This is a genomic window from Streptomyces tamarix (assembly GCF_032423885.1).
Taxonomy (GTDB): Bacteria; Actinomycetota; Actinomycetes; order Streptomycetales; family Streptomycetaceae; genus Streptomyces; species Streptomyces tamarix.
Window position 1 is genome coordinate 56,723 of sequence record NZ_JAWCTQ010000005.1, and the last position, 57,671, is coordinate 114,393.

Sequence of the window (57,671 nt, forward strand, 5' to 3'; positions counted from 1 at the left end):
TCCGCGCGGTCCCGGAGGATCGGCTCGACGAGGCGGCGGCCCAGCGGGAGGTGGGCGTTGTCCAGCAGGACCACCGGTCGCCCGCGCCGCGTGCCGAGCCGGGTCAGGCCGACGTACGCGCGGCGCAGGTCCTCGACGAGCGCGCCGACGAGGAAGCCCTCCGCGCCGGCGCGGCGGGTGCCGCCCTGCGAGAAGTCCACGGCGAGCTGGCGCAGGCCGAGCTTGCCGTTGCCGCCGCCGCTGCGGTAGGCGCCGTACCAGGTCTCCGAGCGGCGCTGGGACCGGCCGAAGACGTCCTCCAGGAGGGTCTCCACCGTCGCCTCCGCGAGGACCCCGGCCAGCGGCGCGGCGCCGTCCACGACCGTCGCGGCGAGCTTCGCGAGGACCTTTCCGACCCAGGTGGAGGCCGCGCCGCGCGACTCGTCGACCGTCGACAGGACCGGTCCGAGGCGCTGGAGGTCGCGGCGGGCCCGCTCGTCGTCCTCCTGCGACCAGCTGATGCTCGCGACGGCGGCGAGGCCCAGCGCGAGGCGCGGGAACTGCACGGGCTTCGCCGACAGCACGCGCGGCGAGAGCTGCACGGCCAGCTCGGCGAGGGCACCGGTGACCGGGGACCAGCCGGGGCCGTGCTCGGCGGGCTCCTCCACGCGCGCGCAGTCGAGGAGGGCGAGCGGGGTGCCGCGGCGGTAGGCGTTGCGGATCTGCTTGAGCAGCGCGGTCTTGCCCATGCCGCGCCCGCCGGTGAAGACGGTGACGGGCGGGTCGTCGCCGTGCTCGTAGCGGACGCCGGAGAAGCCGTACGGGGCGAGGCCGGTCAGGCGCGCGACGAGACCGGACGGGTCCAGGACCGCCTCACGGCCGTACAGCTCTCTGTCCACCCGCCACCCCCGCGCAGCGTCAGCGTCAGCGTCACGGGAAACGTCCCGTCACGCCTTCAGGGGGGCAGGATAGCCCTGGGCGACCGCGGCGTGGCGGAGTGTTTTCGAACTGATGCCGTACCCGTACGCACCGGTGCGCGGCGGCGGCCGTCAGGGCTGCCGGGGGTCCTCGTCGCCCTTGCCCGTGCCGCCGTCGCCCTGCTCGCGGCGCTTCAGCTCCTCCTCGCGGCGGCGGAGGTCGGCCTCCCAGTCCTCGAGGAGGGACTCGTCCTTCCCCTTCTCCTCGCGCAGGGACCTCAGGAACTCGGGGTTGTCGTCGGGCGCCACCCACCCGGCGCGCTGGCCGCGGCGCCACTCGCCGGGCGCACGGCCGCCGGCCGGGGCGCGCCGCGCCCTGCCCGCGACGAGCCAGACGACGGGGCCGACGATCCAGAAGAGCAGGATGATGAAGACCCACGCCACCTTGGGCAGGTGCTTGGTCTCGTCCTCGGGGGTGTTCAGGCAGTCGATGAACGCGTAGATCGTCAGCGCGATCGGCAGGATGTACATCAGCGCCCTGAGCATGTGGGACAGCCCCCTGATTCCGCTGGCGGGCCGCGCGCGGCGGGCCCCGGTGACGTACCCAGGGTATCGGGTGCCCCCGGCCTCCCCTCCGCGCGCGCTTCCCGCACCCGCCGCCGCCCCGGACCGGGCCCGTCCGTCCCGCCGCCGTCCCGACCGCCGGGGCGAAACGCACGGGCCGGGCGCGGGGCGGAGGACGGGCTCCGGGATACTGGGGACCATGGCTTACGACGATCTCCGCTCGCTGCTCCGAGCGCTGGAGCGAGAAGGCGACCTCAAGCGCATCAAAGCCGAAGTCGACCCACACCTGGAGATCGGGGAGATCGTCGACCGGGTCCAGAAGGCCGGCGGGCCCGCGTTGCTGTTCGAGAACGTCAAGGGCTCCTCGATGCCCCTGGCGATGAACGTCTACGGCACCGACCGCCGCCTCCTCAAGGCCCTCGGCCTCTCCTCGTACGGGGAGATCGGCGACAAGGTCGGCGGGCTGCTCAAGCCGGAGCTGCCGAGCGGGTTCGTCGGCGTCCGCGAGGCGTTCGGGAAGCTCGGCGCGATGACCCACGTACCGCCGCGCAAGGTCAAGGACGCCCCCGTCCACGAGGTCGTCCTGCGGGGCGACGACGTGGACCTCGACCAGTTGCCCGCGCTGTTCACCTGGCCCAAGGACGGCGGCTCGTTCTTCAACCTGGGCCTCACCCACACCAAGCACCCCGAGACCGGCGTCCGCAACCTCGGCCTCTACCGCCTCCAGCGCCACGACCGCCGCACCATCGGCATGCACTGGCAGATCCACAAGGACAGCCGCAACCACTACCAGGTCGCCGCCCGCCGCGGCGAGCGGCTGCCCGTCGCCATCGCGTTCGGCACCCCGCCCGCCGTGACGTACGCGTCGACGGCGCCGCTGCCGGAGGACATCGACGAGTACCTGTTCGCCGGCTTCCTCCAGGGCAAGCGGATCGAGATGGTCGACTGCAAGACGGTCCCGCTCCAGGTCCCCGCGCACGCCGAGGTCGTCCTGGAGGGCTGGCTGGAGCCGGGCAGGACGCTGCCGGAGGGCCCGTTCGGCGACCACACGGGCTTCTACACGCCGCAGGAGGAGTTCCCGGCGCTCACCATCGACTGCGTCACGATGCGCCGGCGCCCTCTGCTCCAGTCGATCGTCGTCGGGCGCCCGCCGACCGAGGACGGGCCGCTGGGCCGCGCGACGGAGCGTTTCTTCCTGCCCCTCCTCAAGATCATCGTTCCGGACATCGTCGACTACCACCTGCCGGAGTCGGGCGGCTTCCACAACTGCGCGATCATCTCGATCGACAAGAAGTACCCGAAGCACGCCCAGAAGGTCATGCACGCCGTCTGGGGCGCGCACATGATGTCGCTGACCAAGCTCGTCGTGATCGTCGACTCCGACTGCGACGTGCACGACCTCCACGAGGTCTCCTGGCGCGCCCTCGGCAACGTCGACTACTCCCGCGACCTCACCGTCGTCGAGGGCCCCGTCGACCACCTCGACCACTCCTCGTACCAGAAGTTCTGGGGCGGCAAGGCCGGCATCGACGCCACCCGCAAGTGGCCCGAGGAGGGGTACGTCCGGGACGGCGGCTGGCCCGAGATGATCGAGTCCGACCCGGCGGTCGCCGCGAAGGTGACGCGGCGCTGGAAGGAGTACGGCCTGTGAGCCCCGTCCCCGTGGGCGGCCCGGCCCTCTTCATCGGCACCGACACGGCCTACGTGGCGCTCGTGCGCCCCGAGCTCGACCCGGCCGACCCGGGCGTCCGGCTGGCCGCCGAGCGGGCCGGGGTGGACCCCGAGGAGTTCGCGGGCGCCGGTGACGTCTGGGCGGTCATGGTCGAGGACGACGGCGAGGGCGACGGGTTCGAGCTGCCCGGCGTGCGGGACGCCGAACCGGCCGGTTTCGCCGAGCGGCTGCGCGCCGAACTCGCCGCCGCGTCCGCGTCCGCGCCCGGCGCCGCGCCCCGGCCGTTCACGGTCGACGGCGGCGCCGTGCTGCGCCTGGAGGCCCGTCCGGCCGGCGGGGCGGCGTACGCCTTCACGGCCCGCGTCACCCCGCCCGACGACGGCACCTCGCAGCCGCGCGCCGTGGAGACGGGCCCGGTGCCCACCGCCGAACTGCTGGCCGACCTCGACGCGTTCCTCGGGAGCCTCGCATCATGACGACCACCGACGGCGTCGCGGGCCCGGTCCCCGCGCGCCGGCCGACCGGCAGGGTGAAGGTCTTCCTGCGCCTGGTGATGATCGAGCACTCGGTCTTCGCGCTGCCCTTCGCGTACATCGCCTCCCTCACGGCGATGTACCTGCACGGCGGGAGCGTCGACTGGTGGACGCTGCTCCTCGTCACCGTCGCCATGGTCGGGCTCCGCACCTTCGCCATGGCGTGCAACCGGATCATCGACCGGGAGATCGACGCCCGCAACCCGCGCACCGCCGGCCGCGAGCTGGTCACCGGCGCGATGTCCGTACGGTCCGCCTGGGCCGGCGCGCTCGTCGCCCTCGCCGTCTTCCTGGGCGCGGCGGCGCTGCTGAACCCGCTGTGCCTGGCGCTCGCGCCGGTCGCGGTCGTCCCGATGGTGGTCTACCCGTACGGCAAGCGGTTCACGAACTTCCCGCACGCGATCCTCGGCCTGGCGCAGGCCATGGGTCCGGTCGGCGCGTGGCTCGCGGTCACCGGGGCGTGGTCGTGGGACGCCGTGGTGCTGGGCCTCGCCGTCGGCGTGTGGATCGGCGGCTTCGACCTGATCTTCGCGTGCCAGGACGTGCACGCCGACCGGGCGCACGGCGTCATGTCCGTGCCGGCCCGCTTCGGCATCCCGGCCGCGCTGTACGGGGCGCGGGGCGCGCACGCCGTCACGATGGGCCTCTTCGTCTGGTACGCGCTGCTGACCGGCGCGGGGCCGTGGTTCTGGGTCGGGCTGGCGATCGTCGCGTGCGCGTTCCTGTACGAGCACGCGATCGTGCGGCCGGGCGACCTGTCCCGCCTGAACAGGGCGTTCTTCACGGTCAACGGCTTCATCGGCATAGCCCTGTTCGGGTGCGCCCTGATCGATCTCGTGGTGCGGGGTCTGACCGTCTGAGTAGCGTCTGGCCTACCATCGGGGGCAGGACAGGGAGGCTGACGTGACCACCTCGCAGACCGAACACCTGCACTCGCAGCTCACCCGCTTCGAGGACATGTTCCCCGGCTATCGGACCGAGATCGTCGAGGGCAACATCATGATGAGTCCCGTTCGGGCCTTCCACGCGAAGACGATTCGCCTCGTGTGGAACCTCCTGGAGCCGCAGCTCGCGCCCCAGTGGCAGTGCGTCAGCGACGTGGCCTTCCCCTTCAGCGCGGACTTCGAGTTCTGCCCGGACCTCGCGGTGATCCCCGCGGAGGAGGAGGCGCGCAACCTCAGCGCCTACTCCCCCGACCTGATCGAGCTGGCCGTCGAGGTCGTCTCGCCGAGCAGCGTGCGCAACGACTACGAGGTCAAGGACCGGCAGTACGCGGCCCGCGACATCGCCCACTACCTGATCCTCGACCCGTGCAAGGGCCACCTCGCCACGCGCTGGAACCCCGGGCCCGAGGGCTACCGGGGCCGGGACGTCGTCCCGTACGGCGGCAAGGTCGTCGTCGACACGGGGATCGGCCGCCTCACGATCGACACCAGCGGCCTGCCCGTCGACCCCGGCGCCTGAGACCCGGCGGTCGAGGCCCGGCGGCTCTGGGACCCGCCGTTTGAGGCCGGGCGTCTGAGACCGGGCGTCTGCTCCGGCGCCCCCCGACCCGTGCCCCCCCTCGTGCCCGTCCCGGGGGTGTCCGCCGCCCGTCCCGGGGTGCCCGTCGGCCGTCCCGGGGGTGCCCGGGGGCCGGAGCGGGCCCGCGCGCGGTGGCCGGGGGAGGCGGGCGGATAGGCTCGTCGCCGTGGAGCCGGTAGATGAGCAGCGTCGTCGTCCGTGGGTCGTCGGAGTGTCCGGTGCGTCCGGGACGCCGTACGCGGCAGCCGTACTGCGCGGACTGCTCGCGGCGGGGGAGAGCGTCGACCTGGTGGTGTCCCGCGCGTCGCGGCTGACGCTGCTGGACGAGACCGGGATCTCCTTCCGGGACGCGCGCTGGCGCGAGGACCTGGAGGAGTGGCTGTCGCGCGGCGCGGACGGCAAGCCGCGGACGTTCGACGTGGACGTGGCGGGGGCGGACATACGCCACTGGGCGGCGGGCGACCTCGCCGCGGGGCCGTCGTCGGGGTCGTACCCGGCGAAGGGGATGCTGATCGTGCCCGCGTCCACGGCCTGTGTGGCCGGGGTGGCGCTGGGCCTGTCGAAGGACCTGCTGCAGAGGTCGGCGAGCGTGGTGCTGAAGGAGCGCCGCCCGCTGGTCGTCGCCGTGCGGGAGACCCCGCTGAACGGGCAGACGCTCAAGCACCTGGTGGCGCTGGACGAGGCGGGCGCCGTGGTGCTGCCCGCCTCTCCGGCGTTCTACGCGGGGGCGACGCACATCCAGGACCTGGTGGACTTCGTCGCCGGACGGGTGCTGGACGCGGCGGGGGTGCCGCACCGGCTGTACCGCCGCTGGAAGGGGGAGCTCGGTGGCTCCCGGAAGGGCTGACGGCCCGGCGTCGCCGGGGTCAGCGCCTCTTCGTACGGATCGTCGTGGCGCGCCCCTCGCCGGCCGCCTCCTGGCGGGTCGTGGCGGCCGCCTTGCGGACACGCGAGCGATGGGCCTGCTCCTGCATGGAACGCATGTGGGCGTAGGCCATCTCGATCGTGTACACGGTGAGTGTCATCTCCTGAAGGATCGTCGTTGATCGTTTGAATGAATCACAGGGAAACAGCCCCTGTGTGCCTTAGATTCTACACCCGTACTGCTGAATTGCTGATTAATGGAAGGCTTCAGGTCTATGGACGCCGTGGATAGGCAGCTCATCCAGGCCCTGCGGGAGAACGGCAGGGCCTCGTACGCCGAACTCGGCCGCCTCGTGGGGCTCTCCGGGCCCTCCGTCACCGACCGCATCAACCGCCTGGAGGCGGCCGGCGTCATCACCGGCTACCGCGCGACCGTCGACGCCGCCTCCCTGGGCCTCGGCGTGACGGCGCTGATCGGCATCTCCCTGTCCGACGCCGCCGACCACGAGGACGTGGCGCGCCGGCTGAAGGACCTGCCGGAGATCGAGGACTGCTGGTTCATCGCGGGCGACGACTCGTACATGCTCAAGATCCGCGCCAGCGACGTGGACGGCCTGGAGAAGATCATCCGCCGGCTGTCCGGCACCAAGGGAGTGTCCCGCACCCGCACCACGATCGTGCTCTCCACCAAGTGGGAGAACCGCGTCGGGGACCTCCCGGAGCAGCCCTGACCCGTTGGCGGTGGTGGGTGACTCCGCCCCGGGGGCGGGGGAGTACGGTGGGTGGGGCCCGTTGGGCCGCAGGTGACGTTGGGTCGACGTAGTGGGAGGCGGAGCCGTATGGACGCGGGGCTCAAGCGCGAGCTGGAGGAGAAGGTCCGGTCCGGGGAGCGGCTGACCCGTGAGGACGGCATCGCCCTGTACGCGTCGGACGACCTCGCCTGGCTCGGCGGCCTGGCGCACGAGGTGCGCACGCGCAAGAACGGCGACGTGGTCCACTTCAACGTCAACCGGCACCTCAACATGACGAACGTGTGCACGGCGTCGTGCGCGTACTGCTCGTTCCAGCGGAAGCCGGGCGAGAAGGACGCGTACACGATGCGCATCGAGGAGGCCGTCCGCCTCGCCAAGGCGATGGAGTCGGACAACCTGACGGAACTCCACATCGTCAACGGGCTCCACCCCAACCTGCCGTGGCGCTACTACCCCCGGTCGCTGAGCGAGCTGAAGAAGGCCCTGCCGAACGTCTCCCTGAAGGCGTTCACGGCGACGGAGATCCACCACTTCGAGAAGATCTCCGGAATGCCCGCCTCCGAGATCCTCGACGAGCTCATCGACGCCGGCCTGGAGTCGCTGACCGGCGGCGGCGCGGAGATCTTCGACTGGGAGGTCCGCCAGCACATCGTCGACCACGACACCCACTGGGAGGACTGGTCGCGCATCCACCGGCTGGCGCACTCCAAGGGCCTGAAGACCCCGTGCACCATGCTGTACGGGCACATCGAGGAGCCCCGCCACCGCGTCGACCACGTGCTGCGCCTGCGCGAGCTGCAGGACGAGACCGGCGGCTTCCAGGTCTTCATCCCGCTGCGGTACCAGCACGACTTCGTCGACATGAAGGACGGCAAGATCCGCAACCGCCTCCAGGCGCGGACGACGATGGCCACCGGGGCGGAGGCGCTGAAGACCTTCGCGGTCTCGCGGCTCCTGTTCGACAACGTCCGGCACGTCAAGGTCTTCTGGGTCATGCACGGCCTCCAGACCGCGCAGCTCGCCCTCCAGCACGGCGCCGACGACATGGACGGCTCGGTCGTCGAGTACAAGATCACCCACGACGCGGACAACTACGGCACGCCGAACAAGCTCACGCGCGACGACCTGCTGGAGCTGATCCGCGACGCCGGGTTCCGCCCCGTGGAGCGGAACACGCGGTACGAGATCATCCGCGAGTACCCCGGCCCGGACGCCGCCCGCCGGGAGTCCCCCCAGCCCATGCGCCTCTGACCCGCCCGGGGCGGGGCCCGCCCCGGGACACCGCCGCCGGCGGCCCCGCGCCCGCGTCCTCCCCGCCGGGGAGCGGCCCGGCGACCAGGAGGACCGCCGGCAAGGCGCTGGTCGGCTCCCGCTCACGGGTGACGGAGCGGCGCGGCGTCCTCCTGCCGTACGAGGAGCGCGGCGAGTGCCCCGTCGCGACGGTCCGCCCCCTCGGCGGTCCTGCGCGCCGACGACCGCGACGAGGCGCACGCCGGGCCGGTCACCGACGTCCGGGTCGCCGCCCGCGTCCTCGGACGAGCCGCTTATCGTCGAGGGCATGGCGCTCAACTTCGTACTCGACCCGCCCGTCGACCGTCACCTCCGCGACGGTGTCCTCACCCTGTGGACGGACGTCACCAACGCCGGCGGCGCCGTCGGCTTCGTACCGCCCGTGACCCGCGAGGACGTCCGTCCGCAGTGGGTCCAGCACCTGGCCGCGATGGACGAGGGCCGCATGCGGCTGCTCGCCGGGTTCGACGAGGAGGACGGCTCCGTCGCCGCCACCGCGTTCCTCACCTCCAACACCCACCGCCTCATGGCCCACTGGGTGTGGCTGTACACCGTCATGGTCCACCCCCGCCACCACGGCAAGGGATACGGCCGCGCCCTGCTCGCCGCCTGCGAGGACGCCGCGCGCGGCATGGACGGCATCGAGGCGATCCGGCTGACCTGCCGGGGCGGCCTGGGCCTGGAGCGGTTCTACGCGTCGTGCGGCTACAAGGAGGTCGGCCGCGTCCCGGACGCCATCCGGGTCTCCGAGGACGACTACCGGGACGACGTCATCATGTTCCTCCCGTTGAACTGATCCATTCCGCCCGTGCTTCACTAGTCGGGCAGAACCGCGGTACGGAGTACGGAGAAGGAAGAAGGCCCATCGTGACCGCCACCACCAGGTCGAGCGCCACCCTCAAGTACACGCTCATGCGCCTCGGCGTCTTCGCCGGCTGCTTCGTCGTCCTCTACGCGCTGGTGTACTTCGGCCTCATCCCGCGCGGTCTCGGCGACTCCAACGCGCTGTGGGTGCTGCTCCTCTCCATCGTCGTGTCGGCGCCGCTCAGCTTCGTCCTGCTGCGCCGGCAGCGCGACGCGATGTCCGAGCAGATCGTCGAGCGGGTCGGCCACGCCAAGGCGCGGCTGGAGGCGAACCGCACGCAGGAGGACGGCGTATAAGGTTCGTCACACGACGCGCCCCCCTCGCCACCGCCCCGGACCGGAACGGACGTTCCCGCCCGGGGCGTTGTCATTCCCAGGCGTCCCACCCCACCCGCCTGTCAAAGAATGGCTTTGGGGTCCTCAAAGCCCAGGTGTTAACGTTCCTGTCATGAAGACCGCAGTGCGCCACCGCCACACGACCGCGAGCGTCCCGCTCGTGGCGCGCCTGCACGTCGATCTGTGCCTCTGCGCGTCCGCGGCCTGTCGCCGCGAGGTCTGAGCCCCCGCTCGCTTTGCGCCCGGCCGTCCCGCCCCCTTGCGCGGGCGCCGCCCTTGCCGTAATCCCTGACATCCGTACCCCCTCACGCCCTCCTGGAGTGTGTCCGTGTCCGCGCCCGCGCCCGCGTCCCCGCGCCGCATACCCAAGGTGCCCTTCTGGGCCCAGATCGTCGCCGGTCTCGTCCTCGGCGTGGTCCTCGGCTGGATCACCCGCAGCTACGACGTCCAGTGGCTGCACACCACCCTCGACAAGGTGGGCCACATCTTCGTCCAGCTGCTGAAGCTGGCCGTCGCCCCGCTGGTCTTCTTCGCGATCCTGGTGTCCATCACCAACCTGCGGAAGGTCAACAACGCCGCCCGGCTGGCCTCCCGCACGCTCCTCTGGTTCATGATCACGTCGCTGATCGCGGTCGTCATCGGCCTCGTCCTCGGCCTGCTCACCGACCCCGGCGCGGGCACCGGCCTGACCCCGAAGGACGGCCAGAAGCCGGAGAACGCCGGGTCCTGGCTGGACTTCCTCACCGGCATCATCCCGACGGACGTGATCACGCCCTTCACCGAGCTGAACGTCCTCCAGATCGTCTTCATGGCCGCCGTCGCCGGCATCGCCGCCCTCCAGCTCGGCGAGAAGGCCCAGCCGATCCTCACGTTCGCCGAGTCGGTGCTGGAGCTGCTCCAGAAGGCCCTGTGGTGGGTCATCCGCCTCGCCCCGATCGGCACGGTCGGCCTCATCGGCTACGCGATCGCCGAGTACGGCTGGCACCTGATCGGCAAGTACGCCACCTTCACCGCCGACGTCTACATCGGCTGCGCGCTGGTGATCTTCGGTGTGTACCCGCTGCTGCTGGCGACGGTCGCCAAGGTCAACCCGCTGCAGTTCTTCAAGGGCGCCTGGCCCGCGATCCAGCTGGCCTTCGTCTCCCGCTCCTCCGTCGGCACCATGCCCGTCACGGTCAAGGTCACCGAGCGGCTCGGCGTGCCGAAGGAGTACACGTCCTTCGCCGTCCCGTTCGGCGCCACCACGAAGATGGACGGCTGCGCCGCGATCTACCCGGCCCTCGCCGCGATCTTCATCGCGCAGATCTTCGACGTGCAGCTGGGCGTCAAGGAGTACCTGCTCATCGCGCTCGTCTCGGTGATCGGCTCGGCCGCCACGGCCGGACTGACCGGTGCGACGGTCATGCTGACGCTGACCCTCTCCACGCTGGGCCTGCCCCTGGAGGGCGTCGGCCTGCTCATGGCGATCGACCCGGTCCTCGACATGATGCGCACGGCCACGAACGTCGCCGGACAGGCGCTCGTCCCGGTGATCGTCGCCGCGCGCGAGAAGATCCTCGACCTCGACGCGTACAACTCGGCGTCGGCCTCCCCGGTCGACGAGCACGAGACGCGGCAGGCGGCGCCGGTCGCGGCCTGACCCCCGTCCCTCCCCACGGTGCCCCGTGCCCCCCGCCGAATCCCGGCGGGGGGCACGGGCGTTCGGTGCGGGCCCGCGGGCCCGTAGGCTTACCGGCTGCCGGGGACGAGGAGGGCGGGGCGCGTTTGAACGACACGGGGAACGCGAGGGCGGCGGGGACGGCGAGGAGCACGGAGGTCGCGGGGACCACGGGGGCTGCGGGGCACGCGGACGGGTCCGCCGGCGCCGGCGCCGCGCCGCGGGGCAGGCGGCTGCCGCGGGCGACGCGGGAGCGGCAGATGCTCGACGCCGCCGTGCGGGTCTTCGGCCGGCGCGGGTACCGGGCGGCGTCCATGGAGGAGATCGCCGAACTGGCGGGCGTGTCCAAGCCGCTGGTGTACCTCTACCTGAATTCCAAGGAGGACCTCTTCGCCGCCTGCGTACGCCGGGAGGCCGTCGCCCTGACGGCCGCCGTCCGGGCCGGGGCGGGCGACCCGGAACCGGACGTCCCCGTCGACCGCAGGCTGTGGGCAGGCCTCACCGCGTTCTTCGCCCACACGGCCGACAACCCGGACGGCTGGGCGGTGCTGCACCGCCAGGCCCGTACGAGCGGCGAGCCGTTCGCGGCGGAGGTCGCGGCGATGCGGGAGGAGATCACCGGCTTCGTCACCTCCCTGATCGTCACCGCGGCCCGCGAGGCCCACCAGGACCCGGCGCTCACGGCCCGCGACGTGGCGGGCCTCGCGCACGCCCTCGTCGGCGCGGCGGAGTCGCTCGCCGACTGGGCGAACACGACCCCGGACGTGACCGCCCGCGAGGCGGCGCGGACGCTGATGCGCTTCGCCTGGTCGGGCCTCGGCACCCTCGTACGCGACGGGGGCCGGGGGCCCCGGGGCTGAACGGCGCGGTACGGAACGGCGACCGGGGCATTGTCGGGGACCGTGGGGCGCCGCTAATTTACCGGCAAGTAAGTTGACTCGACCGTCAGCAACAGCCCCCGCCCACGGCACAACGGCCACCCACGCAAGGAGCCGCACGTGACAGTGGAACCGGTCCCCCCGCAGCGCGTCCGCGTCGACGGCGCGGTCCGCGAGGTCTCCGTACCCGCCCTCGCCCCGCCCGTGACGAGCGGCTCGCTCGGCGACATCCCCTTCGACAACGCCCGCGAGGACCCCACCGCCCCGGTCCTCAGCCGCAAGGACCGCGACGGCGTCTGGCGGGACGTCACGGCTGCCGCCTTCGCCGCCGAGGTCCTGGCCGTCGCCAAGGGCCTGGCGGCCCACGGGCTGCGGCCCGGCGACCGGCTCGCCATCATGGCCCGGACGACGTACGAGTGGACGCTCCTCGACTTCGCCGCCTGGGCCGCCGGGCTGGTCACCGTCCCCCTCTACCCGACGTCCTCCGCCTACCAGGCGCGCTGGATCCTCCACGACTCGGGCGCGGCGGCGTGCGTCGTCGAGGACGCCGACCAGGCCCGCCTCGTCAGCACGGAGCGTCGCGGGCTCCCCGGCCTCGCCCACCTCTGGGCGCTCGACACGGGCGCCCTCGGCACCCTGCGGCAGGCCGGGGCGGACGTCCCCGACGAGGTGGTGGCCGTCCGCCGGGCGGGCCGCTCCCCCGACTCGCTCGCCACCCTCGTCTACACCTCCGGCACCACGGGCCGCCCGAAGGGCTGCGCCCTGACCCACGGCAACTTCTTCGCCGAGGTCGACAACGCGGTGGAGCTCCTGCACCCCGTCTTCAGGTCCGTCAGCAAGGACCCGGCGTCGACGCTCCTCTTCCTGCCCCTCTCCCACGTCCTGGGCAGGATGGTCGCCGTCGGCTGCCTGCGGGCGCGGGTCCGCCTCGCGCACGCCCCGTCGATCGCGGCGGACGACCTGCTGGCCGACCTGGCGGCCTTCCGCCCGACGTTCCTGGTGGCGATCCCGTACGTCCTGGAGAAGGTCTACAACACGGCGCGGGCGACCGCCGAGAGCATGGGCCGCGCCGCCTCCTTCGACCGCGCGGCGGCGGTCGCCCGGCGGTACGGGGAGGCGGTGGAGGCCGCCGAACACGGCACGGGCCCCGGCCCGTCGTACGCCCTGCGCGCCGCCCGCGCCCTCTACGACCCGCTGGTCTACCGCCGCATCCGGGCCTCGCTCGGCGGCCGGGTCCGGTACGCGATCTGCGGCGGATCACCGCTGGGCCGCCGCCTGGCGGCGTTCTACGAGGGCGCGGGCGTCTCGGTGTTCGAGGGGTACGGCCTGACGGAGACGACCGCGGCGTCCACGGTGACGCCCCCGCAGCGCCCCCGCCTCGGCACGGTCGGCTGGCCCCTGCCGGGCACGTCGGTCCGCATCGCGGAGGACGGCGAGGTCCTGCTGCGCGGCGGCCACGTCTTCACCGGCTACTGGAACGCCGGGGCCGCCGCCCCGGCGCCCGTCTCCCCGGACGGCTGGCTCCCCACCGGCGACCTCGGCGCCCTGGACGAGGACGGCTACCTCACCATCACGGGCCGCAAGAAGGACATCCTCATCACGACGGGCGGCAAGAACGTCGCCCCGGCCCCGCTGGAGGACCACCTCCGCGCCCACCCCCTGATCGACCAGTGCGTCGTCCTCGGCGACGGCCGCCCGTACGTCACGGCGCTGGTCACCCTCGACCGGGACGGCCTGGAGCACTGGCGCCGCGTCCACAAGAAGCAGGACACCCCGCTCCCGGCCCTGACCCGGGACGGAGCCCTCCTGGCCGCCCTCCAGCGAGCCGTGGACGACGCCAACCGCCTGGTCTCCCGCCCGGAGTCCATCCGCCGCTTCCGCGTCCTTTCGACCTCCTTCACCGAACGGGCCGGCCACCTGACCCCGTCCCTGAAACTCCGCCGGGAGGCCATCGCCCGCGACTTCGCGACCGAGATCGAGGAGCTGTACGCGAACTGACGCCGGGACGGGACGGAATGAAACGCGGCCGGGACGGGTTGGGGTGATCGACTGGACGGTCTACGCGGTGAGTTGACGGAGGGGAGTCTGTGGTGGGCGGGGGAGAGCGGGAGTTCCTTTTTCTGTTGGGGAGTACGCGGACGGGGGGCAACACCGAGCAGTTGGCGCGGCGGGCCGCCGCGGGGCTGCCCGAGGCGGTGGGGCAGCAGTGGGTGCGGCTGATCGATCTGTCGCTGCCCGGCTTCCGGGACCTGCGGCACTCCGGGGACGGCACCTACCCGTCGCCCGGGGGCGACGCGCGGCGGTTGCTGGACGCCACCCTGCGGGCGACCGACATCGTGATCGCCTCGCCGCTGTACTGGTACAGCCTCTCGGCTCCGGTCAAGAACTACCTGGACCACTGGGCCGGTTGGCTGCGCGTTCCCGGGCTGGAGTTCCGGGCCCGCATGGCCGGCAAGACGCTGTGGGGCGTCACCGCCCTGGCCGACCAGGACCGGTCCGTCGCCGATCCGCTGGTCGGCACCCTGCGCCACACCGCCCGGTACATGGACATGCGCCTCGGCGGCGTCCTCCTCGGCAACGGCAACGCCCCGGGCCAGGTCCTGGCGGACGGCGACGCCCTGGAGGAGACCGACACCTTCCTCTCCGACGCTTCCCTGACGGCCGTGGCGCCGTAGCGCGATCGGGGCCGCCCGGCCGGGGCCTTCTCCGGCCGGGCGGGGTGGAGATCTTCTCCGGAGGCGGTCGATTGGTCGGGCGACAGGCCGGCCCGGTACGCCGTCCGCGGCGGCCACGAGCCGGTCCGGTGCGCCGTCGCCGTCCGCCCCGGGGAGAGCGGTCCTCCGCCCGCCCGGACCGCCCAGCCCGGTGCACGGACGTCGGGCCCCCCGTGCCGCCCGCCGGATGGCGGCGGGTGGACGAGCCGGGGCTGACCGTCTCCTTCGCCGTGCCGGACGGCTGGAAGCGGGTCGTCCGCAACGACGTCCAGAGCACCCGGCGCTCCCCGGACGGCGCCTTCGACCTGAGCGTCGGGCGGGACAGCACGTACGGTTCGACTCCCGAGGCGCGGCGGCCGGGCAGCTCGGCCGGTACCGCCGGACCGGTGAGTCCTCCACGGCGGGCATCACGGCCGGGACGCACTCCACCCGGCAGGGCGGCCGGACGCGCTGTGGCTGGAGATCGACTCCCACGGGGAGGGCCGGAGCGGGCCCCGCAAGCGCGTCGAGCTGTTCGTCGCGGGCCGCGCCGGGCACGTCTACCAACTGCTGGTCGACACCGCCGCCACCTCCGCGAACCTCGCGGAGCGGCGCCGGCTGTTCGGGCTCGCCCGCGACCTGCTGACCGTCGACGCCGCCCCGCCGTCCTAGCCGCCCGAGCCCGGAGGGCACCGGGCGGTCCCGTGGCCCCCGACCGGTGGCCCGGGTCCGCACCCGGCCCGCCCGCAGCGCGTCCCGGTGCCTCCGACCACGGCGCGGGCGGCCGGGCGTGGGCGGCCGGGCGTGGGCGGCCGGGCGGCCGGGGCCTGGTCGAGAGCCCCCGGATCAGGTCACCGGGAGCGCCCGTCCCGGGCGGCCCGCCAGTCGCGCAGGAGCTCCTCCACGTCGAAGGGGGTCAGGTTCAGCGGCGGGCCCGGGGGCGGGCGGCGGATCGCGGCGGCGATCTTCTCGTTGACCTCCGCCACGATGCGGCGCACCTGGGACTCGGAGGCCGCGCGGCCCACCGCCTCCAGGGCGTCCTCGGCCTCCTTGCGGAGGGCCAGGGTCGGGGGGAGGGCGGACAGGCCCTCGCGGTTCATCTTGCCCTTGACCCACCACAGCTCGTCGTAGGGCGCCGTGTCGTCGGGCAGGGGCTTGCCGAGGCCGGAGAGGCGGGCGAAGTCACCGCGCTCGGTCGCCTCGCGGATCTGCCTGTCGACCCATGACTCGAAGGTGATCCCGGGGGGTTTGCGTTCGGTCATGCGCCCAGGGTAGGCCGCGGGGCCCGGGCCGGGCAGTAGGGACCGGGCCAGGCCGCGGGGCCCGGGCCAGAGGCCCGCAGGACCCGGGGCCAAGGCCCGCCGGCCCGGGGATAGGCCGTAGGGCCCGGTTCAGGCCGCCAGGGCCCGGGACAGGGCGCGGGGCCCCGGTACAGGGCCCGGGTCGGGGCGCGGGACCCGGGTCAGGCCGTAGGACCTGGATAGGGCGCGGGGCAGGCCGTAGGACCCGGAATGGGCCGCAGGACCCAGGATGGGCCGCGGGCCCCGGGACTTTCCGGAAAAGCCGGAAAAAGGCAGGGGTCCGCCTTCCGCGCCGAAACGCGGAAGGCGGACCCCTTGGGTACTGCTAAGTCGTGCGCGATCGCCGACCCTGCCCAATCAGGCCGGGGTGACGTTCTCCGCCTGCGGGCCCTTCGGGCCCTGCGTGACGTCGAAGTTCACGACCTGGTTCTCCTCGAGGGAGCGGAAGCCAGACGCGTTGATCGCGGAGTAGTGGACGAAGACATCCGGGCCGCCGCCGTCCTGGGCGATGAAGCCAAAGCCCTTTTCAGCGTTGAACCACTTGACGGTTCCGGTAGCCATAAGCCCTCCTTGGGCCAAAGGGTTGCCCTGCTCCAGAACCTGCAAAGAAGCCTGAAAACTACAAAAGCCTGCGGGTCACATGCTCCGCAGGCTCTGTACTGCAAGGGAAACCAAACTGCAACTTGCGTCGAGCGTAGCACGCGTTCTCCGCGGATGGGTAGAGGTGAAGATCACTCCCTTGTGAGGTCGCCCGGATGTTTGAACGCGGGGATACGGGGTCGGGGCGGTGCGGAGCGTCCACCCCGTGAGACGCCCCTGGCAGGGCGGGGTCTAGCCTCGCGATGTGGACACTTCTCGGCGGACCCGGCCGCGCGTCGGGCACATCCAGTTCCTGAACTGCCTGCCCCTCTACTGGGGGCTCGCACGCACCGGCACGCTGCTCGACCTGGAGCTGACCAAGGACACCCCGGAGCGGCTCAGCGAGCAGCTCGTCGACGGCGCCCTCGACATCGGCCCGATCACCCTGGTGGAGTACCTGCGCCACGCCGACCGGCTGGTCGCCTTCCCCGACCTGGCCGTCGGGTGCGACGGGCCCGTCATGTCCTGCGTGATCGTCTCCCAGCTGCCCCTGGAGCGGCTGGACGGGGCGCGGGTCGCGCTCGGCTCCACCTCCCGCACCTCGGTGCGCCTCGCGCAGCTCCTGCTCGCCGAGCGGTACGGGGTCGCCCCCGACTACTACACCTGCCCGCCCGACCTGGGCCTGATGATGCAGGAGGCGGAGGCGGCCGTCCTGATCGGCGACGCCGCGCTGCGCGCCTCCCTGCACGACGCGCCGCGCCTCGGCCTCCAGGTCCACGACCTGGGGCTGATGTGGAAGGAGTGGACCGGCCTGCCGTTCGTCTTCGCGGTGTGGGCCGTGCGGCGCGACTACCTGGAGCGGGAGCCCGACGGGGTGCGGAAGGTCCACGAGGCGTTCCTCGCGTCGCGCGACCTGTCGCTGGAGGAGGTCGCCAAGGTCGCGGAGCAGGCCGCCCGCTGGGAGGCGTTCGACGCGGAACTGCTGGAACGGTACTTCACCACCCTCGACTTCCGCTTCGGCGCCGAGCAGCTCGCCGGCGTACGGGAGTTCGCCCGCAGGACCGGCCCGACCACCGGGTTCCCCGCCGACGTGCGGGTCGACCTGCTCGGCGGCGCGGGGGGCTGAGTCACGGGGACGGGACGGGGGCGAGCATGTGCTCGCTGATCCACTGGATCGAGCCGTCCCCCATGCCCTTCACGTACGTCCGCGCGTTGTGGCCGCCGTCCTGGATGACCTCCAGGCGGGTCTTCACCGGGCCCTTGCCGTAGTTCCTGATGAAGGACCGCAGGTTCTGCAGGCCGGTTTCCCTCGTCCCGATCTGGAAGGCCAGGTACACGTCCTCGCCGGGCGAGGAGGGCCGGGTCGACAGGGCCTCGGCCAGTTTCTCCGGGTCGTTGGCGGCTTTCTCCGCGTCGTGCCCCGCCCACAGCGGCGAGTCCGGCACGGTGTCCGGACCCGAAGCGATCACCGCCTTGAACTTGTCCGGGTGTTTCAGCACCGACTTCAGGCCGACGAACGCGCCCGACGACGAGCCCATGAACGCCCAGCCGTCGCGCGAGGCGAACGTACGGAAATTCGCCCTGACGAAATCGGGAACGTCCTCCGTCATCCAGGTGCCCATCTTCTCCCGCCCCGGGATGTCGCTGCCGTCGTAGTAGTACGCGTCGTCCGGGTTGAGCACCGGCATCACGACGACGAACGGCAGGCTCTTTCCCTCCCTCGACCACCTGCTGATGCTGCTCTGCAACTTCAGGTCGGTGCCCATCCAGTAATTCCGCGGATAGCCGTTGCCCCCGGGCAGGGCGATCAGGACCGGGAAGCCGCTGTTCGCGTACCGGGGCTCGAAGTACTGCGGGGGCGCCCAGACCCACACCTTGCCCGTGAAGCCGGACTTCCGGCCCTCCAGGGTGGTGACGCCGATCTTCGTCCCGTCGTCGACGGTGTTCTCGGTCGTGAACTCCGCCTTCGGGCCGGTCGGCATGAGCGTCCTCGCGGCGGCCCCGCCGCCCCCGGGGCCCCCGGGGTGCCGTCCCCCGGCCCCGTCCCGGGCCCGGTCCTGGCCGCCCGGCGCGGCGGGGGCGGGGCCGGACGCCTCCGGCGGCGGCGTGTCGAACGAGACCGGTTCGCCCGAGCAGCCCGAGACCAGGGCGAGGGTACCGAGGACGGCGGCGGCCACGAGGGACGTGAGCGGACGTTTCACGGGAAGCACTCCGGTTGCGGTGGGGCGGGTTCGTCGGCGGGCCCGCGGCGGGGGCGGGGCGTTCTGCGGGCCGCGGTCAGGTAGAGGGCGCTGCCGGCGGGCCGGTTGGCCCCGCGGCGCGGGCAATCCCCGTGATCCCGCCCACCGGGGCCTCTACGCTGCTGTCCGGCACGTCGTACGGGCACGGGAGCGGGGGGAGCGGGGCGGATGCATCCGCTGGAGGCGGGCGAACCACGGGCGATCGGCCCGTACCGGCTGCTCGGCAGGCTCGGGTCGGGCGGCATGGGCCGCGTCTACCTGGCCCGCAGCGAGGGCGGGCGCACCGTGGCCGTGAAGGTCGTGCACCCGCACTTCGCGCTGGACGGGGAGTTCCGCGCCCGGTTCCGCCGGGAGGTCGAGTCCGCCCGGCGCGTCGGCGCCCGCTGGACCGCGCCCGTCCTGGACGCCGACCCGGACGCGCCGGTGCCGTGGGTCGCCACCGGGTACGTCGCCGGGCCGTCCCTCAGCCAGGCCGTCACCGCCCACGGGCCGCTGCCCGAGCGGTCCGTACGGGTACTGGGCGCCGGACTGGGCGAGGCCCTCGCCGCCGTCCACGCGCTCGGGCTGGTCCACCGGGACGTGAAGCCGTCGAACGTGCTGCTCGCCCTCGACGGGCCGCGGCTGATCGACTTCGGCATCGCCCGCGCCACCGCCGCCAGCGCGTCGCTCACCTCCACCGGGGTGTCCGTCGGCTCGCCCGGCTACATGTCGCCCGAGCAGATCGTCGGCAAGGCGGGCGGGAGCGGGGTGACCGGGGCGTCGGACGTCTTCTCGCTGGGCGCGGTCCTCGCGTACGCGGCGACCGGCACCGCGCCGTTCTCCGGCGACTCGTCGGCGGCGCTCCTGTACAAGGTCGTCTACGAGGAGCCCGAGCTGGACCCGTCGCTGACCGGTCCGCTGCGGGACCTCGTCACCGCGTGCCTCGCCAAGGACCCGGGCGCCCGGCCCGCCCCCGCCGACCTGGCCGCCGCGCTCGTGCCGGGCGGCGCGGCCGGGGCGGCGGGAGGGGCGACGACCGGGGCGGCGGCGGGCGGGTGGCTGCCGGCCGCGGTGGTCGAGGAGGTCAGCCGGGCGGCGGTACGGCTGCTGGACCTGGAGCCTGCGGGGGCGGACGCCGGGGCCTCGGGACCGGTGCCGTTCAGCAGCCCGGCGGTCGCGCCCGGCCCCGGCCCCCTGCCGCACGAGGCGCCCCGGCCCGCGGTGCCCTCCGGTTCCGGCCCGGGGGGCCGGCCGCCCGCCGCGGGCCCGGGGAGCGCCGGGGATCGCGGAACCGCCGCGAACGCACGGGGGACCGCGGACCCTTGGGGCACCGTGGACCCCCGAGCCACCGCGGGCCCTTGGGTCACAGAGGACCCCCGGGCCACCGCGGACCCCCGGGCCACCGTGGATCCTTGGGCCACCGCGGGCCCCTGGGACGCCGCAGGCCCAGGGGCCGTGGACCCGCGGGGTGTCGCGCACCTGCCCACCGCGGACGCCGTCCCGCCGCCCCGGAGGCCACCCCTCTCGGTCTCCGCGACCGTCGCCTCGGAGCCCGCCGGGCCCCGGGGCGGGCGGAGGCTCAGCTGCACCCTCGCCCTCGCCGTCGCGGGCGCCCTCGCCGGGGTGACCGTCGGCGCGGCCGTCCTGTTCGACCTGTTGCCGGGCGGCGCGAACGACACCGCCCACCGGCCGCCCACCTCCGACAGCGGCACGTCCGCCCCGGCCGCCACCGCCCCGGCGGGCGCCGCCGTGCCGAAGGCGTTCGTCGGCACGTGGAAGGGGCGCGTCACGGCCGACGCCGGAGCCCTCGGGGAGATCCCGGCGGGCACGTTCACCGTGGCCCTCAAGGGCGGCAGGGCCGGGCAGGAGGTCGGCACGGTCACCCAGCACGACATCCTCGGCAACCTCGTCTGCGAGGACACCCTGGTCCTGCGCACCGCCACCGCCGACACCCTCGTCACCGACGGCTCGGCGAGCGACGCGTCCACCGGCGTGTGCACCGGGGGGACCCACACCGTGACCCTGCGCCTGAAGGGCGGGAAGCTCCACTACGCCTCCGACGACGCCCGCGCCGGGCGCCCGCGCGCCACCCTGGACCGCGCGGAATAGCCGTCAGGGCCCTGGCGTACGCTGGTCCGGTCCGTCCGCAAGCTGGCGAAAGGTACGCACCCGGTGACCGAGAAGGCCGACCTCCAGTCCGTTCTCGACCGCGCCGCCGCCGGTGGGCGGATCACCCCGGAAGAGGCGCTCGACCTCTACCGCTCCGCGCCCCTGCACGCGCTCGGCGCCGCCGCCGACGCCGCCCGGCGCCGCCGCTACGCCAGTACGGAGCACATCGCGACGTACATCATCGAGCGCAACATCAACTACACCAACGTCTGCGTCACGGCCTGCAAGTTCTGCGCCTTCTACGCCCCGCCGAAGGACACCGCCAAGGGCTGGACCCGCGACCTCGACGACATCCTGCGCCGCTGCGCCGAGACGGTCGAGCTGGGCGGCACGCAGATCATGTTCCAGGGCGGCCACCACCCCGACTTCGGCGTGGAGTACTACGAGGAGCACTTCGCCGCCATCAAGGAGGCATTCCCGCAGCTCGTCATCCACTCCCTGGGCGCCTCCGAGGTCGAGCACATGGCGCGGATCTCCGGCGTGACCGCGGAGGAGGCCATCCGCCGCATCCACGCCGCCGGCCTCGACTCGTTCGCCGGCGCGGGCGCCGAACTGCTGCCGGAGCGACCGCGCAAGGCGATCGCCCCGCTCAAGGAGTCCGGCGAGCGCTGGCTGGAGATCATGGAGATCGCCCACAACCTGGGCGTCGAGTCGACGTCCACGATGCTGATGGGCACCGGCGAGACGAACGCCGAGCGCATCGAGCACCTGCGGATGATCCGCGACGTCCAGGACCGGACGGGCGGCTTCCGCGCGTTCATCCCGTACACGTACCAGCCGGAGAACAACCACCTGAAGGGCCGGACGCAGGCCACGCTCTTCGAGTACCTGCGCATGATCGCCATCGCGCGGCTGTTCCTCGACAACGTCGCCCACATCCAGGGATCCTGGCTCACCACGGGCAAGGAGGTCGGCCAGCTCTCGCTGCACTACGGCGCCGACGACCTCGGCTCGATCATGCTGGAGGAGAACGTCGTCTCCTCCGCCGGCGCCAAGCACCGCTCCAACCGGCTGGAGATCATCGACCTCATCCGGAAGGCGGACCGCGTCCCGGCGCAGCGCACGACGACGTACGAGCACATCGTCGTCCACGACGACCCGGCGAACGATCCGGTCGACGACCGCGTCGTCTCGCACATCTCGTCCACGGCCATCGAGGGCGGCACGGCGCACCCCGAGCTGAAGCTGCTGAGCGCCAACTGAGCGGACCGGCGTGCTGACCCTTCACGTGGCCGCCGCCACCGGCGGGGCCGTGCTGGTCGAGGGGGCGCGGATCGCCGCCCTCGGGCCGTACGAGGAACTGGCCGCCGCCCACCCGGCCGCCCGGCTGCGGCGCTGGCCCGGCGTCCTCACCCCGGGGCTGCTCAACCCCCACGGCCCCGAACTGCTGGAGCGGACCTACCACCCCGACCCCCGCGAGGCCGGCGAGCTGGGCACCGGGCCGATCAGCGACCCGGCCGTACTGGCCTCCCTCGGCATGACCGAGGCCCGCTGGGGCGCCAGCGCGCGGCGCGGCGCGCAGCGCCTGCTCGCCCACGGCACGGTCGCCGTGGCCGGCGAGCCGCGCGTGCGCGCGGTGGCGGACGCGGTGCGGCGCCTGGGGCTCGACGTGCTCCCCCGCTCGGGGCCGCCGGAGGGCGTGCCGTCCCTGGACCCGTTCGCTCCGGGAAGCGGCCCGCCGACGTGGATGCCCGGCCTGCGGGCGGGCGGGCCCGCCCGGTTCGCCGTCTTCGACGTGCGGGACGCGGCCGAACTGCCCGAGCGGGGCGCCGCCGCGTGCGTGGCGACCGTCCTCGGCGGACGACTCGTCCACCGGGCGGTGTGACCGTGCGCGGTGGGCGGCCCGTCCACGGGATGGTGGGACCGTCCTCCGCGGGCGGCCCGTCCACCAGGGGGTGTGACCGTGCGCGGGCGGGGCGGAAGCCGCCTGCTTGAATGGGCCCGTGACCCGAGCAACGCTGGACAAGCAGCCGCACGAAGTCGCCTCGATGTTCGACCACGTCGCGGCGAACTACGACCTCACCAACGACGTGCTCTCCCTCTTCCAGGACCGGCGATGGCGCAAGGAGGTGGCGCGGGCCGTCGACGCCCGGCCCGGCCAGCGGGTCCTCGACCTCGCGGCGGGCACCGGCACGTCCTCGATGCCGTTCGTGGAGGACGGCGCGTACGTCGTGCCGTGCGACTTCTCCCTCGGCATGCTGCGCGAGGGCAAGAAGCGCAACCCGTGGTTGCCGCTGACCGCCGGCGACGCGATGCGGCTGCCGTTCCGCGACGGCGCCTTCGACGCGGTGACCATCTCCTTCGGGCTGCGCAACGTCCACGACACGGGGACGGCGCTGCGCGAGCTGTACCGGGTGACCAGGCCGGGCGGACGCGTCGTGATCTGCGAGTTCTCGCACGCGACGTGGGCGCCGTTCCGGAAGGTGTACGAGGAGTACCTGATGCGGGCCCTGCCGCCGGTCGCCCGTGCCGTGTCGTCCAACCCGGACGCGTACGTGTACCTCGCCGAGTCCATCCGGAGCTGGCCCGGGCAGCGGGAGTTGGCGGGGCTGCTCCAGGATGCCGGCTGGTCGAAGGTGGCCTGGCGGAACCTGTCCGGCGGGATCGTGGCACTGCACCGGGGCACCAAGCCGCCGGCCGCGTAAGGGATCCGCCGGCGCGCGCCCCACCGGGAGGTCAGGGGCCCGGCCCGGTCCCCGGCACCCGGAGCGGCCCACGGCGTCGCCCTGCGGGCCTCCTCCCCCGAGGGGGCCCGCTTCCGTGTGCACGGTGGCCGGGAGCGGCCGGCGACCGCCACCGCGCCCGCCGGCCGCCGCGCGGGAGCGCGACCGGTCCGGGGCCCGCGGGCCTTCGGTGCCGCGCTCCCCGCACGGGCGCTCAACGAAGCGGAACGGGCGCCCCCTGGAGCTCCAGGCCGAAGCAGTGGCCCAGTTCGCCGTCCCGGCCGGGGATCGGCCGGGTGTCCCGGAGCTCCATGCCCAGGCGGCGGGTGACCGCCACGGACCGCTCGTTGCGCGCGTTCACCACGGCGACGACGCGCTCGACACCCGCCTCCCGCACGCGCGACAGCGTCTCGCGGGCGGCGGCCGTCGCGTACCCCCTGCCCCACGCCGCGCGGGCCAGGCGCCAGCCGATCTCGATCTCGCCCACGGGCCCCCACGGGTGCGGCCACGGCTGGGCGCCGGTGAAGCCGATGACCTCGCCCGCCCCGTCCAGCAGCGTCCACAGGCAGAAGCCGCGCTCGGCGTCGTGGCGCCGCTGCCGGGCGGTGAACTCGTGGTACACGGACAGCTCGGCGGACCGGCCGCCGTGGAACTCCATCACCTCGGGATGGTCGAAGACGCGGTGCCACGCGTACGCGTCCTCCTCCGTCGGCACGCGCAGGCGGAAGGCCGGCCCTCCGGCGGGCCGGGCGGCGGCGTCGAGCAGCTCGGTCATCGAGGGTGCCCTTCGGGTCGGGGAACGGCGGGTCCCCATAGACTGCCCACGTCCCGTGCTTTCGGCACGCCATTTCGAGCCCCGGGAGAACTCGCCGTGACCGAGACCCCCTCCGAACACACCGCAGATGTGATCGTCGTCGGGGCGGGCCCGGCGGGCTCCACCACCGCGTACCACCTCGCGAAGGCCGGCCTCGACGTCCTGCTGCTGGAGAAGACCGCCTTCCCGCGCGAGAAGGTGTGCGGCGACGGGCTCACCCCCCGTGCCACCAAGCAGCTCGTCGCGATGGGGATCGACATCTCCGAGGAGGCCGGCTGGCTGCGCAACAAGGGCCTGCGCATCATCGGCGGAGGCGTCCGCCTCCAGCTCGACTGGCCCGAGCTGGCCTCGTACCCGGACTACGGACTGGTCCGCAAGCGCGACGACTTCGACGAGCAGCTCGCCCGGCAGGCGCAGAAGGCCGGCGCCCGGCTGTACGAGCGGTGCAACGTCGGCGAGCCGGTCACCGACCCCCGTACCGGCCGGATCACGGGCGTCCACGCCAAGCTGGGCGAGGAGAAGGCGCCGGTCACGTTCCGCGCCCCGCTCGTGGTCGCCGCCGACGGCAACTCCAGCCGCCTGTCCCTCGCGATGGGGCTGCACCGGCGCGAGGACCGGCCGATGGGCGTCGCCGTCCGCACGTACTTCACGACCCCCCGCCACGAGGACGACTACCTGGAGTCCTGGCTGGAGCTGTGGGACCGCCGCGGCCCCGGCCCGGACCGCCTGCTGCCCGGCTACGGCTGGATCTTCGGCATGGGCGACGGCACGTCCAACGTCGGCCTGGGCATCCTCAACTCGTCCTCCGCCTTCCGCGAGCTGGACTGGCGGGAGGTCCTCAAGGCGTGGTGCGCGTCCATGCCGGAGGACTGGGGCTTCACGCCGGACAACATGACGACGCCGATCCGGGGCGCGGCCCTGCCGATGGCGTTCAACCGGCAGCCGCACTACACGCGCGGGCTGCTGCTCGTCGGCGACGCGGGCGGCCTGGTCAACCCGTTCAACGGCGAGGGCATCGCGTACGCCATGGAGTCCGGGCAGCTCGCCGCCGACGTGATCGTCCAGGCGCACGCCCGCTCGACGGACGCCCAGCGGGAACGCGCCCTGCACTCCTACCCCAGGGTCCTCAAGGACACCTACGGCGGCTACTACACGCTGGGCCGCGCCTTCGTGAAGCTGATCGGCAACCCGAAGGTCATGAAGATCGCCGCGCAGCGCGGTCTGACGCACCCGGTGCTGATGCGGTTCACGCTGAAGATGCTCGCCAACCTGACGGACCCGACCGGCGGCGACGCCATGGACCGCATCATCAACGGCCTGTCGAAGGTCGCCCCGAAGGCCTGATCGCTCCGTACGGGCATCGGTGGCGCCCATCGGCGGGACCGTCGAAGGCCGCCCCGAAGGCATGGTCACCCCAGTCGCGCGCCCGCCGTCCCGGAGGGCGGGAACGACCCGCGGCGGGCCGTGGGGGAGATCCCCACGGCCCGGGTGAAGTGGCGTCGTGGGTTCGCCGCCGTGCCCGGGCCGCTGCGCTCCCCGATCCGCTCGACGGGCGGGGCGGTGGATTCCAGCGGGCTCCGCGCCCGCGCGACGCGCTGCTGGACCACCGCACCGGGAGCTGATGGCGAAGGCCGTCGCGGACGGGCACGGCGGGGACGGCTACGGGCGGCTCGTCGAGGCGTTCCGCGGGGCCTGACCGCCCCGGACGTACGGCGAGGGCCGCCGCTCCCACCCCGAGCGGGGGAGCGACGGCCCTTCGGCGTGGTGCGGCGGCGTCAGAGGATGCGGACGGCGCCGGACGGCGGGTCCCAGTCCAGGGACTGCTGGACGACCCCGGTGCTGGGGTTCTGCGCGCCGACGTACATGCCGCCGCCGACGTAGATGGCGACGTGGTACGAGCCGCTGCGGCTGCCCCAGTAGAGGATGTCGCCCGGCTGGAGGTCGCCCAGCGAGACGGAGGTGCCCATGCTCGACTGGGAGCTGGAGACGCGCGGCAGGTCGATGTTGGCCTGGCGGTAGGCGGCCTGGACGAGGCCGGAGCAGTCCCAGGCGTTGGGGCCCGTGGCGCCCCTGACGTACGCGTCGCCGATCTGGGCGCGCGCGAAGGCGACGATGGCGGCGGCCGAACCGGTCGCCGTGGAGCTGGAGCTGGAGCTGGAGCCGGCGCTGGAGGAGCCGCTGTCGCCGACGGACGACGACGCGGACAGGGTGGTGGTGCGCTCGGCGGACCGGGAGGCGCGCTCCTGGGCCTCGGCGCGGGCCTTCTCCTCGGCCTCCTTGGCCTTGCGCTCGGCCTCGGCCTTGCGTTCCGCCTCGGCCTTGGCCTTCTTGGCGTCCTTCGCCGCCTTGGCGGCCGCCGCGTCCTCCTGCGCCCGCAGGTCCTGGGCGAGGGCGTCCTGCTCGGTCGACTCCGCGGAGGCGGCGACGGCGGTGGACAGCGCGCCCGACAGGTCCATGTTCGTGAGCGTGGGCATCTCGATGGTCTCGGTCACCGGCTCGGCCTGAGCCGGCGACGCGGCCACCGCGATGGTGCTGAGGACGCCACCGGCAACTCCGGCACGCAGCGCGAGCTTCGACGAGCTGCGGCGCGGCTTCCGGTGGCTGGGTATGTGAGCGGTGTGGGACATGAGACAACCGCTATCAGGGCTCGGCGGTTCCCTTCAAGAAACGTGTGTTGCGCCACAGTTGTGCCCGGAAGGGCCGAATCCGGTTCCTGGCGCCCTTTATTGACGCCGTAACGGACATTTCAGGCTCACGCGATCACGCCCGTGATCATGGGTTTTCCGCGAAACGTCCGAATTGCCGCCCGCCTACCACTGGTTGGCGAAGTTGGCCAACCCCGCTTTTCCATCCGCTCGCGACGAGTGGTGCAGGTCACATTCGCGTGCCCGGCGCTTGCGCTCCGCGCTCGTGAACGGGTGCACGCGTCCACTTCCGTCCCGCCGGGCCCCCGCACGGGTGGGGTGAGCTCCTTTATCACTCGGACGCGTCCATCACGAATTTGCGTGTACGTACCAGGATTTGATAGTGCAAGACCCCTCCGACCAGCGATTTCCGGCGTCGATGTCACATATCGTGGCTACTCGATCACCTCTGGTGCGAAGTTTGGCGTTCATCCGCGTTCATGATCGTTCGCCAGGTGGTGGAGATCACAAAGTCGTTGCCGTATCCCGTGTCGCAGATCACAGATCGACGGGCATAGGATGCGTTGCAGTCGGGCTTGTGAACTGCCTCACATGTAAGCGATCTTCCGGGGGTCCCCGATCACCCGGGGCTCCTTCGAGGCGGCGAGACGGATGCCCGGTGCGGTCCAACGGTCAAGGACGACTGGAAGGAGCGAGGAGCGTGAATGCGTACACGCCCATCCTCGTGCTCGGCGCCCTCGGGGCAGCTTTTGCGATCTTCTCCGTGGTCATGGCCACGCTCATCGGCCCGAGGAAGTACAACCGGGCGAAGCTCGAGGCGTACGAGTGCGGCATCGAGCCCACCCCGACGCCGGCCGGAGGTGGCCGCTTTCCGATCAAGTACTACCTGACGGCGATGCTCTTCATCGTCTTCGACATCGAGATCGTCTTCCTCTACCCCTGGGCGGTCACGTTCGACGCCCTGGGGCTTTTCGGGCTCGTGGAGATGCTCCTCTTCGTGCTCACGGTCTTCGTCGCCTACGCGTACGTGTGGCGGCGCGGCGGCCTGGAATGGGACTGAGGGGCTGAAGGGCACAGTCATGGGACTCGAAGAGAAGCTGCCGAGCGGATTTCTGCTGACGACGGTCGAACAGGCCGCGGGATGGGTGCGCAAGTCGTCCGTCTTCCCCGCGACCTTCGGCCTCGCCTGCTGCGCCATCGAGATGATGACGACCGGCGCCGGCCGGTACGACCTGGCGCGGTTCGGAATGGAGGTCTTCCGCGGCTCGCCGCGCCAGGCCGACCTGATGATCGTGGCCGGCCGGGTCAGCCAGAAGATGGCCCCGGTGCTGCGCCAGGTCTACGACCAGATGCCCGATCCGAAGTGGGTGATCTCCATGGGCGTCTGCGCCTCCTCCGGAGGCATGTTCAACAACTACGCGATCGTGCAGGGCGTCGACCACGTCGTACCGGTCGACATCTACCTGCCCGGCTGCCCGCCCCGCCCCGAGATGCTGCTGGACGCGATCCTCAAGCTCCACCAGAAGATCCGTACGTCCAAGCTCGGCGTCAACGCGCGCGAAGCGGCCCGCGAGGCGGAGGAGGCGGCGCTCAAGGCCCTCCCGACGATCGAGATGAAGGGGCTGCTCCGGTGACCGACCAGTCGAGCCAGCCGAACCCCGACAAGGAGCTCGGCGCGCAGAACCTCCCCGGCCGCCGCGGCGACCAGGGGGAGGAGATCCGCGTCCAGCGCGGCATGTTCGGCGCCGCGAACGGCGGGGACACCTCCGGCTACGGCGGCCTCGTCCGCTCCATCCGCCTCCCCGGCCAGGCCACCCGGCCGTACGGCGGGTACTTCGACGAGGTCGCCGACGAGCTGGAGGGCGCCCTGGAGGAACAGGGGCTCGTCCCCGAGAACGCCATCGAGAAGACGGTCGTCGACCGGGGCGAACTCACCTTCCACATCGCGCGCGAGCACCTCGTCCGCGTCGCCCGGACCCTGCGCGACGACCCGGCCCTGCGCTTCGAGCTGTGCCTGGGCGTCAGCGGCGTCCACTACCCGGGCGACAAGGGCCGCGAACTGCACGCGGTCTACCACCTGCGCTCGCTCACCCACGGGCGGCGACTGCGCCTGGAGGTCAGCGCGCCCGACAGCGACCCGCACGTCCCGTCGCTCGTCGCCGTCTACCCGACCAACGACTGGCACGAGCGCGAGACGTACGACTTCTTCGGGCTGATCTTCGACGACCACCCCGCCCTCACCCGGATCATGATGCCGGACGACTGGCAGGGCTTCCCGCAACGCAAGGACTACCCCCTCGGCGGGATCCCCGTCGAGTACAAGGGCGCCCAGATCCCGGCTCCGGACCAGCGGAGGTCGTACTCGTGACCACCCCCCCTTCCACCCCGCAGGCGGAGGCCCGCGAGACCACCGAGGGCACCGTCTACACCGTCACCGGCGGCGACTGGGACGAGGTCGTCCAGTCCGCGGCCAAGGCCGACGACGAGCGGATCGTCGTCAACATGGGTCCCCAGCACCCGTCCACGCACGGCGTGCTGCGGCTCATCCTGGAGATCGACGGCGAGACCGTCACCGAGGCCCGCTGCGGCATCGGCTACCTCCACACCGGCATCGAGAAGAACCTCGAGTACCGGACCTGGACGCAGGGCACCACCTTCGTCACGCGCATGGACTACCTGACGTCGTTCTTCAACGAGACGGCGTACTGCCTCGGCGTGGAGAAGCTGCTCGGCGTCGAGGACCAGGTCCCCGACCGGGCCACCGTCATCCGGGTCCTGCTCATGGAGCTCAACCGGCTCTCCTCGCACCTCGTGTGCATCGCCACCGGCGGCATGGAGCTCGGCGCCACCACGATCATGATCTACGGGTTCCGGGACCGGGAGATGATCCTGGACCTCTACGAGCTGATCACCGGCCTGCGCATGAACCACGCGTTCATCCGTCCCGGCGGCCTCGCCCAGGACCTGCCGCCCGGGGCCGTCGACCAGATCCGCGAGTTCGTCAGGACGATGCGGAAGAACCTGCCGGAGTACGACAAGCTCGCCACCGGCAACCCCATCTTCAAGGCCCGCATGCAGGACATCGGCTACCTGGACCTCGCCGGCTGCATGGCCCTCGGCGCCACCGGGCCCATCCTGCGCTCCGCGGGGCTCCCGCACGACCTGCGCCGGGCCGAGCCGTACTGCGGCTACGAGACGTACGAGTTCGACGTGCCGACCGCCGACACGTGCGACGCCTACGGCCGGTTCCTGATCCGGCTGGAGGAGATGCGGCAGTCGCTGCGCATCATCGAGCAGTGCCTCGACCGGCTCGCCCCCGGCCCGGTCATGGTCGCCGACAAGAAGATCGCCTGGCCCGCCCAGCTCGCCCTCGGACCCGACGGCCTCGGCAACTCCCTCGACCACATCAAGAAGATCATGGGCACCTCCATGGAGGCCCTGATCCACCACTTCAAGCTGGTCACCGAGGGCTTCCGGGTCCCCGCCGGACAGGCGTACGCCGCCGTCGAGTCCCCCAAGGGCGAGCTGGGCGCGCACGTCGTCTCCGACGGCGGCACCCGCCCCTACCGGGTCCACTTCCGCGACCCGTCCTTCACCAACCTCCAGGCCATGGCGGCGATGTGCGAAGGCGGCCAGGTCGCCGACGTCATCGTCGCCGTCGCGTCCATCGACCCCGTGATGGGAGGCGTCGACCGGTGACCGACGTCCAACTGGGGATGCCCGAACTCCCCGCCCCCGACTACCCCGCCGACGTGCGCGCCCGGCTCGAAGCGGACGCCCGGGAGGTGATCGCCCGCTACCCGGACTCGCGCTCCGCGCTGCTGCCGCTGCTGCACCTGGTGCAGTCCGAGGAGGGCCACGTCACCCGCACCGGCATGCGCTTCTGCGCCGACGTGCTGGGGCTGACCACCGCCGAGGTCACCGCCGTCGCCACCTTCTACACGATGTACCGGCGCAAGCCGAGCGGCGACTACCAGGTCGGCGTCTGCACCAACACGCTCTGCGCCGTCATGGGCGGCGACGCGATCTTCGACGAGCTCAAGCGGCACCTCGGCGTCGGCAACCAGGAGACCACCGACGACGGCAAGGTCACCCTCGAACACATCGAGTGCAACGCCGCCTGCGACTTCGCGCCCGTCGTGATGGTCAACTGGGAGTTCTTTGACAACCAGACCCCCGAGAGCGCCAAGCGCCTCGTCGACGACCTGCGCGCGGGCCGCCCCGTCACCCCGACCCGCGGCGCGCCCCTGTGCACGTTCAAGGAGACGGCCCGCATCCTCGCCGGCTTCCCCGACACGAGGCCCGGCGCGGTCGAAGCCGGCGGCGGCGCGGGCCCGGCCTCCCTCATCGGCCTGAAGCTCGCCAAGGGCGAGGCCCTCCCGCCCCGCGTCGTCCACCCGCGCGGCGAGGCGGCCGAGGCGGACCACAGCGGCCAGGCGCCCCACGACGGCCCCGTGCCGGGCTCCGGCCACCTCAGCTCGCACGACGCACCACAACAGACCTCCGCGTCCGACCCGAAGCACCCGGCGGGCCCGGTCAGCGGGGAGGGGGAGTGATGACCTTGGCACCCGCCATCGGGGAGACCAGCCCCGAGAAGCTGCTCTCACCGGTCCTGTCCGCCTTCTGGGACGAGCCCCGCCCCTGGACCCTGGACACCTACCGGCGCCACGACGGCTACGAAGGGCTGCGCAAGGCCCTCGCCATGACCCCCGACGACGTCATCGCGTACGTCAAGGACTCCGGCCTGCGCGGCCGCGGCGGCGCGGGCTTCCCCACCGGGATGAAGTGGCAGTTCATCCCGCAGGGCGACGGCAAGCCGCACTACCTCGTCGTCAACGCCGACGAGTCGGAGCCCGGCACCTGCAAGGACATCCCCCTCCTCTTCGCCAACCCGCACTCCCTCATCGAGGGCATCGTGATCGCCTGCTACGCGATCAGGTCCTCGCACGCCTTCGTCTACCTGCGCGGCGAGGTCGTCCCCGTCCTGCGCCGCCTCCACGAGGCCGTCCGCGAGGCGTACGAGGCGGGCTACCTCGGTCAAAACGTCCTCGGCAGCGGCCTCGACCTCGAACTGACCGTGCACGCCGGAGCCGGCGCGTACATCTGCGGCGAGGAGACCGCCCTGCTCGACTCGCTGGAGGGCCGCCGCGGCCAGCCCCGACTGCGTCCCCCCTTCCCCGCCGTCGCCGGTCTGTACGCCTGCCCCACCGTCGTGAACAACGTCGAGTCCATCGCGTCGGTTCCCGCCATCCTCCACCGGGGCAAGGACTGGTTCCGGTCGATGGGCAGCGAGAAGTCCCCCGGCTTCACGCTGTACTCGCTGAGCGGCCACGTCGCCGCCCCCGGCCAGTACGAGGCCCCGCTCGGCATCACGCTGCGCCAGTTGCTCGACATGAGTGGCGGCATGCGGCCCGGCCACCGGCTGAAGTTCTGGACGCCGGGCGGCTCGTCGACGCCGATGTTCACCGACGAGCACCTCGACGTGCCCCTCGACTACGAGGGCGTCGGCGCCGCCGGGTCCATGCTCGGCACCAAGGCGCTCCAGTGCTTCGACGAGACGACCTGCGTCGTCCGCGCCGTGACCCGCTGGACCGAGTTCTACGCCCACGAGTCCTGCGGCAAGTGCACCCCCTGCCGCGAGGGCACGTACTGGCTGGTGCAGCTGCTCCGCGACATCGAGGCGGGCAAGGGCAAGCCGTCCGACCTCGACAAGCTCGCCGACATCGCCGACAACATCAACGGCAAGTCGTTCTGCGCCCTCGGCGACGGCGCCGCCTCGCCGATCTTCTCCTCCCTGAAGTACTTCCGCGAGGAGTACGAGGAGCACATCACCGGCAGGGGATGCCCCTTCGACCCGGCCAGGTCGACCGCCTGGGCGGACAACCACGTGGAGGTGACGGCATGACCGTCATGGCATCGAACCCCGCCGGCGGCGGGGCCGCCCCGGTGCCGCCGGAGGACCTGGTCACGCTGACCATCGACGGCGTCGAGGTCTCCGTCCCGAAGGGGACGCTGGTCATCCGGGCCGCCGAGCAGATCGGCATCGAGATCCCCCGGTTCTGCGACCACCCCCTCCTCGACCCGGCCGGCGCCTGCCGCCAGTGCATCGTCGAGGTCGAGGGCCAGCGCAAGCCCATGGCCTCGTGCACGATCACGTGCACGGACGGCATGGTGGTGAAGACCCAGCTCACCTCGAAGGTCGCCGAGAAGGCCCAGGTCGGGGTGATGGAGCTGCTGCTCATCAACCACCCCCTGGACTGCCCCGTCTGCGACAAGGGCGGCGAGTGCCCCCTGCAGAACCAGGCCGTCTCGCACGGCCGGGCCGACTCCCGCTTCGAGGGCCGCAAGCGGACCTACGAGAAGCCCGTCCCGATCTCCACGCAGGTCCTCCTCGACCGCGAGCGGTGCGTGCTCTGCGCCCGCTGCACCCGCTTCTCCCAGCAGATCGCCGGCGACCCGATGATCGAGCTGGTGGAGCGCGGCGCCCTCCAGCAGGTCGGCACCGGCGAGGGCGACCCCTTCGAGTCGTACTTCTCCGGCAACACCATCCAGATCTGCCCGGTCGGCGCCCTCACCTCCGCGGCGTACCGGTTCCGCTCCCGCCCCTTCGACCTGGTCTCCAGCCCCTCCGTGTGCGAGCACTGCGCCGGCGGCTGCGCCACCCGCACCGACCACCGGCGCGGCAAGGTCATGCGGCGGCTCGCCGCCAACGACCCGGAGGTCAACGAGGAGTGGCTGTGCGACAAGGGACGCTTCGCGTTCCGGTACGCGCAGCAGCGGGACCGCCTCACCACGCCCCTCGTGCGCGGCGACGACGGCACCCTGCGGCCCGCGTCGTGGCCGGAGGCGCTCCGGGCGGCGGCGCGCGGCCTGGTCCGCGGCCGCACCGGCGTCCTCGCCGGCGGGCGGCTCACGGTGGAGGACGCCTACGCGTACGCCAAGTTCGCGCGCGTGGTGCTCGACACGAACGACATCGACTTCCGCGCGCGCGTGCACAGCGGCGAGGAGGCCGACTTCCTGGCCGCCCGGGTCGCCGGGCACGGTCGCGACCTGGACGGCCGCGGCGTCACGTACGGCATGCTGGAGAAGGCGCCCGCCGTGCTGCTCGCCGGGTTCGAGGCGGAGGAGGAGGCGCCCGGCGTCTTCCTGCGGCTGCGCAAGGCGTGGCGCAAGCACGGGCAGCGCACGTACGCCATCGCCCCGTACACGACCCGCGGCCTGGAGAAGGCGGGCGGCACGCTGCTGCCCGCCGCGCCCGGCACGGAGACCGAGTGGCTGGACGCCCTCGCGGCCGGCGCCGACCTCGCGGGGCCGGGCGCCGTGGCGGCACGGGCCCTGCGCGAGGAGGGCGCCGTCATCCTCGTCGGCGAGCGCCTCGCCGGCGTGCCGGGCGCGCTGTCCGCCGCCGTACGGGCCGCCGCCGCGACCGGCGCCCACCTGGCGTGGATCCCGCGCCGGGCCGGTGAGCGCGGCGCGGTCTGGGCGGGCGCCCTCCCGACGCTGCTGCCCGGTGGCCGCCCGGCCACCGACCCGCGGGCCCGCGAGGAGACGGCGACCGCGTGGGGCGTACGGGAACTGCCGCACCGCTACGGGCGCGACACGGGCCAGATCGTGGAGGCCGCCGCCACCGGCGAGCTGGGCGCGCTGCTCGTCGGCGGCGTCGACGTGGCGGACCTGCCGGACCCGGCACGCGCGCGTGAGGCGCTCGACGCGGCGTTCGTCGTGTCGCTGGAGCTGCGGCCCGGCGAGGTCACCGAGCGGGCCGACGTGGTCCTCCCGGTCGCGGCGGTCGCGGAGAAGGCCGGCACGTTCCTCAACTGGGAGGGACGGGTCCGGATGTTCGAGGCGGCGCTGAAGCCCGAGCACCTGGCGAACGCGCTGCCGCCGGCCGACGCGCGCGCCCTGCACATGCTCGCGGACGCGATGGACGTGCACTTCGGCCTGCCCGACCTGCGGACCGTGCGGCGCGAGATGGACCGGCTCGGCGCGTGGGACGGCGGGCGGGCCGACGACCCCGCCGAGGCCCGGCTGCCGCTGCCCCGCGCCGGCGAGGGCGAGGCCGTCCTGGCCGGCCACCGGATGCTGCTCGACCTGGGCCGCCTCCAGGAGGGCGACGAGGCGCTCGCCGGGACCCGGCACGCCGCGCTCGCCCGCCTGTCGCCCGCCACGGCCGCCGAGACCGGCGTCGAGGACGGCGACCTGCTCCGGGTGACCGGCCCGGCCGGCTCCGTCGAGCTGCCGCTGCGGGTGACCGAGATGCCCGACCGGGTGGTGTGGCTGCCGCTCCGCTCGACCGGCGGCGGCGTCCTGTCCGACCTGGGCACGGCCCCCGGCCGCCTGGTCCGCCTCACCCCGGCCGCCCCCCACCCATCGGACTCGACGGACTCGACGGAGGTGCGCGCATGAACCCGGCCCTCCTCGCGGCCGAGGACCTCTCCATGTTCGGCCGCGACCCCTGGTGGCTCGTGGTGCTCAAGGCGGTCTTCTGCTTCGCCTTCCTCATGGTCACCGTGCTGATCTCCATCGTGATGGAGCGCAAGGTCGTCGCGTGGATGCAACTGCGCGTCGGCCCCAACCGGCACGGCCCCTGGGGCCTCCTCCAGTCCCTCGCGGACGGCGTCAAGCTGATGCTGAAGGAGGACGTCGTCGTCAAGCGGGCGGACAAGGTCGTCTACGTCCTCGCCCCGATCGTCGCCGCCGTCCCCGCGTTCATGGCGATCGCCGTGATCCCCTTCGGCCCGGCGGGCAACGAGGTCTCGATCCTCGGCCAGCGGACCACGATGCAGCTGACCGACCTGCCGATCGCGATGCTGTACATCCTCGCGGTCGCCTCCGTCGGCATCTACGGCATCGTCCTCGCCGGCTGGTCGTCCGGCTCGACGTACCCGCTGCTCGGCGGGCTCCGCGCCTGCGCGCAGATGATCTCGTACGAGATCGCGATGGGCGCGGCCTTCGCCTCCGTCTTCCTCTACTCCGGGTCCATGTCGACCTCGGCGATCGTCGACGCGCAGGCGGACCGCTGGTTCGTGGTGCTGCTGCCGGTGTCGTTCCTGATCTACATGGTGACGATGGTCGGCGAGACCAACCGGGCCCCGTTCGACATGCCGGAGTCCGAGGGCGACCTGGTCGGCGGCTTCAACACCGAGTACAGCTCCATCAAGTTCGCGATGTTCATGCTGGCCGAGTACGTCAACATGGTCACCGTCTCGGTCGTCTCGGTCACCCTCTTCCTGGGCGGCTGGCGCGCCCCGTACCCGATCTCGGGGCTGTGGGAGGGCGCGAACCACGGCTGGTGGCCGATGCTCTGGTTCATCGGCAAGGTCGTGCTGCTGCTGTTCCTCTTCGTCTGGCTGCGCGGCACGCTGCCCCGCGTCCGCTACGACCAGTTGATGAAGCTCGGCTGGAAGGTCCTCATCCCCGTCTCGGTCGTGTGGCTGATGCTCGTCGCGACCGTGCGCGCCCTGCGCAACGAGAACGTCGCGTTCCAGTCGATCGTGCTGTACGTCGCCGCCGCGGTCCTGGCGGTGCTGCTGCTGTCCTTCGTCGCCGACATGTTCCGCGACCGGAAGGCGAAGGCCGCGGGCGGCCCCGAGGAGACCGCGCAGACCGGTGAGTTCGACCCGATGGCCGGCGGGTTCCCGGTGCCGCCGCTGCCCGGGCAGACCCTGCCGCCGGTGCCGCGGCGACGGCCGCGCGGTGAGGGCGAGCTGATTGTCAGTGGCCCGGCAGATACTGCGAGTGACGGAAAGGAGACGGACGGTGTCTACTGAATCATCCCGGGGGGACACCCCACGGACCCCCTTCCAGAACCCGGTGGCCGGCTTCGGCGTGACCTTCAAGGCCATGTTCAAGAAGCGGCTGACGGAGCAGTACCCGGAGCAGCAGAAGACGACGGCGCCCCGCTTCCACGGCAGGCACCAGCTCAACCGCCATCCGGACGGGCTGGAGAAGTGCGTCGGCTGCGAGCTGTGCGCCTGGGCGTGCCCCGCCGACGCCATCTACGTGGAGGGCGCGGACAACACCGACGAGGAGCGCTACTCGCCCGGCGAGCGGTACGGCCGCGTCTACCAGATCAACTACGCCCGCTGCATCCTGTGCGGGCTGTGCATCGAGGCGTGCCCGACGCGGGCGCTGACCATGACGAACGAGTTCGAGCTCGCCGACAGCTCCCGCGAGAACCTGATCTACACCAAGGAGCAGCTCCTCGCGGGCCTCCAGGAGGGCATGGTCGACACGCCCCACGCCCTCCACCCGGGGACGGACGAGCAGGACTACTACCGGGGCCTGGTCCACGAGGCGGCGCCGGGCACGGTCCGGCAGGTCGCGGTCAGCAAGGGCGAGCAGCCCCCGCAGGAGGCCGCGTCGGACTTCGGCGGGAACGAACCCGCGTCCGAGAAGGTGATCGGGGCATGACCGCGAACACGCTGGCCGCCGCCTACACCACCTCGACCGGTGAGGCCGTGCAGTTCTGGCTGCTCGGCACGGTCGCGGTGATCGGCGCGCTGTGCACCGTACTGATGCGCAAGGCCGTGCACAGCGCGCTGTGCCTGGCCGGGACCATGGTCGTCCTGGCGGTCTTCTACCTCGCCAACGGCGCGTACTTCCTGGGCGTCGTGCAGGTCGTGGTCTACACGGGCGCGATCATGATGCTGTTCCTCTTCGTCGTGATGCTCGTCGGCGTCACCGCCGCCGACTCGCTGAAGGAGACCATCAAGGGCCAGCGCTGGCTGGCCCTGCTGTGCGGGCTCGGCTTCGGCGCCCTGCTGATCGCCGGCATCGGCCGCGCCTCGCTGGACACGTTCAACGGCCTGGGCACGGCGAACGCCGGCGGCAACGTCGAGGGCCTGGCGACGCTGCTGTTCACCAAGTACGTCTTCGCCTTCGAGATCACGGGCGCGCTGCTCATCACGGCCGCGGTCGGCGCGATGGTGCTGACGCACCGGGAGCGCACCGAGCGGGCCCGCACGCAGCGGGAGCTGTCGGAGCAGCGGGTGCGCGAGGGCAAGCAGCTCCCGCCGCTGCCGGCACCCGGCGTGTACGCCCGGCACAACGCCGTGGACGTCGCCGGCCTGCTGCCGGACGGCACCCCGTCCGAGCTGACCGTGAACCGCACGCTGCGGGCGCGCGGGCAGGTCCGTGACGTCTCGGCGCAGGCGCTGGAGGACCTGCGGGCGCTGGAGCAGCGCGCCGAGGAGCGGCTGGGCCGCCGGCGGGACGGAGAGGAGGCGGCCAAGTGAATCCCGTCAACTACCTGTATCTCGCCGCCCTGTTGTTCACCATCGGCGCGGCCGGGGTGCTGATCAGGCGCAACGCGATCATCTTGTTCATGTGCGTGGAGCTGATGCTCAACGCCTGCAACCTGGCGCTGGTCGCGTTCTCCCGGCTGCACGGCAACCTGGACGGCCAGATCATCGCCTTCTTCACGATGGTCGTCGCCGCCGCGGAGGTCGTGGTCGGGCTGGCGATCATCGTGTCCCTGTTCCGTGCCCGCCATTCGGCCTCGGTCGACGACGCCAGCCTGATGAAGCTGTAAGGGGTCGCTGAATCGTGGAGAACCTGATCGCGCTGCTCGTCGCGGCGCCCCTGCTCGGAGCGGCCGTCCTGCTGTGCGGCGGCCGGCGGCTGGACGGGGCCGGGCACTGGCTCGGCACGCTGCTCGCCGCGGCCTCCTTCGTCGTCGGCGCGGTGCTCTTCGCCGACATGCTGGGGAAGGGCGCGGAGGACCGGGCCCTGCACCAGAGGTTGTTCAGTTGGGTGCCGGTCGAGGGCTTCCAGGCGGACATCGCCTTCCAGCTCGACCAGTTGTCGATGACGTTCGTCCTGCTCATCACCGGGGTCGGCACGCTCATCCACGTCTACTCCATCGGCTACATGGAGCACGACGAGCGCCGCCGCCGCTTCTTCGGCTACCTGAACCTGTTCCTCGCGGCGATGCTGCTGCTCGTCATCGCCGACAACTACCTGCTGCTGTACTTCGGCTGGGAGGGCGTGGGCCTCGCCTCGTACCTGCTGATCGGGTTCTGGCAGCACAAGCCGAGCGCGGCGACGGCCGCGAAGAAGGCGTTCCTGGTCAACCGCGTCGGTGACATCGGCCTCTCCGTCGCGATCATGCTGATGTTCACCACCTTCGGGACGTTCGCCTTCGGGCCGGTGCTCGACTCGACCGGCGAGACGTCCGAGGGCATGCTGACGGCGATCGGGCTGATGCTGCTGCTCGCCGCCTGCGGCAAGTCCGCGCAGGTGCCGCTGCAGTCCTGGCTCGGTGACGCGATGGAGGGCCCGACCCCCGTGTCGGCGCTCATCCACGCGGCGACGATGGTGACGGCCGGCGTGTACCTGATCACCCGTTCCGGTGCGATCTTCAACGCGGCGCCGGACGCGCAGCTCGCCGTCGTGGTGGTCGGCGCGGTCACGCTCCTCTTCGGTGCGATCGTCGGTTGCGCGAAGGACGACATCAAGAAGGCCCTCGCCGGTTCGACGATGTCGCAGATCGGCTACATGGTCCTCGCGGCCGGCCTCGGCCCGATCGGCTACGCCTTCGCGATCATGCACCTGGTGACGCACGGCTTCTTCAAGGCCGGTCTGTTCCTCGGCGCCGGATCGGTCATGCACGGCATGAACGACGAGGTCGACATGCGCAAGTACGGCGGCCTGCGGAAGTACATGCCCGTCACGTTCGTGACGTTCGGCCTCGGCTACCTGGCGATCATCGGCTTCCCCGGCCTGTCGGGCTTCTGGTCCAAGGACAAGATCATCGAGGCGGCGTTCGCGAAGGGCGGCGCCGAGGGCTGGATCCTCGGCGCGGTCACCCTGCTCGGCGCCGGGATCACCGCGTACTACATGACCCGCGTGATGATCATGACGTTCTTCGGGGAGAAGCGCTGGCAGCCCGCGCCCGACCCGGACGGGGCGGCCGACGTCGAACCCGGTGCCCAGGCGGCGCCCGGCGCGATGCCGCACCCGCACGAGTCCCCGAAGTCCATGACCGTCCCGATGGTCCTGCTGGCCTTCGGATCGGTCTTCGCGGGCGGGCTGTTCTCGCTGAACAGCGCGTTCGTCACCTGGCTGGAGCCCGTCACGGACTTCGACCACGGCCACCCGCCGATCGGCGCCGGGGTCATCACCACGGCGACGGTCGTCGTCCTGCTGATCGGCGTCGGCATCGCGTACGCGCAGTACGGGCGCAGGCCCGTGCCCGTGGTCGCGCCGCGCGGCTCGCTGCTCACCCGGGCGGCCCGCCGCGACCTCCTCCAGGACGACTTCAACCACGTGGTCCTGGTGCGCGGCGGCGAGCACCTCACCCGCTCGCTGGTCTACGTCGACCACACCCTCGTCGACGGCGTCGTCAACGGCACGGCGGCGGCGATGGGCGGTCTCTCCGGCCGGATGCGCAAGCTGCAGAACGGCTTTGCCCGCTCCTATGCGGTCTCGATGTTCGGAGGTGCTGCGGTGCTGATCGCCGCGACCCTGCTGATGAGGGCGGTGTGACCGCGATGTCCTTTCCCCTCCTGACCGCGACGGCGTTGCTGCCGGCGGCCGGTGCGATCGTCACCGCCGCCGTCCCGGCCGCCCGGCGCACCGCCGCCAAGTGGCTGGCGCTGCTGTTCTCGCTCGGCACGCTCGCGCTCGCCGTGGCCGTCCTGGTCCGCTTCGACCCCGGCGGCGAGCGGTACCAGCTCACCGAGTCGCACGCCTGGATCAAGGACTTCGGGGTGCGGTACGAGCTCGGGGTGGACGGCATCGGCGTGGCGCTGGTCGCGCTCACCGCGTTGCTCGTGCCGTTCGTCGTCCTCGCCGGGTGGCACGACGCCGACCCGCTGGAGACGAAGTCGAAGCGGTGGCGGCCCACGCAGGGCTTCTTCGCCCTGATCCTGATGGTCGAGGCGATGGTGATCCTCTCCTTCGAGGCCACCGACGTCTTCCTCTTCTACATCCTCTTCGAGGCCATGCTCATCCCGATGTACTTCCTCATCGGCGGCTTCGGGGACCGCGCCCACGCGGGCGGCGACGACAGGGCGGCCGCCCAGCGGTCGTACGCCGCGGTGAAGTTCCTGCTCTACAACCTGGCCGGCGGGCTCGTCATGCTCGCCGCCGTGATCGGGCTGTACGTCGTCGCGGGGAACTTCTCGCTCACCGAGATCGCCGCCGCCCGGGCGAGCGGCGAGCTGGAGATGGCGACCAACACGGAGCGGCTGCTGTTCCTCGGCTTCTTCTTCGCGTTCGCCGTGAAGGCCCCGCTGTGGCCGCTGCACACCTGGCTGCCCAACGCGATGGGGGAGTCCACGGCGCCGGTCGCGGTGCTCATCACGGCCGTCGTCGACAAGGTCGGCACGTTCGCGATGCTCCGCTACTGCCTCGGCCTGTTCCCGGAGGCGTCGCGGTGGGCCACGCCGGCGATCATCGTCCTCGCCCTGGTCAGCATCGTCTACGGGGCGCTGCTCGCGGTCGGCCAGCGGGACATCAAGCGCCTGATCGCGTACGCGTCGATCTCCCACTTCGGCTTCATCATCCTGGGCATCTTCGCGATGACCAGCCAGGGCCAGAGCGGCGCCACGCTCTACATGGTCAACCACGGCATCTCGACGGCCGCGCTGATGCTGGTCGCCGGGTTCCTGATCTCGCGGCGCGGCTCGCGCCTGATCGCGGACTACGGCGGCGTGCAGAAGGTCGCCCCGGTCCTCGCGGGCACCTTCCTCGTCGGCGGCCTGGCCACGCTGTCGCTGCCCGGCCTCGCGCCGTTCGTCAGCGAGTTCCTGGTCCTGGTCGGCACGTTCGCCCGGTACCCGGTCGCGGGGGTCGTCGCCACCACCGGCATCGTCCTGGCGGCGCTCTACACGCTGGTGCTGTACCAGCGGACGATGACCGGTCCGGTGAAGGAGGAGGTCCGGGCCATGCCCGACCTGCGGCCGCGCGAACTGGCCGTGGTGGCCCCGCTGATCGCGCTGCTGCTCTTCCTCGGCGTCTACCCGAAGCCGCTCACCGACATCGTCAATCCGGCGGTGCGGCACACCATGTCCGACGTACAGCAGAAGGATCCCCGGCCCGATGTGGAGGCGGCCAAGTGAGCACTACGGACTTCCACACCCTGTGGACGACGGCCGCCGAACCGCTCGGCAAGATCCCCGCGCCGGAGATCGAGTACGCCCAACTGGCCCCGGTCCTCATCGTGGTCGGCGCGGCGATCCTCGGCGTCCTCGTGGAAGCCGTCGTCCCGCGCCGCGCCCGGTACCACACGCAGCTCTTCCTCAGCGGCGTGGCGCTCGCCTGCGCGTTCGCCGCGGTCGTCGGCCTCGCCCTCACCGGGCACGGCACGACGAAGGCGCAGATCTCCGCGATGGGCGCCATCGCCGTCGACGGGCCGGCGCTCTTCCTCCAGGGCACGATCCTGCTGACCTCGCTCGTCGCGGTGTTCACCTTCGCCGAGCGGCGACTCGACCCGGCCCGCCACGGCCACCGCGTCGACTCGTTCGCCGCCGAGGCCGCCGCCGTGCCGGGCAGCGACCACGAGAAGGCCGCGGTCAAGGCCGGGTTCACCACCACCGAGGTGTTCCCACTGGTGCTGTTCGCCATCACGGGCATGCTCGTCTTCCCGGCCGCCAACGACCTGCTGACGCTGTTCATCGCGCTGGAGGTCTTCTCGCTGCCGCTGTACCTGCTGTGCGCCGTCGCCCGCCGCAAGCGGATGATGTCGCAGGAGGCCGCGGTCAAGTACTTCCTGCTCGGCTCGTTCGCCTCCGCGTTCCTGCTGTTCGGCATCGCCCTGCTGTACGGCTACGCGGGCTCCGTCTCGTACGCCCGGATCGCGGACGTCGTGGGCGGCGCGGTCGGCACGGTCGACCCGGCGCTCGCGGCGACCATGAGCAACGACGTGCTGCTGCTCATCGGCTTCGCGATGGTGATGATGGGGCTGCTGTTCAAGGTGGGCGCCGTGCCGTTCCACATGTGGACACCGGACGTCTACCAGGGCGCCCCGACCCCCGTCACGGGCTTCATGGCGGCGGCCACCAAGGTCGCGGCGTTCGGCGCGATGCTGCGCCTGCTCTACGTGGTCCTGCCGGGGCTGCGCTGGGACTGGCGGCCCGTCATGTGGGGCGTCGCCATCGTCACGATGCTGGCCGGCGCGATCGTCGCGATCACGCAGACCGACATCAAGCGGCTCCTCGCCTACTCGTCGATCGCCCACGCGGGTTTCATCCTGGCGGGTGTCATCGCCGCGACGCCGTCCGGGATCTCGTCGACGCTGTTCTACCTGGCGGCGTACTCCTTCGTGACGGTCGGCGCGTTCGCGGTGGTCACGCTGGTGCGGGACGCGGGCGGCGAGGCGACGCACCTGTCCAAGTGGGCGGGGCTGGGACGGCGTTCGCCGCTGGTGGCGGCGGTGTTCGCGGTGTTCCTGCTGGCGTTCGCCGGCATCCCGCTGACGTCCGGCTTCTCCGGCAAGTTCGCCGTGTTCAAGGCGGCGGCCGAGGGCGGCGCGGGCGCGCTGGTGGTGGTCGGTGTGATCGCGTCGGCGATCGCCGCGTTCTTCTACGTCCGGGTCATCGTGCTGATGTTCTTCAGCGAGCCGCACCCGGAGGGGCCGACCGTGGCCGTGCCGTCGCCCCTGACGATGACGGCGATCGGCGTGGGGGTCGCGGTGACGCTGGTGCTGGGCGTCGCCCCCCAGTACTTCCTGGACCTCGCGGGCCAGGCGGGGGTGTTCGTCCGGTAGCCGGTGTTCCGGAGGCGTACGGGACGCGTACGCGCGCGGACGGACGGCCGGGCGGGGTGCGGGCGGCGCACCCCGCCCGGCCGTGTCGCGCGCGGCCCGCCCCTCCGGGCGGCCCGCCCGCGGGCGGCGCGGGTCACTTCTCCGCGGGGCAGCGCACGTCGGGGTTCCACTCGTGGAACATCCCCTTCGGGTTGGGCTTGTGGATCCACACGTGCAGGTCGTAGTGGGCCTTGACCCCGGCCTCGACACCGGGCGACGGCCCGAGGAAGGGCTGGCCGAACATCGTCGGCCGGTCGTCGTCGGTCGCGAGGTCCTGGTCGGCGTCCTCGACGAACCACTCCACCCCGACCAGCCGCAGCGTCCCGTCCTCGGCCTTCTCGTACATGAGGGCGGCGGGTTTCGCCGGATCGGTCGTGTTGTTGTGTGCCTTGTTGACGTAGTGGTACCCCATGCCGCCCTCGCCGGCGCGGGCGATGCAGCCGCGCAGCGGCAGGTAGCCGTCCGCGACGGCCCGCTCGACCCGGTGGTACTTCTGCGTCGCGCTGTACGCCGTCATCAGGTCGGCGCGCACGGTGGTGTCGTCGTCGGGGGCGGCCGCCGCGGGTGCCGGGCCCGCCAGGAGCGCCAGGGGGACGAGAGCGGTGACGGCGACGGCGGACAGGGGCCCTTTCGGCTTCATGCGCTGCTCCTCGGGGGACGGAGGGAGGTGCCTCCGGGCGCCCGGCGGGTCCGGGCGGGTTCGGACGGGTCCGGGCGGGCTCTTTCCGTGCCCCGCCCCCAGCAGCATGTGCCGGGCCGCCCCCCGCCCGCATCCGGAGTCGGCCATAGGGCGGAAAGCGCCCTGTCCCACGGGTCATGTCCATGGCATGGTGCTCCTGGGAACTGGTTCAGACCAGTCGCGGACCGCGGCGGGCCACGGCAGGCCGCGCCCGGCCGCGGCGACGACGAGGAGGGGCGCGGGCGACGATGCGCGGCACCACGGTCCTACCGGGGGAGAACGACGCGGCCGGACAGCCGGAGGCGCTGCCGATGCACCGCCTCGAGGTCCCGATGCCCGACGCGGTGCCGTTCGCGGTCGGCACGTTCGACACGATCGGCCCCATGGCCCGGGCCGCCTTCCCGCACCGGCACACCTTCTACGAGATCGTGCACGTCACCGCCGGGCGCGGCGCCCACGTGACCGACCTCGCCCGCTGGCCGCTGCGCCCGCCCCACCTGGGCTTCCTCGTGCCCGGCCAGATCCACCACTGGGAGGGCGCGGCCGGGGTGGACGGCTCCGTCGTCCTGTTCACCGAGGACTTCCTGCTCGACCACCCCGGCGACCGCGCCCTGCTGCGCCTCCTCGCCGAGCGGCCCTGGCCCACCCTCGACGAGCGGTCCGCCGCCCAGGCCGCGCGGCTGCTGGCCGACCTCCACGACGAGTACGGCCGCGGCGCCGAGGGCTGCTCCTCCGTGCTGCGCGCCCTGCTGCACGTCCTCGTCGTCCGCGCGGCGCGGCTGTACGGCACCGGGCCCGCCGCCCACGGCCGGCCCGGCACCCGGCCGGGCGCCGTCGCCGAGGAGTTCACGCGGCTGATCGGCCGCGGCGACCCGGCCCTGTGGTCGGTGGGGGCCTGCGCCGCGCGCATCGGCGTCACCCCCGGCCACCTCACCGACGCCGTCAAGGCCGCGACCGGCCGCACTCCGGGGCAGTTGGTCCGCGAAGCCCGCGCCCACGAGGCGAAACGGCTCCTCGCCCGCACCGACCTGACGGTCCGCCAGGTGGCGGGCCGGGTCGGCTTCGACGACGCCGCGTACTTCTGCCGCTTCTTCCGCCGCGAGACCGGCGTCAGCCCCGGCGACTTCCGGCGCGGCGCCGAGGCGCGCGGCGGGGGAGCGGCGCCGGGCGGCGGGGGGACCGGGGGTCGGGGGCGCGCCCGCGATATTCACCACGACGACCGTGTCCAGTCCATCGTCCGTCCGTGACGGCGTGCGTAGGTTCGGTGCCGTTCCCCTGACCCCCCCTCCCGACGAGGAGCAGGCATGGACGACCACGACGAGCCCCGCACCGGGCACCCCTCCCGCAAGGCCGTGCTGCGCGCCGCCCTGGCGGCCGGTGTCGCCGCCCCCGCGGTGTTCATGGGCGCGCCGGCACTGGCCCGGGCCACCGCCGCCTCCCCCGGCGCCCGCCCGGCCCTGACCCCCACCTGCGACGACGGCGACGACCCCACGCCGCCGCAGATGGAGGGCCCCTACTTCAAGCCCAACTCCCCCCGCCGCACGTCACTGCTGGAATCGGGCACCCCCGGCGTGCGCCTCACCGTCTCCGGGTACGTCTTCGGGCTCGGCTGCAGCCCGATATCCGGCGTCCTGCTCGACTTCTGGCAGGCCGACAACAACGGTGCCTACGACAACACCGGGTTCCGCTTCCGCGGCCACCAGTACACCGACGCGCAGGGCGCGTTCCGCCTCACCACGATCGTGCCGGGGCTGTACCCGGGGCGCACCCGCCACATCCACGTCAAGGCGCAGGCGCCCGGCCGCCCGGTGCTGACCACGCAGCTCTACTTCCCGAACGAGCCCCGCAACGCGACGGACTCGCTGTTCGACCCGCGGCTGCTGATGACCGTGCACGACGCGGGCGGCGCCCGGGAGGCGGCGTTCGACTTCGTCCTGAACGTGCCGCAGTCGCCGGGCCCGAGCCCCACCCCGACCACCCCGCCGCCCGGCGGCGGCACGTGGGCGGTGGGCACGGCCTACCGGGCCGGCGACCGGGTCACGTACGGCGGGCGCGGCTACGTCTGCCTCCAGCCCCACACCGCCCAGACCGGCTGGGAGCCGCCGAACGCGCCCGCCCTGTGGCGGGCCGAGTGACCATCGCGGGACGCGGCTGAACCCGAGGGGGGAGCCGCATGGGCCCGGCACCCGGAGCCGGGGTGCCGGGCCCTTCGACGTCCGGAGGATCAGACGGCGGGCGTGATCCGTCCGGTGACCTCGCCCAGGCCGACCTTCACGCCGTCCGGGCCGGGCGCCCACGCGGTGAGCGTGACCTCGTCGCCGTCCTCCAGGAACGTCCGCTTCCCGGTGGACAGGTCGAGCGCGTCCCGCCCGTTCCACGTCAGCTCCAGCAGCGAGCCGCGCTGGTGCGTCTCGGGCCCGCTGACCGTGCCCGAGCCGTACAGGTCGCCGGTGCGCAGCGACGCGCCGTTGACGGTCATGTGCGCCAACTGCTGCGCGGCCGTCCAGTACATGGTGGAGAACGGCGGCTCGGCGACGACCTCGCCGTTGATCTCCACGGTGATGTGCAGCTCGTACCCGCCGGGCTCGTCCTCGTCCGCGTCGTCCAGGTACGGCAGCAGCGGGAAGTCGCGGGCCGGAGGGGCCACGCGGGCCGCGTCCAGGGCCTCCAGCGGCGTCACCCACGCCGACACCGACGTGGCGAAGGACTTGCCGAGGAACGGGCCCAGCGGCACGTACTCCCACGCCTGGATGTCGCGCGCCGACCAGTCGTTGAGGAGCGTCAGCCCGAAGACGTGCTCCCGGAAGTCGCCCAGCGCCACCGGGCGGCCCGTCTCCGACGGCGTGCCGACGACGAAGCCCACCTCCGCCTCGATGTCCAGCTTCGTGGACGGCCCGAAGACCGGCGCCGGGTCGGTTGGGGCCTTGCGCTGCCCGGAGGGGCGCACCACGTCGGTGCCGGAGACCACGACGGTGCCGGACCGGCCGTGGTAACCGATCGGCAGGTGCTTCCAGTTGGGCGTGAGCGGCTCGCCGTCCGGGCGGAACATGCGGCCGACGTTCGACGCGTGGTGCTCGCTCGCGTAGAAGTCGACGTAGTCGGCCACCTCGTACGGCAGGTGCAGCGTCACCGCGTCCAGCGGGTGCAGCAGCGGCTCGACGTCCGCGCGGTGCGCGGGCGACGTCAGCCACGCCGTCAGCGCCCGGCGCACGTCGCGCCAGACCGTGCGGCCCGCCGCCATCAGCGGGTTGAGGGAGGGCTGGGCGAGCAGGCCGGCGTACGACGAGCCGAGCGCGTGCGCCGCGGCCCCGGCGTCCAGGACGTGGCTGCCGATCCGGACGCCGACCCTGCGGCGGCCGGGTTCGTCGGCGGTCGAGAACACGCCGTACGGGAGGTTGTGCGGGCCGAAGGGGTCGCCTTCGGCGAGGTCGAGCGGGCTCGGTGAGGGCTGCTCGGGCATCGGTGCTTGCCTCGCTTTCCACGTGTGTGGGGGACACGTTACGACCGAGGCGCGCGCTTCTCCCAGGCGCGGCGGAGGAGTGCCTCGTCACCCCCGCGGCACACGGGTTCCGCCGTGCTCCGGGGGCGGAGGAACGGCCACCCGCGCCGGCCGCCCCGCGCGCGGGAGACGGCGCTGTGGCCGTACCGGGGACCAAGGCGTCGAGACCCCCTCCCCACACGCGCCGGAGGTGGCACGGGCACCGGGGACGCCGAGGTGGGGGTGGGAGCCACCCTCCGCGCGCGGGAGGCAGGTCCTCCACACCGCCAGCAGGGCTGGCGAGGAGGCGGGACGCCGCCCCCGCGCGGGAGGTCAGGTCCGTTCCGCGTCACCGGCGGCGGGTGGCGGACGGGGCGACGTAGCCCGCCACGGAGACGAGCCGTCCCCGCACGCGGGAGGAGGGTGAGCGGCGGCGTGCCGCGTACCACGGCGGTCCGGCCGCTCCCCCGCGCCTAGGAGGCGGGTCGCCGGGCTTCCGCCACCGGGGCCCGGTCAGCCGCTCCCGCGCGCGGGAGGCGGATGCCGCTGTACGGCCTCGGCAGCGGGGCCGGAGGGCCGCTCCCACGCGCGCGGGAGGCGGATGCCGTCCGGGAAGGGGACGGAAAGGGACGGAAGGGGAGCGTCCGTGTGATCCGCCTCATGCGGCACGGGGGTGCGGGCGCCCGGAGCGGCCCCTCCACGTGCGTGGATCCGGCCGTATGCGCCGATCGCGAACATACCGGGGGTGGCGGGAAGGTGCCCACGGCGATCCAAACGGGACCGGATACGCTGACGTGAGTGAATCCAGCGACACGTCGACAATCCGTGTGATCGTCCGCAGACAGGAGACCCCCTCGTGACCGCAGTCGGGCCGTTCGGGCTGAGCGTGCGGGACCAGGCTCTCGAAGCCGATGTCCAGACAGGGTTGGCGGCTGTCGAGGCCGGACTGCTCGACGCCACCAAGAGCGACGTGCCGTTCATCACGGAGGCGGCGCAGCACCTGGTACGGGCGGGCGGCAAGCGCTTCCGTCCGCTGCTCGCGATGCTCGCCGCGCAGTTCGGCGACCCGCACGCGCCCGGCGTCGTCCCGGCGGCCGTGGTCGTCGAGCTCACCCACCTGGCCACGCTGTACCACGACGACGTGATGGACGAGGCGCTCGTACGACGCGGTGTGGAGAGCGCCAACACGCGCTGGGGCAACTCGGTCGCCGTCCTCACGGGCGACTTCCTCTTCGCGCGCGCGTCGCACATCCTGGCGGACCTCGGCCCCGAGGCGGTGCGCATCCAGGCGGAGGCGTTCGAGCGGCTGGTCACGGGCCAGATCCTGGAGACCGCCGGCCCCCGCGACGGGAACGACCCGGTCGAGCACTACCTGGACGTCATCGCCGGCAAGACCGGCTCCCTGGTCGCCGTCTCCGGCCGGTTCGGCGCGATGATGGCGGGCGCCGGGGAGCGGTTCACGGAGATCCTGACGCAGTACGGCGAGCGGCTGGGCGTGGCGTTCCAGTTGGCCGACGACGTCCTGGACATCGCCTCGGACTCCCACGAGTCGGGCAAGACGCCCGGCACCGACCTGCGCGAGGGCATCGCCACCCTGCCGGTCCTCCACCTGCGCGCCCTGGCGGAGCAGCACGGCCGGGCCGAGGACGTGGAGCTGGTCGAGCTCCTGGAGGGCGACCTGACGGACGACGCCCGCCACGCCGAGGCGCTGCGTCGGCTGCGCGTCCACCCCGCGCTGGAGCTGGCCCGCCGCGACACGGTGCGGTACGCGCAGGAGGCGCGGGCGATGCTGGCCCCGCTGCCGGACGGGTACGCGAAGGCCGCGCTCGTCGAGCTGTGCGACCTGGTGGTGCACCGGGCGGGCTGAACCGTGCCCGCGCGCGTGAGCGGGGCGTTCGGAGCCGTATGGGGGAAGACCCTGACACCGGGTCATCCCAGAGGGGTACGGCAGGTTGATGCCGCGGTCTGATGCTTTCGCGGAGCCGGTCGGGTGGAATGGTCGTACCAGACCACGGAGGTAGCGCAGACATGGCACCGAACGACAGCGACGCACAGACCCCGCGGCCCGCGCGCCGGACAGTGGCGCGGTACGCGGTCCCGGTCGCGGTGGCGGGGGTGGCGGCGGCGACCATCGGGCTCGTCCCGGCGCTCGCGGCTTCCGGTGACCCGGACCTGCCGAAGATCACCGCGCAGGAGCTCGTCGAGAAGATAGCCGCGTCGGACGTCCAGCACGTGTCCGGCACGGTGAAGGTCACCACGGACCTGGGCCTGCCGTCCATCGCCGGCCTCGGTGACCTGCTGGGCGACCGCGCCGCGGCCGAGTCCGCCGACGCGCAGCTCATGCGGTTCGCGACCGGTACGCACACGCTGAAGGTCGCCGCGGACGGCCCGGACCGCCAGCGCCTGACCGTCCAGGACGGCGGCGACGAGTACACCCTCGTGCGCAACGGCGCGGAGACCTGGGTGTACGACAGCAAGTCCGGCAAGGTCCTGCACGACGTGGACGCCGCCCCCGGCAGCGGGGCGGGCGGCCGGGACGCCGATGGCGCCGACGGGCCCCCGGTCACGCCGAAGGAGCTCGCGGCCCAGGCGCTGGCGGCGGTCGACGAGACGACGTCGGTCACCGTCGACGGCACGGCGCGGGTCGCCGGGCGCGACGCGTACCAGTTGGTCATGAAGCCCGAGCAGAGCGGGTCCACGATCGGTTCGGTGAAGGTCGCGGTCGACGCGGAGAACGGCGTCCCGCTGAAGTTCACGCTCACGCCGAGCGGCGGCGGCGCGGCGGCGGTCGACGTCGGCTTCACCAAGGTCGACTTCGGGAAGCCGGACGCGTCGGCGTTCACGTTCACGCCGCCGAAGGGCGCCGAGGTCACCGAGGCGGACGAGGCGCGCGAACCGGCCGCCGAGCTGAAGGAGAAGGACCGCAAGGCGCTGGAGGAGGGCCTGAAGGAGCTGGAGGGTCGGGGTGGCGAGCCGGGCCTGAACGTCATGGGCGAGGGCTGGACCACGGTCGTCGAGCTGGCCGGACCGGGTGGCGGCGCCCCGGCGGGCGCGCCCGAGGGCGGTGCCGCGTCGGAGGAGCTGCCCGCCGGGGCGCAGCAGTTCCTGGACGGCCTGGGCAGCAGGGTCACCGGTGAGTTCGGCTCGGGCATGGTCTTCAAGACCCGCCTGGTCAACGCCCTGATGACGGACGACGGCCGGGTGTACGCCGGCGCCGTGACCGAGAAGGCGCTGGTCGCGGCGGCGAACGACGCCGCGAAGCAGGCCGTGAAGTAGGCCGCGCCGCGGGTACGCGGGCCGGGGCCCGCCGCACAGGCACGGCGGGCCCCGGCCCGCCGCCTCCGGTCCGCCGCTCCTGGCGCGTACGCCGTCCCCGGCCTGTACGCCCTTCCCGGCTCGTGGTGCCGCCCCCGGCCGGGGAGGCCGGGGGCGGAGGTCGCCGGAGCCCGGCGGCTCGGGAGGCCGGGGCTCCGGTGGCTGGTGAGGCCGGGGCTTCGTTCGGGGCCCGGCGGCTCAGAAGGTCAGCGAGAAGGCGCTGATGTAGCCGGTGTCGTACGGCCCCACGTCCTGGACCCGCAGTCGCCAGGTGCCGTTGGCGACCTCGCTGGACGCGTCGACCGTGTACGTCTCCTGGACGTTGTCGGCGGAGTCGTTGCCGGAGTTCTTCAGCCGGTACGCCGTGCCGTCCGGGGCGAGGAGGTCGATGACGAGGTCGCCGCGCCAGGTGTGGACGATGTCCACGCCGACCTTCAGCGCGGCCGGGGCGTTGCCGGTGCGGCCGCTGACGGTGACGGACGAGGTGACGGCGGCGCCGTTGTCCGGGATCGCCACGTCGGCCGTGTTCTGGTACGTGTCACCGGTCGGCGGTTCGGTCGTCCCGGCGGACAGCGTCCACACGGCGTGCGCGAGGGCGTCGCTGTTGCGGTCCAGCGCCGTGTCGTTGATGTTGGCCGTCGTGTCGCACGACGAGTGGTAGCAGCGGTCGAAGGACTGTCCCGCCGTACCGCCCCACTTCTGGGCCTGCGCGGCGGTCTTCGTCCGGCTGGCGCCGGTGAACAGCCCGCCGACCGGGACCCCGGCGCTCTTGAACGGGGCGTGGTCGGAGCGCCCGTCGCCCTCGGTCTCGATCTCCGTGGCGACGCCGATGCCGGTGAAGTAGTCCTTGAAGGTCTTCTCGATGGTCGGGTCGTCGTCGTAGACGAAGTAGCCCGGGTTGGGCGATCCGATCATGTCGAAGTTCATGTAGCCGCTCAGCTTGGAGCGCTCGGTGGCCGGCAGGTTCGCGACGTAGTACTTCGAGCCGACGAGGCCCAGCTCCTCGGCGCCCCACCAGGCGAACCGCAGGTGCTTGGCGGGCTTGAACCCGGCGCGGGACACGGCGAGCGCGGTCTCCAGGACGGCGGCGGAACCGGAGCCGTTGTCGTTGATGCCGGCCCCGGAGGAGACCGAGTCCAGGTGGGCGCCGGCCATGAGGACCTGGTTCGGATCGCCGCCGGGCCAGTCGGCGATCAGGTTGTAGCCGGTGGCGCCGCTGGACGTGAACTGCTGGAGGGTGGTGGTGAACCCGGCGGCGTCGAGCTTCGCCTTCACGTAGTCGACCGACGCCTTGTAGCCGGGGCGGCCGTGGGCGCGGTTGCCGCCGTTGGCGGTGGCGATCGACTGGAGCTGGGTGAGGTGCGCCTTGACGTTCGCCAGCGGGACGTCCGGGGCGGCGGCCGTACCGGCGGGCGTCGCGGGCGACGTGCGGGCCGTGGTGGGAACGGCGGTGACGGGCGCGGCGGTGGCGGCGGGCGCGGCGGTGGCGAGCAGGCCCGCGAGGGCGAGGACGGTGGCCGCGGCGGTGCGTCTGGGCATGCGGGACACGGAGTGCGTCATGTGGGGGCTCCGGGATTCCGTACGGGGATGGGGACGGAACGTGCGAGACGCCCCGCGAGGGCTGTTCGCGGGGCGTTGGAGCTGTGGTGCGTGTGACCGGTCTGCTCAATCGTGCGGTGTTGAATGTACAGCGACAATTCATCCGCGCGTCAAGGGCGGTTTCCGGTCACCGGAGCCCGCATATCGGACGGTTCGGCGCTACTGCACGCAGAACTCGTTTCCTGCCGGGCCGCCATGACGGTCCACCGGCCGCCCTGCCCATCCGGCCGGGCGACCTCCGCGGCCCGGCCCCGCCCGGGGCCCGTGTGCGCGTCGATGCGGAGCCGGTTCTTGGCCGCCTTCTCCTCCGGGACGCGCTGGAACGGCAGGCGGCGGCCCGGGCCGACGTCCGCCCCCCTCCCCTCCTCGCAGGGGTTGTCCGGATGGCGGACGGCGGCCGGATCCCGTCACGCCCGGCGGCCGCACACCTCGACCGTCAGGCCGGCCGGCGCGTGCCCCAGGTCGAGGAGCCGCTCGATGGGCGCGTCGCGGTCCTCGACCGCGTGACCCGGCGTCCGCGCCCAGAGGTCGACCCGGGTGTGCGGGTCGGCCGCGTCGATCACGGGCTTCCAGTGGAGTGTCGTCGTGCGGCCGTTCACCGGGCTTGCGTGGCGGAGTCCGCCACAGGCGTCGTCCCGCGCGCGCCGGAGGGCTCCCCCTGCCGCTTCGCCCCGGGGCGCCCCGCCCCGGAGCCGCTGCCGACCGGCGGGCCCGCCCCGGCGGCCCGCCGTGAGGCGTTGGACCCGCCGGACGGGCTGCGGGCCCGGACCGCCGCCGGGGCCGCCCCAGCTCCGGGCCGCACCTCGCCGCGCCTCGCCCCGCCGTCAAGGATCCACGTCCCGGGTCATCGGCGCGGATCCGGTTCCCGCGGCACGCCGGGGTCCTCGTCCGGCGGGTACTCCTCGACGATCTCGCGCACGTCGGGGTCCGTGGAGGCGAGCGCGGCGCGGCGCCACTGGTCCATGAGGCGGGTGTCGCCGATGTCGTCGAGGGTCAGTGCCAGGGCGCGCATCGCGAGGGAGTCCGTGACCTCGCTGTCGTCCCGCAGGGTCGCGGCGACCAGCGGGGCGAGGTCGTCGTGGAGATCGGTGGTCCTGCTCAGGGTCCGCAGGATCTCGCGGCCGAAGATCCCCGGCTTGTTGATGCTCAGGCAGTACTCGTACAGCTCGGGCACCAGGGCCCGGACCACGTGCGGGTGGTCCGCGCCCACCTCGCGCAACAGGCCCAGGGCCTCCTGTGAGCCCCGGCCCGTGTCCAGCGCCCTCCTGAGCACCGGCACCGGGTCGGCCGCGAGGAACCGGCCCCTCGCGGCCGCGTGCCGCTCTTTCGCCTCGTCCAGTTCCCTTTCGAGCGCGTGACGTTCGCGGTCCGCCTCCAAGAGCTCTTTCCAGGCCCGCTGCGCCTCGGGTTCCTCGCTGTCGTCGAACAAGACGTCCCGTAAGGTGTCGAGCCAGCCCACGCCTTCCCCCCTGCTGTCCGCGGCGTTGTCCGCCGCTCCGCTTCCCACAGCGCCTTCTGAGCGTTCTGAGCCTTCTGGGGGGCAGACAGCCGCGAACCCGCGAAGGTTGTCCTCCCGCCACCGCGAAACGCGGAGGGACGCGAACGACGGCGCACCCGTCGACTCCCCCTCCCGCCCCGGCCGCCGCGGCTCCACGGACCGCCGCGGCAACCGCCGCGAGGCCCGCGCACCGCACCCGTACGGACTCTCGACACCGAGCCCCTACGGGCTCCTGGCGCCGCCCCGCCCGGGGCCGGTCTCAGGAGCGGGGGGCCTCCGCCGCGGCGGGCTCCGGGGCGGTGGCCTTCGCCGCCGCCCGGGCCGCCAGCCGCACGGCCTCCGCCCGCGTCCGCCGCGCACCGCGCAGGGCGTCCCACGTGAGCAGCGTCAGCGCCAGCCACACCAGCCCGAACCCGGCCCACCGCTCCGGCGGCATGGCCTCCCGGAAGTACAGCACTCCCACCAGGAACTGGAACACGGGCGCCAGGTACTGCAGCAGCCCCAGCGTCGACAGCGGCACGCGGATCGCCGCCGCGCCGAAGCACACCAGCGGCACCGCCGTGACCAGGCCCGTCGACACGAGCAGCGCCGTGTGCCCCGCCCCCGCGGCGCCGAACGTGGAGGACCCCTGGAGGCCCAGCCACACCAGGTAGCCGACGGCCGGTAGGAACAGGACGGCCGTCTCGGCGCCCAGCGACTCCAGCCCGCCCAGGTTGACCTTCTTCTTCACCAGCCCGTACGTCGCGAAGGAGAACGCCAGCACCAGCGAGATCCACGGCGGCCTGCCGTACCCGACCGCCAGCACGACCACCGCCACGAAGGCGATGCCGACCGCCGCCCACTGCGCCGGGCGCAGCCGCTCCTTCAGCAGGACGACGCCCATGGCGATGGTGACCAGCGGGTTGATGAAGTACCCGAGGGACGACTCGACGACGTGGCCGGCGTTCACGGCCCAGATGTAGACGCCCCAGTTCGTGGTGATCACCGCTGCCGCGACCGCGATGAGCCCCATCTTCCTCGGCTGCCGCAGCAGCTCGGGTATCCACGCCCAGCGCCGCATGACCAGCAGCGCGAGCGCCACGGCCACCAGGGACCAGGCCATGCGGTGGGCGACGATCTCCACCGCGCCCGACGGTTCCAGCAGGGGCCAGTACAGGGGGAAGAGGCCCCAGGCGCCGTAGGCCCCGATCCCGTAGAGGAGTCCCGCCTTCTGGTCGCCCCCGCCGCCGCTCCTCGCCGCCACTGGCCGCCCCGCTTCCTGTCCCGGACGTCACCGTCCCGCGCCGCGCTGTCCGCTCGACGGTAGCGCCGCGCGGGACGGCGTGTCATGCCCGTATCGCCATACGGTCATGACGTGTCCGTTCCGGGGCCGCCCTCGGACACGGCCCCGGGGCGCCCGCTACAGGGCCTTCAGCGCGGCGGCGACCGTCTCGGCGAGCGGGGTCGTCGGCCGGCCGATGAGCCGGGACAGGTCGCCGCTGGTCCCGGCCAGCCGGCCGCGCGCGATGGCCTCGTCGACGTCGACGAGGATCGCGGCGACCGGCTCGGGCACGCCCGCGCCGGTCAGGATCCCGAGGTGGGTCTCGGCGGGCACGTCGGTGTACGCGATGTCCCGGCCGGTCTGCCGGGAGAGCTCCGCCGCGTACTCGGCGAACGACCACGCCGTGTCGCCGCTCAGCTCGTACGCCGCGCCGAGGTGGCCGTCCTCCGTCAGGACGGCGGCGGCCGCGGCCGCGTAGTCGGCGCGGGCGGCGGAGGCCACGCGGCCCTCGCCCGCGTTGGCGACGACGGCGCCGTGCGCGAGGACCGGGGCGAGGTTTTCCGTGTAGTTCTCGGTGTACCAGCCGTTGCGCAGGAGCGTGTACGGCAGTCCCGAGTCGAGGATCACCCGCTCGGTGGCCCCGTGCTCGGCCGCCAGGTCGAAGTCGGCCTCCGGCCCGCCGAGGACGCCGGTGTACGCGAGCTGGGCGACACGAGCGGCCTTCGCCGCCGCGATCACGGCGGTGTGCTGCGGTACGCGCCGCCCGACCGCGTCGCCGGAGACCAGCAGCACCCGGTCGCCCGCCGCGAACGCGCCGGCGAGGGTCTCGGGCCGGTCGTAGTCGGCGACGCGCACTTCCACGCCGCGCTCCGCCAGGTCGGCGGCCTTCGTCTTGTCGCGGACGGCCGCGGCGATGGACGCGGCCGGTGTGCCGCGCTCCAGCAGGGCATCGATGACGAGACGGCCCAGGCGGCCGGTGGCTCCGGTGATGACGACGCTCATGGTGCTTCTCCGTTTCGAGGGGATCGAGCACCCACGTTATACGCAGCGCTTTCTTTTTGAAAGCGCCTCCCTCAGGGGGCGTACGGGCAGGTGGGTGGGCGCTGAGCGGCGTGCGGACTCCGGTCCGCCGGACACGCGGTCCCACCGCCCCCTGGTCCCACGGCCTCGCAGTCCCGCAGTCCCGCGGTCCCACCGCCCCGCGGCCCGTCGAAGTCACCGGGGTCGCCGGGGTCGCCGGGGCCTCCGAGGCCGTCGAGCCGGCCCGCCGGGCAGACGACGAGGCCCGGTCCGGGATCCGCGCGGGATCCGGGACCGGGCCTGCGACCGGCCGGGGCGGCGTCAGCCGACGACCGTCCACGTGTCGTTGCCGGCGAGCAGGGCGGACAGGTCGCCCTTGCCGCGCTGCTCGACGGCGGCGTCGAGCTGGTCGGCCATCAGCGCGTCGTAGACGGGCCGCCGGACGCTGCGGAAGACGCCGATCGGCGTGTGGTGCAGGGTGTCCGGGTCGGCCAGCCGCGACAGCGCGAAGGCCGTGGTCGGGGACGCGGCGTGCGCGTCGTGGACCAGCACCCGCGCCTCGTTCTCCGGCGTGACGGCGACGACCTTCAGATCGCCCGTCGCCGGGTCGCGGACGACGCCCTTCGACCCGTCCGGGCCGAAGCGGATCGGCCGGCCGTGCTCCAGGCGGATCACCGCCTCCTCCGCCCGCTCCTTGTCCTTGAGCGCGTCGAAGGCGCCGTCGTTGAAGATGTTGCAGTTCTGGTAGATCTCCACCAGGGCCGTGCCGGGGTGGTCGGCGGCCTGCCGCAGGACCTCGGTGAGGTGCTTGCGGTCGGAGTCGACCGTCCGGGCGACGAAGCTCGCCTCCGCGCCCAGCGCCAGCGACACCGGGTTGAACGGCGCGTCCAGCGAACCCATCGGGGTCGACTTGGTGATCTTTCCGACCTCGGAGGTGGGCGAGTACTGGCCCTTGGTGAGGCCGTAGATCCGGTTGTTGAACAGCAGGATCTTGAGGTTGACGTTCCGCCGCAGCGCGTGGATCAGGTGGTTGCCGCCGATGGACAGCGCGTCGCCGTCACCGGTGACGACCCACACGGACAGGTCGCGGCGCGAGGCGGACAGGCCCGTGGCGATGGCGGGGGCGCGGCCGTGGATGGAGTGCATCCCGTACGTGTT

At 72.9% G+C, this 57,671-nt stretch carries 52 protein-coding genes and 1 pseudogene (2 of these 53 running past the window's edge); 37 read left to right on the forward strand and 16 right to left on the reverse strand.

The window, feature by feature from the left end:
* Both RND61_RS05895 and RND61_RS05900 read right to left on the reverse strand, forming a co-directional pair.
* Positions 1 to 878, reverse strand: the 5' portion of a protein-coding gene (locus RND61_RS05895; protein WP_315876700.1) for a hypothetical protein. Its footprint begins 1,258 nt before the window's first position; the window shows 878 of its 2,136 coding nt (coding positions 1–878); it begins with the start codon at positions 876 to 878; its stop codon lies beyond the left edge, outside the window.
* Positions 879 to 1,028: 150 nt separating this feature from the next.
* A complete protein-coding gene (locus RND61_RS05900; RefSeq protein ID WP_315876701.1) occupies positions 1,029 to 1,442 on the reverse strand; it encodes a PLD nuclease N-terminal domain-containing protein in 414 nt (137 codons plus the stop codon).
* A 217-nt stretch (positions 1,443 to 1,659) separates the two neighbouring features.
* On the opposite strand from RND61_RS05900, the gene RND61_RS05905 reads away from it, so the two are divergent.
* The 5 genes from RND61_RS05905 (at position 1,660) to RND61_RS05925 (ending at position 6,036) form a co-directional block, all read left to right on the forward strand.
* On the forward strand, positions 1,660 to 3,111 hold the full coding sequence (locus RND61_RS05905; protein WP_315876702.1) for a menaquinone biosynthesis decarboxylase: 1,452 nt from the start codon (positions 1,660 to 1,662) through the stop codon (positions 3,109 to 3,111).
* Positions 3,108 to 3,608, forward strand: a complete 501-nt coding sequence (locus tag RND61_RS05910; RefSeq protein WP_315876703.1) for a hypothetical protein — start codon at positions 3,108 to 3,110, stop codon at positions 3,606 to 3,608. Before RND61_RS05905 ends, RND61_RS05910 begins: the two co-directional genes overlap by 4 nt.
* Positions 3,605 to 4,525 carry a menaquinone biosynthesis prenyltransferase MqnP gene (gene mqnP, locus RND61_RS05915; RefSeq protein ID WP_315876704.1) on the forward strand — a complete coding sequence of 307 codons (921 nt, stop codon included), beginning with the start codon at positions 3,605 to 3,607 and terminating at the stop codon, positions 4,523 to 4,525. Before RND61_RS05910 ends, mqnP begins: the two co-directional genes overlap by 4 nt.
* Positions 4,526 to 4,568: 43 nt before the next feature.
* A complete protein-coding gene (locus RND61_RS05920) occupies positions 4,569 to 5,129 on the forward strand; it encodes a Uma2 family endonuclease (protein WP_315876705.1) in 561 nt (186 codons plus the stop codon).
* A 226-nt stretch (positions 5,130 to 5,355) separates the two neighbouring features.
* Positions 5,356 to 6,036, forward strand: a complete 681-nt coding sequence (locus tag RND61_RS05925) for a UbiX family flavin prenyltransferase (protein ID WP_315876706.1) — start codon at positions 5,356 to 5,358, stop codon at positions 6,034 to 6,036.
* Between the two features lie 19 nt (positions 6,037 to 6,055).
* Here RND61_RS05925 and RND61_RS05930 read toward each other — a convergent pair whose 3' ends face one another.
* A complete protein-coding gene (locus tag RND61_RS05930) occupies positions 6,056 to 6,214 on the reverse strand; it encodes a hypothetical protein (protein WP_315876707.1) in 159 nt (52 codons plus the stop codon).
* Between the two features lie 114 nt (positions 6,215 to 6,328).
* Here RND61_RS05930 and RND61_RS05935 point away from each other — a divergent pair, with 114 nt between their 5' ends.
* From RND61_RS05935 to RND61_RS05970, 8 genes are all read left to right on the forward strand, one after another.
* The gene (locus RND61_RS05935) at positions 6,329 to 6,784 is read left to right on the forward strand and encodes an Lrp/AsnC family transcriptional regulator (protein WP_315876708.1); all 456 of its coding nucleotides are present in this window, start codon (positions 6,329 to 6,331) and stop codon (positions 6,782 to 6,784) included.
* Positions 6,785 to 6,892: 108 nt separating this feature from the next.
* Positions 6,893 to 8,056: an aminofutalosine synthase MqnE gene (gene mqnE, locus RND61_RS05940; RefSeq protein WP_315876709.1), complete on the forward strand. Its 1,164-nt coding sequence runs from the start codon at positions 6,893 to 6,895 to the stop codon at positions 8,054 to 8,056.
* A gap of 307 nt (positions 8,057 to 8,363) precedes the next feature.
* On the forward strand, positions 8,364 to 8,891 hold the full coding sequence (locus tag RND61_RS05945; RefSeq protein ID WP_315876710.1) for a GNAT family N-acetyltransferase: 528 nt from the start codon (positions 8,364 to 8,366) through the stop codon (positions 8,889 to 8,891).
* A gap of 71 nt (positions 8,892 to 8,962) precedes the next feature.
* The gene (locus tag RND61_RS05950) at positions 8,963 to 9,256 is read left to right on the forward strand and encodes a DUF4229 domain-containing protein (protein ID WP_315876711.1); all 294 of its coding nucleotides are present in this window, start codon (positions 8,963 to 8,965) and stop codon (positions 9,254 to 9,256) included.
* Positions 9,257 to 9,617: 361 nt separating this feature from the next.
* Entirely contained in the window at positions 9,618 to 10,934 is a 1,317-nt protein-coding gene (locus RND61_RS05955; RefSeq protein WP_315876712.1) for a dicarboxylate/amino acid:cation symporter, read from the forward strand.
* Positions 10,935 to 11,212: 278 nt separating this feature from the next.
* Positions 11,213 to 11,812 carry a TetR/AcrR family transcriptional regulator gene (locus RND61_RS05960; RefSeq protein WP_315876876.1) on the forward strand — a complete coding sequence of 200 codons (600 nt, stop codon included), beginning with the start codon at positions 11,213 to 11,215 and terminating at the stop codon, positions 11,810 to 11,812.
* 138 nt (positions 11,813 to 11,950) lie between these two features.
* Entirely contained in the window at positions 11,951 to 13,828 is a 1,878-nt protein-coding gene (locus RND61_RS05965; RefSeq protein WP_315876713.1) for an AMP-dependent synthetase/ligase, read from the forward strand.
* A 125-nt stretch (positions 13,829 to 13,953) separates the two neighbouring features.
* Entirely contained in the window at positions 13,954 to 14,505 is a 552-nt protein-coding gene (locus RND61_RS05970; protein ID WP_315876714.1) for a flavodoxin family protein, read from the forward strand.
* Positions 14,506 to 15,374: 869 nt separating this feature from the next.
* On the opposite strand, the gene RND61_RS05975 is transcribed toward RND61_RS05970, so the two are convergent.
* Both RND61_RS05975 and RND61_RS05980 read right to left on the reverse strand, forming a co-directional pair.
* Positions 15,375 to 15,785 carry a DnaJ family domain-containing protein gene (locus RND61_RS05975; protein WP_315876715.1) on the reverse strand — a complete coding sequence of 137 codons (411 nt, stop codon included), beginning with the start codon at positions 15,783 to 15,785 and terminating at the stop codon, positions 15,375 to 15,377.
* A gap of 396 nt (positions 15,786 to 16,181) precedes the next feature.
* Positions 16,182 to 16,385, reverse strand: a complete 204-nt coding sequence (locus RND61_RS05980) for a cold-shock protein (RefSeq protein ID WP_003967102.1) — start codon at positions 16,383 to 16,385, stop codon at positions 16,182 to 16,184.
* A gap of 283 nt (positions 16,386 to 16,668) precedes the next feature.
* On the opposite strand from RND61_RS05980, the gene RND61_RS05985 reads away from it, so the two are divergent.
* The gene (locus tag RND61_RS05985) at positions 16,669 to 17,529 is read left to right on the forward strand and encodes a menaquinone biosynthetic enzyme MqnA/MqnD family protein (protein ID WP_315876717.1); all 861 of its coding nucleotides are present in this window, start codon (positions 16,669 to 16,671) and stop codon (positions 17,527 to 17,529) included.
* A gap of 1 nt (position 17,530) precedes the next feature.
* Here RND61_RS05985 and RND61_RS05990 read toward each other — a convergent pair whose 3' ends face one another.
* Complete coding sequence (locus RND61_RS05990) at positions 17,531 to 18,604, reverse strand: alpha/beta hydrolase (protein WP_315876718.1); 1,074 nt, start codon at positions 18,602 to 18,604, stop codon at positions 17,531 to 17,533.
* Between the two features lie 207 nt (positions 18,605 to 18,811).
* Between RND61_RS05990 and RND61_RS05995 the strand changes: the two genes are divergently transcribed.
* The 4 genes from RND61_RS05995 (at position 18,812) to RND61_RS06010 (ending at position 23,436) form a co-directional block, all read left to right on the forward strand.
* Positions 18,812 to 20,731, forward strand: a complete 1,920-nt coding sequence (locus RND61_RS05995; protein ID WP_315876719.1) for a serine/threonine-protein kinase — start codon at positions 18,812 to 18,814, stop codon at positions 20,729 to 20,731.
* 63 nt (positions 20,732 to 20,794) lie between these two features.
* Entirely contained in the window at positions 20,795 to 21,994 is a 1,200-nt protein-coding gene (gene mqnC, locus RND61_RS06000) for a cyclic dehypoxanthinyl futalosine synthase (protein ID WP_315876720.1), read from the forward strand.
* Positions 21,995 to 22,004: 10 nt separating this feature from the next.
* Positions 22,005 to 22,616, forward strand: coding sequence for an imidazolonepropionase-like domain-containing protein (locus RND61_RS06005; protein WP_315876721.1), 612 nt, complete (start codon positions 22,005 to 22,007; stop codon positions 22,614 to 22,616).
* A gap of 118 nt (positions 22,617 to 22,734) precedes the next feature.
* Entirely contained in the window at positions 22,735 to 23,436 is a 702-nt protein-coding gene (locus RND61_RS06010) for a demethylmenaquinone methyltransferase (protein WP_315876722.1), read from the forward strand.
* Between the two features lie 232 nt (positions 23,437 to 23,668).
* Here the strand turns inward: RND61_RS06010 and RND61_RS06015 are convergent, their stop codons facing one another.
* On the reverse strand, positions 23,669 to 24,229 hold the full coding sequence (locus tag RND61_RS06015; protein WP_315876723.1) for a GNAT family N-acetyltransferase: 561 nt from the start codon (positions 24,227 to 24,229) through the stop codon (positions 23,669 to 23,671).
* A gap of 96 nt (positions 24,230 to 24,325) precedes the next feature.
* Between RND61_RS06015 and RND61_RS06020 the strand changes: the two genes are divergently transcribed.
* Positions 24,326 to 25,612 (forward strand): geranylgeranyl reductase family protein, encoded by a 1,287-nt coding sequence (locus RND61_RS06020; protein WP_315876724.1) that lies wholly within the window; start codon positions 24,326 to 24,328, stop codon positions 25,610 to 25,612.
* Between the two features lie 431 nt (positions 25,613 to 26,043).
* On the opposite strand, the gene RND61_RS06025 is transcribed toward RND61_RS06020, so the two are convergent.
* A complete protein-coding gene (locus tag RND61_RS06025) occupies positions 26,044 to 26,895 on the reverse strand; it encodes a C40 family peptidase (protein ID WP_315876725.1) in 852 nt (283 codons plus the stop codon).
* 718 nt (positions 26,896 to 27,613) lie between these two features.
* On the opposite strand from RND61_RS06025, the gene RND61_RS06030 reads away from it, so the two are divergent.
* From RND61_RS06030 to nuoN, 14 genes are read left to right on the forward strand one after another with little or no spacing between them, the layout of a single operon-like run.
* On the forward strand, positions 27,614 to 27,973 hold the full coding sequence (locus RND61_RS06030; RefSeq protein ID WP_010470881.1) for an NADH-quinone oxidoreductase subunit A: 360 nt from the start codon (positions 27,614 to 27,616) through the stop codon (positions 27,971 to 27,973).
* 19 nt (positions 27,974 to 27,992) lie between these two features.
* The gene (locus RND61_RS06035) at positions 27,993 to 28,547 is read left to right on the forward strand and encodes a NuoB/complex I 20 kDa subunit family protein (protein WP_315876726.1); all 555 of its coding nucleotides are present in this window, start codon (positions 27,993 to 27,995) and stop codon (positions 28,545 to 28,547) included.
* Positions 28,544 to 29,281, forward strand: a complete 738-nt coding sequence (locus tag RND61_RS06040; RefSeq protein WP_315876727.1) for an NADH-quinone oxidoreductase subunit C — start codon at positions 28,544 to 28,546, stop codon at positions 29,279 to 29,281. Before RND61_RS06035 ends, RND61_RS06040 begins: the two co-directional genes overlap by 4 nt.
* On the forward strand, positions 29,278 to 30,612 hold the full coding sequence (locus tag RND61_RS06045) for an NADH-quinone oxidoreductase subunit D (protein WP_315876729.1): 1,335 nt from the start codon (positions 29,278 to 29,280) through the stop codon (positions 30,610 to 30,612). Before RND61_RS06040 ends, RND61_RS06045 begins: the two co-directional genes overlap by 4 nt.
* Positions 30,613 to 30,629: 17 nt before the next feature.
* On the forward strand, positions 30,630 to 31,469 hold the full coding sequence (nuoE, locus tag RND61_RS06050) for an NADH-quinone oxidoreductase subunit NuoE (RefSeq protein WP_315876877.1): 840 nt from the start codon (positions 30,630 to 30,632) through the stop codon (positions 31,467 to 31,469).
* Entirely contained in the window at positions 31,469 to 32,818 is a 1,350-nt protein-coding gene (nuoF, locus tag RND61_RS06055; RefSeq protein ID WP_315876731.1) for an NADH-quinone oxidoreductase subunit NuoF, read from the forward strand. Before nuoE ends, nuoF begins: the two co-directional genes overlap by 1 nt.
* Positions 32,815 to 35,319 (forward strand): NADH-quinone oxidoreductase subunit G, encoded by a 2,505-nt coding sequence (locus RND61_RS06060; RefSeq protein ID WP_315876732.1) that lies wholly within the window; start codon positions 32,815 to 32,817, stop codon positions 35,317 to 35,319. Before nuoF ends, RND61_RS06060 begins: the two co-directional genes overlap by 4 nt.
* On the forward strand, positions 35,316 to 36,683 hold the full coding sequence (nuoH, locus tag RND61_RS06065) for an NADH-quinone oxidoreductase subunit NuoH (RefSeq protein WP_315876733.1): 1,368 nt from the start codon (positions 35,316 to 35,318) through the stop codon (positions 36,681 to 36,683). The genes RND61_RS06060 and nuoH overlap by 4 nt, the downstream gene beginning before the upstream one ends.
* A complete protein-coding gene (gene nuoI, locus RND61_RS06070; protein WP_315876734.1) occupies positions 36,673 to 37,326 on the forward strand; it encodes an NADH-quinone oxidoreductase subunit NuoI in 654 nt (217 codons plus the stop codon). Before nuoH ends, nuoI begins: the two co-directional genes overlap by 11 nt.
* Entirely contained in the window at positions 37,323 to 38,150 is an 828-nt protein-coding gene (locus tag RND61_RS06075; RefSeq protein WP_315876735.1) for an NADH-quinone oxidoreductase subunit J, read from the forward strand. The genes nuoI and RND61_RS06075 overlap by 4 nt, the downstream gene beginning before the upstream one ends.
* The gene (nuoK, locus tag RND61_RS06080; protein WP_315876736.1) at positions 38,147 to 38,446 is read left to right on the forward strand and encodes an NADH-quinone oxidoreductase subunit NuoK; all 300 of its coding nucleotides are present in this window, start codon (positions 38,147 to 38,149) and stop codon (positions 38,444 to 38,446) included. Before RND61_RS06075 ends, nuoK begins: the two co-directional genes overlap by 4 nt.
* Before the next feature lie 14 nt (positions 38,447 to 38,460).
* Positions 38,461 to 40,401: an NADH-quinone oxidoreductase subunit L gene (gene nuoL, locus RND61_RS06085; RefSeq protein ID WP_315876737.1), complete on the forward strand. Its 1,941-nt coding sequence runs from the start codon at positions 38,461 to 38,463 to the stop codon at positions 40,399 to 40,401.
* A 5-nt stretch (positions 40,402 to 40,406) separates the two neighbouring features.
* Positions 40,407 to 41,978 (forward strand): NADH-quinone oxidoreductase subunit M, encoded by a 1,572-nt coding sequence (locus RND61_RS06090; RefSeq protein WP_315876738.1) that lies wholly within the window; start codon positions 40,407 to 40,409, stop codon positions 41,976 to 41,978.
* Positions 41,975 to 43,624 (forward strand): NADH-quinone oxidoreductase subunit NuoN, encoded by a 1,650-nt coding sequence (gene nuoN, locus RND61_RS06095; protein ID WP_315876739.1) that lies wholly within the window; start codon positions 41,975 to 41,977, stop codon positions 43,622 to 43,624. The genes RND61_RS06090 and nuoN overlap by 4 nt, the downstream gene beginning before the upstream one ends.
* Before the next feature lie 133 nt (positions 43,625 to 43,757).
* Here nuoN and RND61_RS06100 read toward each other — a convergent pair whose 3' ends face one another.
* Entirely contained in the window at positions 43,758 to 44,303 is a 546-nt protein-coding gene (locus RND61_RS06100; protein WP_315876740.1) for a hypothetical protein, read from the reverse strand.
* 287 nt (positions 44,304 to 44,590) lie between these two features.
* Between RND61_RS06100 and RND61_RS06105 the strand changes: the two genes are divergently transcribed.
* Positions 44,591 to 45,589: an AraC family transcriptional regulator gene (locus RND61_RS06105; protein WP_315876742.1), complete on the forward strand. Its 999-nt coding sequence runs from the start codon at positions 44,591 to 44,593 to the stop codon at positions 45,587 to 45,589.
* Between the two features lie 57 nt (positions 45,590 to 45,646).
* Positions 45,647 to 46,477 carry a dioxygenase family protein gene (locus RND61_RS06110; RefSeq protein ID WP_315876743.1) on the forward strand — a complete coding sequence of 277 codons (831 nt, stop codon included), beginning with the start codon at positions 45,647 to 45,649 and terminating at the stop codon, positions 46,475 to 46,477.
* An 89-nt stretch (positions 46,478 to 46,566) separates the two neighbouring features.
* On the opposite strand, the gene fahA is transcribed toward RND61_RS06110, so the two are convergent.
* Positions 46,567 to 47,802 (reverse strand): fumarylacetoacetase, encoded by a 1,236-nt coding sequence (gene fahA, locus RND61_RS06115; protein WP_315876744.1) that lies wholly within the window; start codon positions 47,800 to 47,802, stop codon positions 46,567 to 46,569.
* Positions 47,803 to 48,676: 874 nt separating this feature from the next.
* Here fahA and RND61_RS06120 point away from each other — a divergent pair.
* Positions 48,677 to 49,687: a polyprenyl synthetase family protein gene (locus RND61_RS06120; protein WP_315876745.1), complete on the forward strand. Its 1,011-nt coding sequence runs from the start codon at positions 48,677 to 48,679 to the stop codon at positions 49,685 to 49,687.
* A gap of 161 nt (positions 49,688 to 49,848) precedes the next feature.
* A complete protein-coding gene (locus RND61_RS06125) occupies positions 49,849 to 51,096 on the forward strand; it encodes a DUF2092 domain-containing protein (RefSeq protein WP_315876747.1) in 1,248 nt (415 codons plus the stop codon).
* 237 nt (positions 51,097 to 51,333) lie between these two features.
* Here RND61_RS06125 and RND61_RS06130 read toward each other — a convergent pair whose 3' ends face one another.
* The 6 genes and pseudogenes from RND61_RS06130 to RND61_RS06155 all read right to left on the reverse strand — a co-directional run.
* Positions 51,334 to 52,674 (reverse strand): M28 family peptidase, encoded by a 1,341-nt coding sequence (locus RND61_RS06130; RefSeq protein WP_391652941.1) that lies wholly within the window; start codon positions 52,672 to 52,674, stop codon positions 51,334 to 51,336.
* 219 nt (positions 52,675 to 52,893) lie between these two features.
* Positions 52,894 to 53,333: pseudogene (locus RND61_RS06135) on the reverse strand (VOC family protein).
* 245 nt (positions 53,334 to 53,578) lie between these two features.
* The gene (locus RND61_RS06140; protein ID WP_315876749.1) at positions 53,579 to 54,241 is read right to left on the reverse strand and encodes a hypothetical protein; all 663 of its coding nucleotides are present in this window, start codon (positions 54,239 to 54,241) and stop codon (positions 53,579 to 53,581) included.
* Between the two features lie 250 nt (positions 54,242 to 54,491).
* Entirely contained in the window at positions 54,492 to 55,475 is a 984-nt protein-coding gene (rarD, locus tag RND61_RS06145) for an EamA family transporter RarD (RefSeq protein ID WP_315876750.1), read from the reverse strand.
* Positions 55,476 to 55,631: 156 nt separating this feature from the next.
* The gene (locus RND61_RS06150; protein ID WP_315876751.1) at positions 55,632 to 56,495 is read right to left on the reverse strand and encodes an SDR family oxidoreductase; all 864 of its coding nucleotides are present in this window, start codon (positions 56,493 to 56,495) and stop codon (positions 55,632 to 55,634) included.
* Positions 56,496 to 56,834: 339 nt separating this feature from the next.
* Positions 56,835 to 57,671, reverse strand: the 3' portion of a protein-coding gene (locus RND61_RS06155; RefSeq protein WP_315876752.1) for a 2-oxoacid:ferredoxin oxidoreductase subunit beta. 216 nt of this gene lie beyond the right edge of the window; only the last 837 of its 1,053 coding nucleotides appear in the window; the start codon falls outside the window, past its right edge; its stop codon occupies positions 56,835 to 56,837.

Coding starts and splice junctions, on each gene's coding strand:
- nuoE (WP_315876877.1), top strand. CDS start 30,630: ATGCCCGAACTCCCCGCCCCCGACTACCCCGCCGACGTGCGCGCCCGG.
- RND61_RS06025 (WP_315876725.1), bottom strand. CDS start 26,895: ATGTCCCACACCGCTCACATACCCAGCCACCGGAAGCCGCGCCGCAGC.
- RND61_RS06130 (WP_391652941.1), bottom strand. CDS start 52,674: ATGCCCAGACGCACCGCCGCGGCCACCGTCCTCGCCCTCGCGGGCCTG.
- RND61_RS06060 (WP_315876732.1), top strand. CDS start 32,815: ATGACCGTCATGGCATCGAACCCCGCCGGCGGCGGGGCCGCCCCGGTG.
- nuoH (WP_315876733.1), top strand. CDS start 35,316: ATGAACCCGGCCCTCCTCGCGGCCGAGGACCTCTCCATGTTCGGCCGC.
- mqnP (WP_315876704.1), top strand. CDS start 3,605: ATGACGACCACCGACGGCGTCGCGGGCCCGGTCCCCGCGCGCCGGCCG.
- RND61_RS05935 (WP_315876708.1), top strand. CDS start 6,329: ATGGACGCCGTGGATAGGCAGCTCATCCAGGCCCTGCGGGAGAACGGC.
- RND61_RS06015 (WP_315876723.1), bottom strand. CDS start 24,229: ATGACCGAGCTGCTCGACGCCGCCGCCCGGCCCGCCGGAGGGCCGGCC.
- RND61_RS06100 (WP_315876740.1), bottom strand. CDS start 44,303: ATGAAGCCGAAAGGGCCCCTGTCCGCCGTCGCCGTCACCGCTCTCGTC.
- RND61_RS05900 (WP_315876701.1), bottom strand. CDS start 1,442: ATGCTCAGGGCGCTGATGTACATCCTGCCGATCGCGCTGACGATCTAC.
- fahA (WP_315876744.1), bottom strand. CDS start 47,802: ATGCCCGAGCAGCCCTCACCGAGCCCGCTCGACCTCGCCGAAGGCGAC.
- RND61_RS06150 (WP_315876751.1), bottom strand. CDS start 56,495: ATGAGCGTCGTCATCACCGGAGCCACCGGCCGCCTGGGCCGTCTCGTC.
- RND61_RS05975 (WP_315876715.1), bottom strand. CDS start 15,785: ATGACCGAACGCAAACCCCCCGGGATCACCTTCGAGTCATGGGTCGAC.
- RND61_RS05905 (WP_315876702.1), top strand. CDS start 1,660: ATGGCTTACGACGATCTCCGCTCGCTGCTCCGAGCGCTGGAGCGAGAA.
- RND61_RS05995 (WP_315876719.1), top strand. CDS start 18,812: ATGCATCCGCTGGAGGCGGGCGAACCACGGGCGATCGGCCCGTACCGG.
- RND61_RS05930 (WP_315876707.1), bottom strand. CDS start 6,214: ATGACACTCACCGTGTACACGATCGAGATGGCCTACGCCCACATGCGT.
- RND61_RS06090 (WP_315876738.1), top strand. CDS start 40,407: ATGTCCTTTCCCCTCCTGACCGCGACGGCGTTGCTGCCGGCGGCCGGT.
- RND61_RS05980 (WP_003967102.1), bottom strand. CDS start 16,385: ATGGCTACCGGAACCGTCAAGTGGTTCAACGCTGAAAAGGGCTTTGGC.
- RND61_RS06035 (WP_315876726.1), top strand. CDS start 27,993: ATGGGACTCGAAGAGAAGCTGCCGAGCGGATTTCTGCTGACGACGGTC.
- RND61_RS06125 (WP_315876747.1), top strand. CDS start 49,849: ATGGCACCGAACGACAGCGACGCACAGACCCCGCGGCCCGCGCGCCGG.
- RND61_RS05960 (WP_315876876.1), top strand. CDS start 11,213: ATGCTCGACGCCGCCGTGCGGGTCTTCGGCCGGCGCGGGTACCGGGCG.
- RND61_RS06105 (WP_315876742.1), top strand. CDS start 44,591: ATGCGCGGCACCACGGTCCTACCGGGGGAGAACGACGCGGCCGGACAG.
- RND61_RS06110 (WP_315876743.1), top strand. CDS start 45,647: ATGGACGACCACGACGAGCCCCGCACCGGGCACCCCTCCCGCAAGGCC.
- RND61_RS06075 (WP_315876735.1), top strand. CDS start 37,323: ATGACCGCGAACACGCTGGCCGCCGCCTACACCACCTCGACCGGTGAG.
- RND61_RS05945 (WP_315876710.1), top strand. CDS start 8,364: ATGGCGCTCAACTTCGTACTCGACCCGCCCGTCGACCGTCACCTCCGC.
- nuoF (WP_315876731.1), top strand. CDS start 31,469: ATGACCTTGGCACCCGCCATCGGGGAGACCAGCCCCGAGAAGCTGCTC.
- mqnE (WP_315876709.1), top strand. CDS start 6,893: ATGGACGCGGGGCTCAAGCGCGAGCTGGAGGAGAAGGTCCGGTCCGGG.